Here is a 56,828-nt window from a genome sequence, read left to right as displayed (position 1 = left end):
CTCCACCATTCAGCGCGGCAGCAATCGCCCCCACACCGCTGAAGGAAATACCAGCCCCTGCCGTACCGGTCGTGGCAGAGCCTGTTGTGGAGGATCCGCCGGTCGCCAGCGTAGCCTGCGCATCGCGGCTATCCGTTGTCGCCTGCGTGGCATCCGCTTGCACTAGATTATCCTGCACCTGACTGGTATCCGCAGCAGCACTCAGTGCCGCAGACAGATCAGACGAAGACACAGCACTACCGGTGGTATCCTGCGTGCCAACCTGTGCCGTTGCTTCTGCTGCCATTTTCTTGGGAAGTGCGGCATCCCCTACGCTGGCGGCGATATCGGCCTGTGCGGTTGTCGGCGCATTCTGGCTGGACTGATCCTGCTGGCCACTCAGTGCCGACAGTAGATCCGCCGCAGCGCCATCGGTCTGTGTATTCTGCGCCGCACCAGTGCTGGTTGCCAGCCCGGAAGCAGCCTGATCATCCTGCACTGAGACCGGCAACATAGCTGCACCGGCAGACTGCGCCGTAACCTGCTTGCTGTCTCCGGTCTGCACGGGCGGGAGCGGTGTTTGCGCGGCTTGAGTGGAAGAAACCACTGCCTGCTGCTGCATGGCCAGAGTAGACAGGACATCCTGTGCCTGTAACACAGCGCTGTCCGTGCTGCTGTCATCCTGCTTCTGAGCAGTTTTAGCCGTGCTTTTTGTACTGCTGCCAGAAACCAGCGTGCTGGCAGGCTGGGCTGCCGCAGCCTGCGTGTCGCTCTGGGACGCGCTATTTTTAGTATCGCCAGAGGCAGAAGCCGTCTTGGCGGAACTGTCGTTGCGCGTAGCGCTCGACGACGGTTTGGCGCTGCTTGTGGTCACGGTCGCCGCGCTGCTGCTGGTGCTGGTGCTGGTGGTCGATGACACTGCCGAAGATTGGGAAGACGAATCCGTGCTGCTCTGGCTCTGACTCTTGCTTTGATCCGTGCTGACGCTCTGCTGCTGCCCGGCAGAATACTGGGAGACAGTTTGCAGAATAGACCCGAAAGAAGGTTTTTGCAAAGTGGAGGACGATGCACCGGCTGTCAGCAACGAAGCCAGACTGGCCTTGTTGGCAGACAGGGCTGAGGTCAGCCCCATCAATGCGTTTTCCTGCGCCTGTTCTGAAAGACTTGTCGTCTTTGCTACCGAGATACTCATCAGACGCTCCGTTGCTCCAGCCCTGTTAGACCAGCGTCAGGCTGCGGCGGCCTGCGTCGCCTGCTGGTTGGACGATTCAGCAAGCACGGCGTCAAGTTCGCTGAAAGACGGCATAAACGCATGAGGAATATCCTTTCTGCCGATTTCAGCGCTGACCTGCGGCGCGCTACCCTGAAGATGCGCTACGAAGACAATACGGATGATGTCCTGATAACGACCATCCTGCATTATCACATCTTTCATGCGGGCCGCCAGTGGCGCAACCACACCATAGGACAGAAGCACACCCAGAAACGTACCCACCAGTGCGCCTGCGATCATTTCACCCAGAATGGCAGGCGGCTTGCTGATGGAAGCCATGGTTTTGATAACGCCCAGAACCGCGGCCACAATACCCAGAGCCGGCAGCGCATCGGCAATGCTTTGCAGGCTTTCGGAAATATGGAGCTTTTCAGACAGATTCTTTTTCAGTTCGCGCGCCATCACCTCGTCAAGCTGGTACGGCTCCTCCATGTTGAGGCTGACCAGACGCAGGTAATCGCAGATCATATTGCGGGTTTCCACATCGTCGCGCACGCGCGGTGCAAGCGCGAAAATGCTGCTTTCACCGGGGTTTTCCACATGCTCTTCAAGCGCCATGTTCCCGCGCGCCTGCGCCAGACGCATAAAGCGGAACAGCGTCACCAGCAGTTCCAGATAGGATTCCTTGTTGTGCCGCGGCCCACCCAGCGTCAGCTTGAGGTCGGACAGAAGCTGCTTGAGCGCATCCTTCGAGTTGGACATGACAAAAATGCCTGCCGCAGCCCCAAGGATGGTCAGCAGTTCGAACGGCATGGACGCGATCAGCGGTGCCAGCGCCCCGCCTGAGGCCACAAACGAACCGAAGACGCAGAGCAGCGAAAAAATAAGCCCCCCGATGAAAAGCATTAAGCTGTCTCCACTTCCATCCATTCAAGCCACGCGGCCCATACGCCATCGCAGCAGTTAAAACCTGTACTCATATAATCCACAGCGGCCAGAAACGCCGCCACGGTTTTATTAATCTATTGCAAGCCAACAGGCGGCGGCACTTCAGCCGGTGCTGTCGCAGCAACTGGCTGCACCGGTTTCTGCGCCTCTTGCGGCGTGGGTGCCGGTGCTTCGGGCGGTGCGCTCGCAGGCGCTGCCGCCGCTTCAGCCGCAGGCACTACGGTGTCAGACTGGTTTGCAGCCGCCGGATCAAAAGCCGGATCCACATAACGCCTGTGCATGATCAGCACCACACGCCGATTGCCCGCTGCGGACGGGTCAGACGGAACCGCCAGTTCCCGGTCTGCCCGACCGGAAACGTTAATGATATTGCCATCCGGGTAGCCCGCATGCACCAGCACTTCACGCGCATGATCCGCACGCAGGGCCGACAGCGTCCAGTTGGACATGCCCCATTTTTTACCCGGACGATACGCGGCAGCATCGGTATAGCCCACAATGGAGAGTTTTTCCGGCATCGGGGCAAGCCAGGCCGCAATTTCACCCAGCATCTTGCGCCCAAGCTGGTTGGGAGCTGCCGAACCGGTATCGAACATCGGCCGGTTCTGGGAATCCTTCAGCTCGATCCGAATATCATCCCGGCCAACCCGAACCGACATATTGGACACGGAGGCCTGAAGGTCAGGCTGCTGCTCCATGGACTTTGCAAGCCCCTGCACCATGTTCTGCAGATTGGCCTGTTCCGCCACGGCTGCGTTGGTGGGAGAACCGCCGCCCACATACCCGACCTGCAACCCGGCCCCGCTCTGCGGCCCACCAATAGGCACAATACTCGGGTGCCCGGAATTAAGCTGCGCACGGATGCCCGCCGTAATATCGACAGCGCCATTGGCCTTGGGGCCGGTCTGCTGATATTCATGCGCCCCGGCCTGCTTGTCCTTGGGCACTTCGGAGGTTTCCCCATCCTTGATCCGCTTGACCGCCTCGCCCCCAGTCAGGGGAGAAGGCGTTGTATCAAGCATTTCGGATGTAGGGCCGCCATGCGTGTCGCGATCGGCCATGGGGTTGAAGAACTGCGCAATACCCTTGCGCTGTTCGTCTGTTGTGGCGTTAAGCAGCCACATGACAAGAAAGAACGACATCATTGCCGTCATGAAGTCGGCATAGGCGATCTTCCACGCTCCGCCGTGATGGCCTTCGCCACCGCCGTCGTCGCCGCGTTTGATGATTACCTGGGGTTTGTCGTTTCTTGCCATGGGGCGTTACCTCGGGCTTCAGCCTGCCTTCTGGTGGGCCAGACCAACCCGCCGGGACGGATCGCCCCGGAAGGAGGCCCGCCCTGCATGGGTCAGGGAAATGGACGTATCCAGCCAGACTTCGCCACCAATGGCGCTCCAGCGGCGGCAGAATGTAAAGTCTTCGCTCAGATAGGTGCCGGTTTCGGGGTCGATGCTGCCATCGAACAGGGCGTGATATTCAGTATCACCACCGCTGCCTGCGGCATCAATCCGGCGATAGGTGGTTTCAGGATAGCTCTTGATCAGCATCCCGATAGCCTTGCGGCTGATCATCATGAAACCCGTACCGGCGTAGCGCGTTTTCAGCAACGGACCCTTTTCCCAGGTCTGGTGCATTTCATCGGTTTCACCCACATACCGGAGCGACGCAGTTTCATGCCCTTCGCCACGCAGCACGTTTTCCTGCGTATCCTTATCCCAGAAGCGCTGCTTGATCGGGTACATGCCCGCGACAATATCCTTGTCTGCGGCGAGCAGCCGGGCGGGCGCTTCCGCGGGGAAACCGATATCCGCGTCGATGAACAAAATGTGGGAAGCATCGGAGCGGGTGTAAAACTGGTGCAGCAACGTGTTTCTGGCGCGGCTGATCATCGCATCGTCACCCAGCAGGGACAGGGTCATTGGTGTCTGCATGATGCTGGTGCAGGCGATGACGGATTCCATGTATTCCTGCGTGACCATCCCCCCGAAACACGGGGTGGCAATAAAAATCTTCGCGGTCTGTTGCATGCGCTTTCCTAATCACTCACGGCCAGTAAAACTGGTGCCCTACCCGATCATATTGCGGTTCGTGTAACCAGCGATAGCCGTGCGGGCCTACTTTCTCAATAACGAAACATCTTTTCCGCAGCCCGCACCCCGGCGGAACATGGGCCTGCGGTCTATCGGGCCAACATGGCTTTATCCGAACACACGCCTTACCCGACGTGACAGATCATCTACCTCGTTCTGCTCCCTGCGGGCCTCTTTCTCTCGCTCCTCTTCCTGCCACCGAGCCAGCACTGCCTCAGCCGCTTTAAGGGCGGCATTGGCCTGTGTCAGCGCAGCACGCGCCTGATCGGTCACTTGCTGCGCCTCAAACACGAGCCTATGCGCACGCTCGATCGCGGCACGCCCAGCGGGTAGCCATACACGAAAATCTTCCATGCTGGTGCGTCCGGCTGTCACTTCGCGCTGTTCGTTTTCGAGTTGCTGCCTGCTTTGTGCCAGCTGCATCTCGGCCGCCCGTTCCTGGGCCAGAACCCGCCCCAGCTCAGCCCGTGCCTGATCAACTTCCGTCTTACGCAGGCGGATCAGGGACTGGAGCGCACGGGCCCGGGGATTCATCCAGGCACCTCGTCAATAAACAGGGCGCCACGCAACGCATCAAAACTTTCCGCCAGCGTAGCCTTTTCCCCCCGCTGCTGCTTCAGCACCCCTTCAATCGCGGGGGCGACACGAATGGCTCTGTCCACCTGCGGGTCATTACCGGGACGGTACGCGCCAAGGCGGACCATGTCCTGCATTTCTTCCCATGTTGAAAGATCGCCACGCGCGGCCTGCACCAGCGTATTTTCCTCCGGCGCATTGCAGCCCGGCACGGTACGGGAGAGAGAGCGCAGCACGTTAATGGCGGGATAACGCCCGGATTCCGCAATCCGGCGCTCCATGACAACATGCCCGTCCAGAATACCACGCACGGCATCGGTCACCGGCTCGTTATGGTCATCACCCTCAACCAGAACGGAGAACATGGCTGTCATCTGCCCGGCATCGCCATTTTCATCCATCAGGCCGGGGCCTGCACGCTCAAGCAATCGGGGCAGTTCAGCAAACACGCTTGGCGGATAACCACGGGTTGCGGGAGGCTCACCTGAAGACAGGCCAATTTCACGCAATGCCTGACAAAAACGGGTGACGCTATCCATGAGCATCAACACGGATTTGCCCTGATCGCGAAAATACTCCGCCGCAGCCATAGCGGCATAGGCCGCCTCGCGCCGCATCAGGGGCGATGTATCAGACGTGGCCACCACAACAACGGACTTGGCCAGCCCCTCCGGCCCCAGATCATCTTCCACAAACTCGCGCACTTCGCGCCCGCGTTCCCCCACGAGGGCAATCACCGCGACATCGCACGCCGTATTACGCGCAAGCATGCCCATAAGAGTGGATTTACCCACACCGGAACCTGCGAACAGCCCAAGACGCTGCCCTTCGCGGCAGGTGGCAAACAGATTGAGGGCACGCACGCCCAGATCAATCCGTGGCCCAAGGCGCGCACGCAAGGCAGCCTCGGGCGGTGAGGCGTGGAGCTTCTGCACAACGCCACCGGGGGCCAGCGGCCCCTTGCCATCCATAGGGCGACCCATGGGGTCGATGACACGCCCCTTCCAGGATTCATTAACCAGCAGGGTGCCACCTGCCCGCCGCCGCCGTTCTTCTGGGCCGAACATCTGGAATGTCGCACGGCAACCCGAGCCAATGCCTTCCAGCGAGCCAAAAGGCATGGCAATGGCAACATCACCCTGAAAAGCCACGATTTCGGCATCGGTCTCGCGACCGTCCAAACCCATGACGCGCACACGATCGCCCACGCCAGTAAAATCGCGCAGACCGCTGAGTGAGATAGAAAGCCCGGACAGTCCGGTTACGCGGCCTTCCAGCACGCCGATAGGCACTTCGTCATGTGTCTGCCCCACCGCACGGCGGATGGCATCAAACACATCGGGCACACCGGTTGCCTGAGCCGCGGCATCAGGCTGGGCGGGGGCTTCGCCCTGCATTGCACCAGCCTCCATCAGAACCGCACCGAAACAGTGTCATCCACGCGCCTGACCTTAGAACAGGGCAGAGTAAAGGCTGCTCGAACCACTGGACGAACTGCTGACATCAAACAGGGCGGCAATGCCTTCGCTGCTATTGCTGCCACCGAACAGATCCATCGTGCTAGCGGCTTCATCGGAAGTCTGTGGATTAACCTGCAACATCGCCAGATACTGCTCAGCGTATTTTTTAATGCCTTCGGCCGTTTTGAACTGCGAGAAATCAATTTTCCCGGTCAGCATCTGCACCTGCTGGCTATAATCGAGCGCGCCGATCTGATCCGGGTTGTAGCCCAGAACGGTCTCAACCACCTTGGTCAGGGTTGCATCTGACATAAGCTGGGTGAGCGAGGTTACACCGCTGATCTTGCGGGTGAAATACAGCGCATTACCCACGCCATCTTTCTGGTTGGCCTTGCTCTGCTCATACTTCGTCTGCTCAAAATCATCGACCAGCGTGCTCATGTTTACGCCGCTATAGCTGGTCGTAGCACTGGGATTGGTGAGCGTGGACTGCGTCGTTTTCTGGCTTGTCGCCAGAGTGGGGGAGTCCAGATTGATTGAATAGGTTGTCCCGCCCATGACAGCCGACAGGCTGGGGATTTTGTTCGTGGACAGACCATTGACCTGATAAACGTTACCCAGCGCATCAAAAGAAACCGAGTAAACGGAGGCACTGGTAACAGAAGACGAATCATAGGGGTTGACCACAGACACGCTCCAGGTTGCGTCACTTGTCTGCGTCCATTTCACAGACAGGTAGTTACGCATGGAAGCGGGAATGTTGTCGCTGTCATCAAGTGCCTGATCCGGGTCGAGCGGGGATGACAGGTAGGACTGGTTTGTTCCCCGGGTCGTACCCAGCACAACAGAACTCATGGTCAGGGACGTGCCAGAACCGCTCATGCTCTCTGCCTGAGAGATGCTAGCCGTCTGCGTGTCTGTAGTCGCCATGACAGTACCATCCTTGGTGCTGCCCACCGTACCCAGAACCAGCTTTATGTTCTGAACCGTGCCATCGCTTCCCGTCAGGGTAATGGGAAAAAACGCGGTCGGGTTCGCGTCAGTGCTGGACGACGTAACAACACTTTCGCCTGAGATCGCATTGGAGACAGAGGCAATGGAACCATCAGTATTGAAGGTGACATTGTAGCTGTTGTTGCCAACCGAAGCTTTTCCGTTCGCATCATAGGCGCTCACATTCCATGAGAGCGGATCGGTGCTGCTACGAGTCCATTGCAGGGCGATCTTTACGGCCTTGTCCGATGAATCATAAGCGGTCACTGCCGCTGTCGTGTAGCTGTTCTGGCTGCTGCTGGCTGAGGGCAGAGTTGCGTTCAGGGTCAACTCTGTTGTTTTCGTCGGAGCCGCTACAACATTGACCTTGCTGTCGCCTGTCGTGAACGGCGAGACTGTGGCGACGCCATCATGCTCGCTCCACACGGCGAAGGCCTTTGCAAAAGCCTGCCAGCTCGTATTCTTGGATTTGACAGCCAGCGAAGAAGAGGATGAGGGATCCTGCGTCAGCAGATCCTTAATGACGGCGGTCTGGCCCGAAAGCGAGCTGAGGCCATAAGCCCCCAGCACAACCTGCAGCACTGAATAGTTCTTCAGCAGCCCATCGACCGTAGTAATCGAACCTGCATCCTTATTGAAGGTTGCAACCTCGTTGGCGGTAACAGAATCGGTTTTAGCGTAGTTCTGCGCGGCCGTTGCCTCATCTTTCTGGGCGACGATATAGCTCGTAATGGGGGAGACAGTGCTGATGGCCATCCATCCAATCCTTTATCCCTGACCGCGACCGCTGGCTTGACGCCCGATTGCTACCTGATCCTTATGGCGACTAGCACAAGCCGGTTAACAAGAGGTTAACCAACCCTAATCCAGCCCCTGCACAACTGCGGAAAATCACATGAAAACAAAGCGCTTTCGGCTACGCTTTTTCTATCCCGGCACCACCATGAGCCGCCGCGCCAGCAGCGCGGCATCGCACCGCACGGCACCCCCACGCACCGAGGGCGCATACCCGGCATAAGTCAAGGCCAGACCGCAGGCGGCGGCGGTAATGATACTCCCGATCCGCCCCGCCTGATCAAGTCTGGTGGCAATCATCCGCTCCGCACCAAGCTGACGGTAAGCGGCGGCGGTATCCGCCGCCTCCTCTGCATCCATACCCGCAGGCAAGACGGCAATGGGGGCAGCACCCGCCTGCCTGATAACCTCACGCACGGCCACAAGCCCTCCGGGGGCATATAGGCTGGCTTTTGGCAGGTCGAGCAGCACCGGCTGCGCCGCACCTTTGCGCGCCATAATGGCACGAACAGCCTCGACCGTAGCGGCGCGAAACACCGGCACCCCATACGGTTTGAGCCACGCTGTCAGACGGGCCGCCCCTTCAGGCTCGGCTTCGCAGGCGATCACCAGTGGCGTTGTTTCCACATGGCGCTCGTGCTGGACATAACGCACCGCCATTCTGGCCAGCGCCAGTGTCTGCCCGCCCCCCGATGGACCACAGAAGGCCAGAGGCGTGCTTTTTTCCAGAGCAAGAGACGTAAAGTTCAGCAGCCGCGCAAGCGCTACGGATAAATCTCCCTCCGCCAGCACCGCCACCAAAGGAGCGGGGAGCGAATGCCATGCCAGCACGTCATGCAATGACAGGCCATCAGGCAGCGTTTCCAGACTGAAAGGCTTGCGGGAAGTCACCCACGCCGGCACAGCCTGCTCCGCCTCGCCCGCCTGCACCGCCTCCCGCCTGCGGGAGACCCGCCGCCCTGAACCGGCCCGGCGGGTGCGCCTGCGGCCCTGCACAAGCTCGGCCTCCTGTAGAACCTTATCCATCATACGCTACAGGACAGGTCATACGATTGTGGCAATCGTCTTGATCTTGGCGCGGGGGTAGATTTCCGTCTGCGCCAGAACCGATACGGCAGGGCGCACCCGCTCCACGATCGAACGCATGGATTCACGCAGCGGCGCGGACACCACAACCACCGGCACCTCGCCATTTGTAGCCAGAGAATTGAAAACCTCACGCATACTGCCGACAAACCGGTTGAGAACCGTAGGCGGCATGGCCAGACGGCGCTCATCCCCCTGCCCTGCCAGATGCGTGAGAAACTCACTCTCCCAATCGGGTGAAAGTGTAATCATGGGGATATAACCACCCGGCCCCATCAGCGCATTACAGATCTGCCGCGCCAGACGAACCCGCACATGACTGGAGATGGCAGGCACACTACGCATACCAAGACCACTGGCCTCCTGAATGCTTTCCAGAATGGTGGGCAGATCGCGAATGGAAACACGCTCGGCCAGCAGAGCCTGCAACACCCGCTGGATGGTGCTGAGTGTCACCTGCGAGGGCACCAGATCATTAACCAGCTTCTGCTGCTCACGCGGCAGTTCATCCAGCAGGGACTGCGTGGCCACATAGGTCAGCAGATCCGGCAGGTTCTGGCGCACCAGTTCGCTCAGATGCGTAACCATGACACTGGCCGGATCCACCACTGTGCATTTCAGGGCTATGGCCGTGTTCTTCATGGCGCTATCGATCCACACGGCAGGCAGACCAAAAGCTGGCTCGGTGGTCTTGTCACCCGGTAGCGGCGGCGCTGTGCCAGCAGGGCTCATGGCCATAAGGCGACCGGGCTTGACCTCACCCGTGCCAATCTCGATTTCCTTGAGCTTGATGACATAACGCTCAGGCGGCAGCAGAATATTGTCCTGAATGCGGATAGGCGGCGTGACAAAGCCCATTTCCGTTGCGATTGTCCGGCGCAGCGCCTTGATCTGCTCGGTCAGCTGCGAGTTCTCACCCGTGGTCAGGGGCAGCAGGCCAAAACCAAGCTCAAGCCGCAGCAGGTCAAGCTTGAGCACATCCGAAATCGGGGCCGTAGCAGGCTGGGCAGCGGCAACCTCCGTGACATCGCCATCCGCATCCTTGGTGGGGTCGTTACGGCGCATCCATGCCCCGGCACCCGCCACGGCGGAAATTGCCAGAAACGGCAGGGCAGGCAGGCCCGGCAGAAGGGCAAAACAGGCAGACAGCACCGCCGCCATCGCCAAAGGCTTGGGGTTACCCGCAAGCTGGCGCACCAGCGTTACGTCAGCCGAGCCATCCGTGCCGCCTTTGGTAACGACAATACCCGCGGCGGTAGACACCAGCAGAGCCGGAATCTGCGAAACCAGACCATCACCCACAGTCAGGGTGGTAAATGTGCTGGCAGCCTCGCTCAGCGGCATTTCATACCGCAGAACACCGATCGCCAACCCCCCGACGATATTGATGGCGGTAATGATAATACCCGCGATGGCATCGCCCCGCACAAACTTGGCGGCACCGTCCATGGCGCCGTAAAAAGCGCTTTCTTCTTCCAGTTCCTTACGCTTGGTGCGGGCTGCGCGGTCATTGATGGCGCCGGAGGAAAGATCGGCATCAATCGCCATCTGCTTACCGGGCATGGAGTCCAGAAAGAAGCGTGCCGCGACTTCGGCAATACGTCCTGACCCCTTGGTGATGACCATGAAGTTCACCACCAGCAGGATACAGAACACGATACCGCCAATAACGACATCGCCCCCCATAAGAAAGCCGCCAAACGCCGCCACCACATGCCCGGCCGCGTAAACACCCTCGCTACCATGGCTGAGAATAAGGCGGGTTGTCGCGATTTCGAGCGAAAGGCGCAGCAGCGTTGTCAGCAGCAGCAAGGTGGGAAAGGAAGTAAAGTCCAGTGGCCGCTCAAGGAACAGCGCCACCATAAGGATAAGCACCGAGGCGGTAATAGAAACGGAAAGCCCCATATCCAGCACGAAAGTGGGCAGCGGAATGATCAGGATCGACAACAGCAGCAAAACGCCAAGCGCCAGCCCCACGTCGGTTCCGGGGATCAGGGTTTTGCCGACACGTTTCCACGGCAGATCACGCCAGCCGCCATTGCGCATCAACCCGGCGGAACGCCCGAATTCGCGCGAGGCGTCAACCAGCTTCTGGCGGGCCGCAGCACTCTGGGCCACCAGCTTGTTGCCAGCCGATTTCCGGGGCGGGGTGCCTTCGGCTGTATCCAAGTCTTACGTTTCCCTTAAAATTGCGTCGTGGCGTCATCGCGGGTTCCACGCCATCCTGCCGGGGCTGAGGGAACCTCCGTGCATGGCACGGACAGTCTTTTTCTATCAGAAAGAGCCGTCATCACCAATGCAGAAGTACGTTCGGGCATACACACCCCGCCTCCCGACACCACCATGACAGACCCCCGCTCTTGCGGTTATGGTATCAGCGCAGCACGAACCTTGCCGGTTCGAACAGAGACAGGACACATCAAGCATGACGGCACAACCGGGCGCAGAGACCGCTTCCGTTACCGAAAAAGAGATAGCAGACCTGCAGGCTCACCCAACACCCCAGACCCTGTATAATACGGGTGTTAAACTTTTTCTGGAACAGCGGGGCACGGAAGCCTTTCAGCTCATTCTCGATCTTGTCGGCAAGCATCTTGATGATACCAACATGATCGCGGCGGCCTCCAGCCTGCTGTGGGAATATACGGCCCGGCATGATGTTGTCGTGATTCTCATGCGCCATGTTGTCCAGCGCGAACCCTATAACCTGCCCGCCAAGCTGTCGCTCGCCAATGCGCTGATCACAACGGGCGAAGAAAGCGAAGGCTATGGCCTGTTCGCGCAGTTGATCGAACAAAATCCGACCCGCCGGGCCGATCTGTGCGAGAATCTCTCCAAGGTGCTGCTGGATACCGGCCGTCTTGATGAGGCCATCCGCATTCTTGAGTTCTGGGGCCAGACGGGGGAAGAAACCTTTGCCCTCGTAAACAACATGGCCTGCGCCCTGCAGAATGTCGGCCGCTCGCGTGAGGCGCTGCCATGGTTCAAAAAAGCTGTGGAACTGGCAGAGGACAAGAAACGCCCTGCGTTTGGTTACGCAGTCTCCCAGATCAAGGCCGGGGATTTCAAGGAAGGCTGGTACAATTACGTCCAGCGTGATCCGATTGTGGATGACGAATCCTGGTGGTTCGTACGCCTGCCCCGCCTGCGCCATGGCGATAACGTAGCCGGAAAGCGGGTTATTGTTTATCAAGAACAGGGCTTTGGGGACACGCTGCAGTTCATCCGCTCCGCCGCATGGCTGCTGGATGCAGGCGCTGATGTCACCATTGCCGTGCCACGCCCGCTTGTGCGCTTGCTGACACAGTCCTTCCCCCGCGCAACGGTCAAAGAAATCCGCCCCTTCGGTGAAAAACCCGAAGACGGTTACGACTACTCAGCCCCCATACCGGATTTGCCTTATATTGTAGGCGTTGTGTCCGATGAAACCATTCCGGCCAACATTCCCTATCTACGGGCCGACCCGGCGGATATCGAAAAATTTGCAGCCATGCTGCCTCCCGGTCGCCCTCGCATCGGGCTGGTCTGGGCGGGTGCTCAGCGTATCAAGGCTGAATTTGTGCTGACCGACCGGCGGCGCTCAAGCAACCTGCAGGATATGGCCGCGGCCCTGACACCGATTGACGCAACCCTTATCAATCTCCAGTTCGGCCCACCGCACCGTCAGATTCTGGACTGGAAGGGCCAGCCTATCGCCGACCCCATGCGCAATGTCAGCGATATGGCGGACACCGCCGCCATTATGGAAAATCTGGATCTGATCATTTCGGTAGATACTTCGCCCCTGCACCTTGCAGGCGGGCTGGGTCGGCCGACATGGCTTGTCAGCCGTAGAGATGCCTGCTGGCGCTGGCGCGATGAAGGAGACACCACGCCGTGGTATCCCGGCATGCGGATTTTCCGCGCCAAAGAACTGTCTTTTGTTCCCACATGGAAAGAAGTCGGCGCCGCACTGCACGAATGGGTAGCAAACTGGAAAGCGCCGTCCTGAACACACCCACACCCCCGCTCAAAGCGGGGGCTTTATCATTCAGTCCGCAGACACCATTCTGCGCGGCGCGGCCAATGCAACGGGTGATGCCCGATAAGAGGCCAGAGAACGCCCCCGCAGCCCTGCCGTAGCAGGGCGGCGCGCCACCGGTTCTGAAAAGCTTCTCATGCCCATAAAGGGATGGAAAACCTGTGCGGGCGCTGGCCGGTCGTCAGAGGCGACCTGCTGGTCATCCGTAGGCTTGAGAATGGTCGGCTCACGACTTGCCGCAGGCAGAACCGGCGAGTTAAACAGGGGAGAGCCTTTGGCCAGCAACCCGCTGCCCTTATGCTCAGCATTGGCTGGCTCGTGCCCGTCCTGCGGCACAGCCCACGCTTCAAGCACCTTCCACTGATAGGGCGTACCCACACCGGGTGTCTGGGAATGATAGGCAGCCGCGGCACGGGGCCAGCTCCCGGTCTTGTCATACATCTGCCGCAGGAACGTTGCGCCATACTGCGCGTTCCTGACAGGATCAAATGCCTGATCAACGGAAGGGAAAGCATCGGGGTGCTGTTGTAAGTTGATCTGCATACAGCCCACGTCCAGCGACTTGATGCCCTGATCGCGGAAGGTCTGCACTGCCGCCACGGCCTCCTGCCTGCTCGGGTAATAATGGCCCACACCGGCAGCGGTAATCGTCCACGGCCAAGGCGCTACCACGCCATCCGGCTCGGCACGCCCGCTCTCCACCTTGCTCATGGCAAACAGGAAGCCTTCAGGTATGTGCTGCGCACGCTCGGCCTGTGCCGCAGCCGTAATGCAGGACATGGCTTCGGGCGATCGCGCCTCGGCCTTGTGCGCGACAACCAACAACGCCCCCAGTATCGCCAGACTGGAACGCAAAGAAGAAGTGAAGACGGACATGCAAGCCTGCATACAGCATTCCAACCGCCAGAGCCAGAAAGACGGCATGCCATAATAATTTCATCGTACAGAGAGCAACATCCGGCCAAAAGCGATCCTGTGCGTGAATAACTAGGCATTGAATGTCTGTGCCATGCCGAGTATCGTGAGCAAGCCGTGGCCCTGATGAAAACGGCTGTGGTCAGCAATGCTAAAAGGTGAGCAGTTCTATGAGGAATCGCCTCAAGGCGAACATTGGCCCCAACAAGCGCGCCTGCTCTCCCACTCAGGGTTCTACTGCACGCCGCTGGCTTTATGTCAGATCAAAACAGACCTTGTCCGCACTTGTAGCGGCCCTCTTTCTGACGGCGATCCTCCCCCCCGCACCAGCCAGCGCCGCCATTGTCCGTATCAAGGATATTGTCGATTACGAAGGCGTGCGGGACAACCAGCTCGTCGGCTATGGGCTGGTGGTTGGCCTGAACGGCTCAGGCGACCGTCTGACCAACACCATCTTCACCCGTGAAACGCTGATCGGCATGCTCAACCGTCTGGGCGTGAACATCCGCGACCGGCAGATCCAGCTTCAGACCCATGACGTGGCCGCCGTGATGGTAACCGCGACCCTCCCCCCCTTCTCACATGGGGGTGGCCATATTGATGTCACCGTTTCCGCCGCGGGCGATGCGCGTGATCTGACCGGCGGCACCCTGTTGGTAACGCCGCTGCAGGCCGCCGATGGTGAAGTCTACGCCGTGGCACAGGGTTCGCTGGTAACCAACGCGTTCTCCGCAGGCGGCGCTGGCGCCACCGTATCGCAGAACATCCCCACCAGCGGCCATATCGCCAATGGTGCCGTGGTGGAACGCGAGGTGCCGGTCTCGCTCGGCGCGGGCGGGCTCATCCATCTTTCCCTTCGTAACCCCAACTTCACGACGGCCACCCGCATTGTGGAAGCCATCAACCGCTCCATCGCCCGTAACATGGCCCGTGTTGAAGACCCCCGCACCATTGCAATCAACCTGTCTGGCCGTGACCCGGCCCAGACGCTGTTCCGCATTGGCGATCTGACCATCGAGCCCGACACCATGGCCAAAGTGATCGTGGATGAAGCCAGCGGCACCATTGTCATGGGCGATAACGTGCGTATCAGCACCGTGGCCATCGCACAGGGCAATCTGACCATCCAGATTACGGAAACACCTCAGGCCTCGCAGCCGGGGCCATTCTCCAATGGCACCACCGCCATTCTGCCGCGCACACAGATCAGCGCCAGCACCGGCAGCTCCCAGCGGCTGGGTATCCTGCGTGAAGGCCCGACACTGGCCAGCCTGGTTTCCGGCATGAACGCTCTGGGCATGGGGCCACGCGACATGATCAGTATTCTGCAGGCCATCAAGGCCGACGGAGCCCTGCAGGCCGACCTTGAGGTGAGATAAAACATGAGTTCAGCCATTCTCTCGGCGCTGGCCAACAACCAGCAGGCCCTTACCTCGCAGTCCAACCTTACGCCCGCCCAGCTTGAACAGGCACGCAAGGCAGCGGTGGATTTCGAAGGGGTGACGATCGGCGAAATGCTCAAACCCATGTTTGATACAGTCGATATGTCCGATTCCATGTTTGGCGGCGGTGCGGGCGAAAAGCAGTTCCGTGACCTACAGGTACAGGAAATGGGCAAGCAGATTGCCGATAGCGGGGGGCTGGGCATTGCCAACAACGTGTATCGCCAGTTGCTGGCCATGCAGGAAAAGGCCCAGTCATGAGCGCCGCCCTAAACAGGCAGGATAACCAGATCCTGCGAAGCTTCCAGAAAGTATGCCGGGTTCTGGAAAAGGAAAACGATTTTCTGTCCGAACTGAAGTTCCAGAAAATCGCTGATCTGCTGCCGTCAAAACAGAAAGAAATCACAGCGCTTGAAAGTGCGCTTGTCGAGCGGGCAAAAATACTGGCCGAAACCGGCCAACAAGATGCCCCCCTGCCCACGGATGTGGAAAAGGCCGCACAGGCATTCAAAGACCTAATCGCCACCAATCAGGAAAAGCTGCAAAACGCTGTTGAAACACAGAACTCCGTTATCCAGCTTATTCTTGAAGCCGCGCAGGAAAGCACTACCGGCTATGCCGCGTCTGGCCATTACGTGCAGGACCAACGGGCGCAGGGCGCCATGACCCTGCGCAGCGACGTATAAGGCTTTTCCGCTTCTTTTTTACCTTTGTGCATTTTCAGGATCATCCATGGACAAGTTTTTCATCAGTCTCGATAGCGCACCGGAACGCAGCGAGACTTTCCTCCGCCTTAATGCCCATGTGCCTGATATCGTGCCCTTCAAGGGGCTGGATGCCGCAACCGTCGATGTCGCTGCCATGCAGCAGGCCGGTCTGGTAGAACAAACCTGCACCTTCTCCCCGGCGGCTCTGGCAAACGCACTCAACCATGTCTCGCTCTGGGGCACGGTCATGCGCTCGGGCACCGGCGCTTATGTTTTCGATGACCGCGCTGTGCTGTGCCGCAATTTTGCCGATGCCAGCAAGGAAATTATCGAAAAACTGCCCTCAAACTGGGATCTTATCTGCTGGGACTGGGCTGGCGACAATGTTATGCAGTACGAACTGCTGCCCGGCGTTACGCATGCCACCACCATGTATTTTCAGGATTCGGTGCAAAAGCACGTCACGGATTTCAATAAGGTAGGCGTTGCCTCTCTGCCCTTCCGCCTTGTGCAGATGTTCGGTTTTGGCAACTACGCCATTTCTCCTTCAGGCGCTGCCAAGCTGATCAAAAGCTGCCTGCCCCTGAATACTGAAGAAGTGCTGCATTACTGCCTCGGCGGGCAGATGCTTGAAGCAACCGACCTCAGCATTCTGCTCAATCGCCATTACATGGACATCGGGGCGTTTGTCAGCGTGCCGCCACTTAGCCTGTCTGACATGTCTGCACCGGTCTGAAACCCGGAGGAGCTTCACATGCGCTTCACCCACTCCCGCGCTGACAGGCCTGAGCAGCAGCGTTACCGGACAGCGGGCATAGCCATTGCGGCCTGCCTGACACTGGCCGGATGTGCAGGCTCCCCCGCCACCCCTTACCTTAAAGAAGGGGTCAGACTGTCTCAGGCTGGTTTTATCGCGCATATGGCCGATACAACCGCACGCTATGCCATGATGAATACCCTCCCCCCCGGAGAGCTGACATACCGCACATCTTCCGTTGGCCCGATCTACCTCTATGCGGACCCGATCGGATGCGGCTGTGTTTATATGGGGTCTGATATCGCTTACCGTACTCTGCTTTCCAATGCGGAAGCTGAAGCGCGGCAGCAGAAAAAGAACTACAAACCCGACTATACCATGCCCAGTATGCAGCAGATGGCAGCAGAAACCCGCCGGGATACCGAGGAATGGGATTGGGGTGCCTGGTCGTCCAGTGCTGATCCCGGGCCTAGTCAGCCCAAACATGTCATTGGCGCTTACTGGTAAGCCAGTCGGCCCCAAAACTGGGGTTAGGCATTAGAAAATAAGGAGCGTAAGCGCTCCTTATTCGCCCTGACGTCCTAGAAAAGTCTGTTCCAGCATTTGCATATAAGGGCGCTTACGCAGCCGGGCATTGCCTGATGAGGCCTTACCTCCGGTGGCAAGCGTGGTGGCGCCCCCGGCATCGCTACTGGCATTGCGCGCAACAGGCGGGCTAGATTTTTTACCATCGCGTCCGGCTGCATCGGCTTTTTTGACAGGAGCCGCCTCGCTCTTATCTTTTGGCGCTACGGTAGGTGCCTCAGCCGTTTTCGTAGCATTGGCCTCAGCCTGTTGAGCCGGCTGCACTTCAGAGGCCGCTTCCACCTCGGATGCAACTCCTGCGGACTGCTCAGCATCCTGTGCCGCAATCTTTTCTTCGCGCAGCTGTTCAAGGCGCAGATCAGCGGCTTTTTCAATGAGATTTTCAAGCCGTTTTTCCTGCACTGGCAACTGAGTCACCAGTGCTTCCAGCCTGTCTGCTGCCGCGTCAGCTTTGCTGACCACGCCATCAAGCTCAACACCGGCCAGCTTGGCCTGTTCAACCATACGGCTGAGAGGACGCCCGCTGACTTCCCCTGCAATACGCAGCTTTTCAACGCCCTGATCAGCACTTTTGACGCTGCTTTCCAGCTTCTCAACCAGACCAAGAAGGCTTTCACGGTCGCGCTTAAGGTTGGACAGCACCCGGCCAAGATAGAAACTGTAGACTATTCCCAAAAACAGGAAAATCGACAGCACGACCTCAATGATCATCTGGATCTGTGTCAGCATCTGTCTCGTGTCCTTCAGTCTGACCGGGTTGGCGAATTACGCATCGGATACAGCCATATCCGTGCGGCGTATAGCACTTAAGCCGTCTTGGCGACTTCCCCCGCCGGAGCGGGAGCCGCTGCTGAGGCCGGTGCATCGGGGGCACCGGGGTGCGGGTGGTGCGGGTCTGGCGGCAGCAACCGGCGCTCTATCTTGACGGCGGAACTCCCGTGCAACTGCCCCAACCGCCCCTGAAAAAGCTGTGTTTGCCCACATTGGAGCCTGACATGAATAGGCGTGCCAGCCCGATGCGGGAAAGTAATCTGCATACCCGGCTTGATACCCAGAACCTCGGCAAGCGGCACGGTTCTTTCTTCCAGCACGGCAGAAACCTGCACATCCGTTTCCATGATTTCGGATATGAGATGGTTTTCCCATATGGAATCACGCCCGAACCGCTCACCCATAAACTGCTGCGAAAGCTGGTCACGCACCGGTTCAAGCGTTGCATACGGAATGATCAGATCCAGATTGCCGCTGCGGTCTTCCATATCAATATGCAGCTTGGTCATCACCACGGCATTGGACGCACGGGCAATGGCTGCAAATCGGGAACTGACCTCAAGCCGCTCAAACGCCAGATCAATCGCACAGACCGGGCTGAAAGCGGATGACAGATCATCCAGTGTCAACGTAATCAGTTTTTCAATCAGCGCACGCTCGATGGCTGTATGGGGGCGATTTTCCGGCCCGGCATGCCCTGTGCCACGCGGGCCACCCATAAGGATGTCGATAATGGAATAGGACAGGGATGAATCAACCACCACCAGTCCGTAATTTTCCCACTGTACAGCCTTGAATACCGCAAAGAGCGAAGAAGATGGTACAGTGTTCATGTAATCGCCAAAACACATGGAGCGCATGCTCTCCATCGTGATTTCAACGTTATCATTGGTAAAGTTACGCAGCGTAGAAGACAGAAGCCGAACCAGCCGGTCGAAAACAATTTCGAGCATCGGCAGGCGTTCATAGGCAACAAACCCCGCCTTGATGATACGCTCTATCCCGGTTTCTTCCCGCACAGGGTGGGCCGAAAACGTATTACCCAGCAGACTGTCAATTTCTGACTGATCGAGCACATGCCCGCTCATGGCGCCGGGATCGTGCTCACTATCATCATGCTCGGTAGTATCGTCGTGGGCGCTTTCGTCGTGCCCGTCCTCTGCGTGGGCTGAAGCCTCCGCATGGTCGGGTGCATCGGCATGCGCGGCCTGTGTATCCGCCCCGACATGAGCCTCATCCGAGGTTGCCTCATGCGGCTCGCCACCGGCCGTTGTGTCTTCTACATCCTGCATGTCGTTTTTCGCCACGGTTTTAATAAATTAGCCAAATGCGCCTGAAAGCCCCACCCCGTAAAAGACCGTGCGGCCTACTGGACAAGGAATTCGACAAAATACAGGTTCCTGACTTCCAGCGGAGCCAGCTCAACCCTTAACCGACGCATGATGGATTCATGCAGCCGGTAAATACCATTGCCCCGGATATCCTGCGGGCGGGTTTCGTGCAGGTAGGTCTGAAAAATATCCTGAATCTGCGGCACGACATTCTGAAGACTAGCTTCGTTCGAAGCGCCGACAACCTCTACCTTTGCGGTGAGTTTGACATAAACCGGCCGACCATCACCACTATCAAGATTGGAGACCAGTGTCGGAATACCCAGAATAACCGGCGGATGCAGGGCATCCTGAGCCATTTTACTATTGCTGGCCACTGTACTGCCGACAGATTTAAAGAACCGATCTTTCGCCCAGAAGCCACCACCGACCAGCAGAAGAAGCAGAACCACAACGGCACCAATAATGATCAGCTTCTTTTTCTTGGCCGCACCCGCATGTGCATCCGCGGCATTAGCGGCTGCTGCGCCGTCGGTTACAGTTTCACTCATTTCTGGGCGGCTCCGGTATCATGAGAACACGTAATGTCGTGCGGTCACTGTAGCGAGAGTTCCATGCTGGCTCAATGGCTTCGACCTGCCATGAACCGTTAAATCATGAATGATGCCTTAACTCGCCTTCAACCAGCGACCGGAGCCAGAAATATAAAACGGCCTTACACTTCGGGAAGAAGCATAAAGCCGCATTATTCTGCACCAACCACAGAGCAGAAAGCCGAAGCCCCCTGCCCTTTCACGGGTGAGTTTACTGGATCATTGCAATGGTGGCCTGCAGCATCGTGTTTGCTGAAGTCACCACCTTGGTGTTGGCCGTATACGCTTCCTGCGCCACGATCATGGAGGACAGGTCCTTCGTCAGATCGGTGGTGGAGGATTCAACATACCCGACCGAAAGCGTTCCGGTGCCGTTCTGCCCGGAAACACCAACCTGCGCGTTGCCTGAAGACGTTGTGGCCACATAAGCCTGACCGTCAACAGCTTCCAGCCCGTTAACATTGGCGAAGTTGGCCAGTGCAATCTTGCCGATAAGCTGCGTGCCGGTGCTGAACTGCGCCATGACGGAACCATCGCTGGTGATTTCCGCACCTTCGTAAGTGCCGGTCGAAATGCTGTCGCTGGTGATCGCGGTGGTGTCGGTATAGGGCGATGTGGTGCCGAGCTTGGCCGAAGTGTTCGTCAGGTTCAGCGTGCTGGTAGACCCCCCTTCACTGAACGTAAGGGTAGCACTAGTACCCCCACCAACGGTGTCGATCGTTCCATCAGGTTTGAATGTTACTTTTACCTCGTTTGAAGGAGTCGTCGCACTTGAATATGGGTCCACCAGCTTGACGGTCCATGTCTGCTCGTCATTCACCGTGGAAGCCGTTGTCTTGTCCTTGGTCCACAGGGCCGACACATAGCCGGTCGATCCATCCGCATTAGTGACCTTAGATGGTGCTGTCATATAAGAATCCGCCGTACCCGACAGCGCACCAATATTAACATCCGCAGTTTCCATGCTGAGCGTATTGGTCGTAGCGCTGACTGGGGTAACAGTAAGCGTTGTACCCTGCGTGGTGCTGGCCGTACCGCTGCTTGAAGTCGCAACCACCGTACCGCTAGTCGAACCAATATTGCCCAGATCAAGCTTAATGGTCTGAGCCACGCCGTTATACGTTGCGGTGATAGGAACTTCAGCCGCGGTGCCGGTCGTGTTGGCTATAACGTTACCGGCCTCATCCGTAACCGAAGTCATGGCGCCGGTACTGCTGTCAAACGTCACGATATAAGGCGACGGCGATGCGTTGCTAATCGCGCCACCGCCATCAGCGTCATAAGCCTGCACGGTCCACTTTGAGGTATCCGACGTGCTCTGCGTCCACACCAGACCGATCTGATGCGCCGTTCCGGTGGAGTCGTACACGGTGGTCGGAGCCGTGGTGTAGCTCTGCTTCGTACCGCTTGCCGTGCCCACCGTGGATGTGGAGGTCAGCGTCGTGGTTTCCGTCGGCTTGAACGTCACGTTGGCGACATTGAGCTGCGTCAGCGTTGTACCCAGCGTGCCGGTGGACTGATCCACCATGTAGCCTTCAAGGTAATACCCGCTGGTATTGACCAGATAACCGGACTTGTTCTCGTACACTTCGCCATTGCGCGTGTAGTAGGTCTGGCCGCTGGATGTGCCCTTGGAAACGACAAACAGCCCGTTGCCGGAAATCGAGGTCGCAAGGCCATCGGTGCTGGTCGAGGAGGTGCCCTGATTATCCACGTGCTGGATGGTCAGAGCCGCGACAGAATCAGAAATATCAGCCGATGCGCTGTTACCGCCCGCACCCGCCACAAAGTCCTGAAAGGCTGTTGTGGTGGCCTTGTAGCCTACAGTCTGGCTATTGGCGATGTTGTTACTGAGATTGGTAAATGCGGTCGACTGCGCGTTGATACCGCTTACAGCCGTTGAAAGGGCATTGAAAACCGACATGAGCTGTCCCTGCCTTGCGCGCGCTGCCGTCCGTCCCGTCCGCTTTTCAGCAGAATGGCCGTTTGCCCCGCACTGCTCCCCCAACGGGAAAAAAGCAGCAACCGGACCCCCGACCACACGAGCATGGAATGGCGGCTGAAACATTCCCAGCGCGACACATACTGCCTTGCGTTGGGCTATTGAGTAGCATGCCTGCTATGAAACGCAAGGTTTTCCTAACCATTGCCCCCAGAAAACCGCGCGTTTGGCTTCCTCTGGCTTAATTCCGCCGCACAATGCGCGATCCGGGGGTTTTGAGCTTCATCACGTAGGCAATAATAGCCGCCACAGGCTGGAAATATTCGGGCGGAATCTCGGAATCCACCGGCAGGGTATACAGCCCGCGCGCGAGGGGTGGATTGCGGACAACAGGCACTTTTGCATCTTCCGCCGTCATGCGGATACGGGCCGCCAGATCATCCATACCTTTGGCGACAATCCGGGGGGCTGTATCGGTGCCGTTCTCATATTCCAGCGCCACGGCATAATGGGTCGGATTCGTCACCACCACCGTTGCATTCTTAACCGCCTGCAGCATGCGCTGGCGCGCCCGCCTACGGCGGATCTGCTGCCGCTTACCCTTGATATGCGGGTCGCCCTCGGTCTGGCGGGTTTCTTCCTTGATGTCCTGAAAACTCATACGCAGCCCACTCAGGCGATGATAGCGCGTCCACAGATCATCCAGCAGGGCGATACCGCTCTGCACCACCAGAATTGTCAGCGTTGCATACAAAAACCACGACACCAGCTCGGATGTCAGATGTGTAAAACTCCACCGCTCTGCCTCTGGGGCCACATGCACGGTGCCTCTGGCCACCCCATAAAGAAGCAGGCCAAACACGCAGAATTTGACGAGGCTTTTCAGCACCTCCACCAGATTGGTGACACTGAACACCCGCTTGATCCCCTTCATGGGAGAAAGGCGGGTAATATCCAGCGCAACGGCTTCGGGCCGGAACAGAAAGCCGGTCTGGATAAAGCCGAAGATAATGACGGTCGCCATGATCACCATCACCAGAGGCCCGGCCAGCCGCACGCCTTCCGTCATGGCCTGCATGGTAATGTCGTATATTGCCGCCCCATCCTGCGCGATGCTGTCAAAATGCTCCATCAGTCCACGCATGCGATGCACGAACACCCGTGCCGCAGAGGCGGTTTCCAAGGTAAAAACCATCAGAAAAAGAGCAAGAACAACAAACATCTGCAATTCGCGCGACTGGGCAACATTGCCTTCCTCACGCGCGGTTTCCAGGCGTTTGCCTGTTGGGTCTTGTGACCGCTCGCCCCCGCCGGCTCCTTCTTCCGCCATGCCTGTCCGCCCCTAATGCCGCGTGGGGCCAGCGCCTATGCCGGGCAGGCCCACGAGCAGGTCGCCCATTTTTTCCTGCCAGACACCAGACATGATCTGGAGCAGCACCGCCAGCAGCAGAACCCCACCCAGAATCTGGGCAGGCATGGCAATACCATAAACCTGAATAGTCGGCAGAAGGCGGTTGAGCACACCCAGCATGGCTGGCCACAACGTGCCAATCAGCACAAAAGGAGCCGCAAGCTGCATGGCCAGCGCAAAACTTTGCGCGGTGGTGTGGATAACGCTGCTGGCCATATCATCAATCATGGGCATCTGCCCCGGTGGAAACAGGGTGTAAGACCCCGTAACCGCAGCCAGTGGCAAAACATACAGGCCCGTAGACAGGAAAATAACCGGCACCATCGACGCACCAAGATGGCTGAGCGCGGTGCTGCCCGCCCCCAGCTCCGCATCCGGCTGCAAAACGCTGGCAAGCCCGGTCAGCACCGCAATAATCTGCATGGCAATATTCATCGCCAGGGCAATCAGCTTGGCCAGCCAGCCAATAAACCCGCCACACAAAAGCTCGCCTGCAATAATCGCTACAATCAGGAAGGGTCTGTGTATGGCAGCACCCGTTACAAGAGAGAGCTTGTCCTGCACGACAGGGAGAATGGCAAATGTTGTCACGATTGCCACGCCAGCACGCACCTGCATGGGGGACGTCTGCTCCCCCAGACCGGGCGAGGTCATAACCAGCGCACTAACCCGGCAGAGCACCACCAGAAACATGGCGGCCAGTTCCGCGACAGAACCACCGGGAAAAAACGAGGTTACCGCCATGCCCACACCAGCCCCTCACGCGCTGGCCGCCCCATCAGGAGCCGCCAACCAGAATCATCTGATCAAAGATGGTATGGGCGTAAGTATTGAGCGTGGAATACATGAAAGACCCTGTCAGAAGCAGGGCGCCAATAGCGGCAATGAATTTTGGCACGAAGGAAAGCGTTGCTTCGTTAATCTGCGTCATGGCCTGAAACAGCGAAACAAGAACACCCGCGCACAAGGACGCCAGAAGCGACGGCGCCCCCATTTTTACAGCGACAACCAGTGTCTGCCGCAATATCTCATGGACATCGACCGTGTGGTTCACGGCACCATGCCTTAGATCGACATTTTCATAACATCCTGATACGCCTGCACAATCTTGTCGCGCACGGTCGTAACGGTCTGCAGGGTCAGTTTGGCTTCCGCAACCGAGGTCGCGATATCCGTCAGATTACCCTGCCCCGACACGCCAAGCGCTGTCTGCGCTTCAGATGTTTTCTGGGTCTGGATTGCACCCTGAATGGCACCATTCAGTACAGAACCAAAGCTGGAGACGACATCGGAAGAAGACCCGGCGGCCTCATCCCCCGCGAGACCGTCCGTGGACGCGTTAAGGGTCTGCTGTGTCTGCCCGTAAGCATTGAGCGCATCAACGCTGCGTGTCGCAAGGTCACTTGTTATCATGTCAGGCCCTGTGTCCGATCCACTTTTATCGCCACCAGCAGGGCAAACCCTGCCTGTACGCACAGCCTGTAAACTAGCCATTAAGACACCACAAGACCAGAGTCTTTTCACCGCACGCCGCAGTATCACACTCTTTGCGGCCCCTTTTCTGGTAAGCGCTTCTCTCCTTTGCCCCCGCATAGTCATGGCAAGATCATGCAGGATACGGTACTCTGCCGCCCAGACAGGAACATTCCACCCCGATCAGGGCGCGACAGCCAGCCCGGCAGACCACGGGCCAGCATGGCCATTCGAAAGCAGGAATTTTAAACGCATGAGGCATTCACTCCCGCTCGCAGGCACCATGGTACAGTATAAAGCCATACGCGCCGCATCCCTGCTCGGCGGCCTGATTACTCTGGGGCTGCTGACATCGCCTGCCCATGCCGCAAGCAAGCAGGCGCAGGATACGCCTGCGGGCACCAGCAGCCGTGGCCCCGAAACCGGCGATGACGGACTACGCTGCCCGGCGGGAGCCGTACATATTGCCGAAGTACGTGGCATTCTGCGTCAGGGGGGCGAGACCGGGCAGGATCAGCTTCTGGGTGCGGCCTCTGTCGAAGTCTGCGCCAATGATGCAACCAAGTTTTCCGATATCGTCATTCGCGGCGCGTCCACCGTCGATACGGGCAATACATCAGCGGGTGAAAAAACCGGCGTGGATGGAACAATCCAGATTCGCGGCCGCACGGCACAGATGGACTCCAATATCTACGCCCCCATCAGCGCAGCCGATCTGGCGCAGTGCGCCCAGCAGCAAGACTCCGCGCCGCCGTCTCAGGATGGGGCCGCCACCTGCAAACCCCACCCCTTCGTGGCCAGTTTTTCAGGCACTTGGGTTTTCGGCACCGGAAAATGGACAAATTTTCACGTTGGTACCGACACCGCCGGAAACCCCATAACCCTTATGGTACGGATTACAAACGGCCCGCTTGAGTGAAAAAACGAAGCAATTCCAACAGGTTGCATAAAAATATCGTGTTTTTGATTTTTTTGACCCCGATAGAATGAAAGTCAAAATCTGGTAACTTTCTCTTAGCCATTTCGGGGTTTACTGACCAAGAACTGGCGAGGGCCAGTCCGATTTGGCATGGAGAATACACGTGACTCTTTCAATTAACACCAACGCCTCCGCACTGGTCGCCATCGAAACCCTGGACGCTACCCAGACCTCGCTGAGCAACACCGAAAACGTCGTTTCGACCGGTAAGAAGGTTAACAACGCTTCTGATAACGCCGCTGCTTACTCCATCTCTCAGCAGCTGAGCGGTCAGAACTCCGGCCTGAGCGCCGTGAACTCCGGCCTGACCTTCGCAGCCCAGGTTGTTAACACCACGACGACCGCCGTCAGCAGCATCCTGACCGACCTGAAGTCCATTCAGGGCCTGGTCAACACGCTGACCAACAACCAGACCAGCAGCAGCAGCATCAGCGACACCAGCGACTCCATCACGCAGACGCTGAACGCCATCAACGTTATCGCTCGTAACGCCACCCTGAACGGCGTTAACCTGCTGGTGAACGCAGCCACCGACGGCGTGGGCATCCAGGGCACCAGCCTGACCTACCTGACCAGCCTTGGTGGTGACACGAACGTCATCAGCGGCCTGCACACGGAAATCTCCGGCGCCATGACCTCCGGCGCTCTGGCCTCCTCCTTCAGCTACGCCAAAGGCAGCGGTTCCAGCCTGACGGACGCTCTGGGTCTGACCACCGGTCTGGCTTCCAGCGAAGCCGCCAGCGCCAACATCTTCGTGACCTCGGGCAACAGCCTGAACACCACGACGTTCGCTTCCGGCGCCTCGGGCAGCACGGCTCAGCAGATGGTGGCCCTGATCGAACAGGCCATCACCGCGATGACCACGATCGCTTCCAAGCTGGGTTCCAACTCCTCCATCATCTCCAGCATGTCCAGCTTCGGCACCACGCTGTCCGACAACATCACGCAGGGCGTTGGCGCTCTGACCGATGCGGACATGTCTGCTGCCAGCGCTCAGCTGACCTCGCTGCAGACCAAGCAGTCCCTCGCCATCAAGTCGCTGACGATCGCGAACTCCCAGTCCCAGAGCATCCTGTCGCTCTTCCAGTAAGAACGACACTCGCTTTAGGGCGCGTTACGGAGCACCCCCGGCCATCTGGCCGGGGGTGTTTCTTTTTGGGCCATCGCGTAAATTTTATATGCCATCTGGTCAGTATCGTCGGAGTAGGATATTTTTACTGCGGACTGGTGCTTTTCTTAGCGGCCAGAAAAACAGGCTACAGATGGTAACGCGATGATCCACCCGGCAATGAGAGCCTATCAAGCAGTTAGTGAAACCGCCATCAGCGGTAGAGACGCCGATGCAGCCTGTTTCAGATTATTGCTGATCGAACTGGAAAAAGCCCGCGACAGCACCGACCCCGCCGTACGCAGCGCAGCGCTGGACAAGCACCAGCAAATGTGGGGCCTGATCATGAAGGCCAATATCAGCGAAACAGGGGCCGCAACCCCGCTGGAAGATCGGGAACTGTTCATACGGCTGGCCGATCAAGCTCAGCGCTATGGTATCAAGCTGCTGGTTGATCCTTCTCTCAGCTTTGACCCACTGATCGACATTGCCCAGAATGTACTGGAAGGGCTGGAGACAGCATCCGTTACCGAAAGCGACATGTCTTACGGTATTCTGTAAAAAAAAACAGACTTTAAACGGCGTCTTATGCCTGTCTCGACTCAGCGTTTACAGGCGCAAGACTGCGGCGAAATCAGAACAGATCGACTTCGCCCGCCGGGATCGGCACATGGTCGCCCGGCTCACCTTTCAGAATCCTGACAATTTCGCTTAACTTTACCCCTGCATACAGAGCGGGCAGTGGCATGTCCGCCGACAGATCAAGTGTCGGATTGTCCAGAATATTCCTTAAAATAGAAGCGACAGCTTCTACTGTCTGCGTCGCGACATCAAGCTGTTGCAGGCTTTTTACTTCCTCATCACACAAGGTGAGTGTTTTTGTGCACTCTCCCACTGTGTTCTGTGCATCAAGGAACAAGGTCCCGGCTGTTTCGAGCAGTCCCGTTACTTTTTCCAGCGCGTGATGCACCGAAATCGTTTCAGATGGGAGCGCAGTATTCGTCACAGACGGCATTCTCTTTAAATCCTTTTCAGCCCGGGCACTCAGAACAGTTCAACATCGGATATTGCTTCTTTTGCCCATTTGCGGCCCGCTTCTGTTTCGCGCCGGTTGTAGGCTTCTTCCTGACGCCCGATAGCCTGGGTGTCTTGTACCAGATTTTGCTGAGCACGCCCTGTTGTCGGCCAGAACCGGACACGTCTGGCCAAAATGCCACCAAGACTGTGCGAGATGCAGCTAATGCCTTCATCAGCCAGATACTGTTGTACAAAATGGCAGTTTTCATGCCCGACCCGCCCTAATGACGGCACAACAGCAGCGCCCCCAAAAACCTTGCAGACCAGACTGTTCCGGCTACCACCGGCTTTAAGAATACCGTTAATCAGCATTTCCATGGAATTCACGCCAAAACGCAACGCCATGCCATCCTGACCACCACCGCCGCCGGGCAGAAGGAAATGGTTCATCCCCCCCACACGCGCCTCAGGGTCAAACATGCAGACCGAAATACAGGACCCAAGCAGGGTCACAAGCACGGTTGAAGGGTTATCAGAGATAACCACTTCACCCTGAATAACGGTCGTAGCGCCCTCAATATGCCTCACGTGATAGGCCCGAACACTTTTTCCAGAACTTCACGCAGTTTCGCAACAGTATAGGGCTTGGCCAAAAAGTTGTTGACGCCCGCCTTCACGGCTTCCTGCACGAGATCCTTGCTGGCCTCGCTAGTCAGAATAATAAAGGCGACTTTCTGGGTTTTGGGGTTGGCACGCACCGCTTTAAGCAGCGCCAGACCATCCATAACCGGCATGTTGAAATCGGAAATGACAAGATGTGCCGGGTTCTGATCAAGATACTCGACCGCTTCCTTGCCATCCTTACGCTGGGCAATGTTCGTGAACCCAAGCTGCGCCAGGCTATTGGCCAAGACCTGCCGGATAGAAGACTGGTCATCAACAATAAGAGCCCTGATTTGCGATGCCGCTGGCATTGTCTAACCCTTTTCCCGTTTTTTATGGACAGCCAAGACGCCGTCCCCGCCATCGCAGGCGGTATTCCACCCATATAAGTCTGTTAATGCGCCCGAATGGCCATAGCCGCCGTCGCAATCTGGTTCAGGGGAACGATATGCTCCGCCGCCCCAATTTCAGCCGCAACTCTTGGCATGCCATAAACCACTGAGGACGCCTTGTCCTGAGCAATCGTCTGCGCACCTGCCCGTCGCATGGCAAGCAGTCCTTCCGCGCCATCCTGCCCCATACCGGTCAGGATAATACCCAGAGCTTCACGCCCTGCGGCTTCCGCCACGGAATCGAACAGCATATCTACCGAAGGACAATGGCCGTTAACTGGCGGTGCGCTAAGCAGACGTGTCATATAGTGACCATCCCGCCGTTCAACCACCATGTGCCGTTCCCCACCGGGAGCAATCCTGACATCCCCTGGGCTCAGAACTTCGCCATCCTTGCCTTCAGCAATGGAAAGCGGGGCAAGTTTCAGGTCAAGCCTGTTGGCAAAGCTGGCTGTAAAAAGCGCAGGCATGTGCTGACAGATGACAATAGGCGGGCTTTGGCGGGGAAAGCCCGACAGAACCTGCTCCAGCGCTTCAACCCCACCGGTTGAAGACCCGATTGCCACCAGATCAAACGCGCGCACCCAAGCCCGTTCGGGGCCATGAGGCACCGCCGCCTGAAGACCCTGCGTTGCATCGGCCCGGGCTCCCGGGCAGGAATGAGCAGCCTGAATGACAAGCCGTGCAAGCCCTGCAAAAGCATCCGCCCCCATAACCGAAACCGGTTTGGGAAAGCAGTCAAACGCGCCCATCTGCAACGCGGTAATAGCTGTTTCCGCGCCACGTGCGGTCAGTGCCGAAACCATAACAACAGGAATCGGCCGCAAACGCATGATTTTTTCAAGAAACTGCAACCCGTTCATACCGGGCATTTCAACGTCGAGGGTAATGACGTCAGGCTGGTCCTTGATAATCAGATCACGCGCTTCAATCGGATTCGCGGCCTCGCCACAGATAACAATCTGGGGGTACTTCTCGAACGAGCGGCGGATCAGTGCGCGGATTGTCCGTGAGTCATCGACCACGAGAACCTTTACAGGTTGCTCCATGGCTTACGAGTCCTTTCTGTAAATAGTAGGAGCGACCTGTTCCAGACGGCATAATGCCGTCGTGGCAACGCGCTCGGAATGACCAACGTACAGAAACCCGCCCGGTTCCAGCCTGTCCGCCAGACGGCGCCACAGCTTTTCGCGGGTCTCGTCGTCAAAATAAATGACCACGTTGCGGCAAAAAATGGCGGCAAACGTGCCTTTTATCGGCCATTCAGCATTCAGGTTCAAAACCCGAAAAGCAGGTAGCTGGCAAATCGGCCCCGCAAAACGCAGGTTTCCATCCCCAGTGGGCTCCATGTATTTCGCGCGGTTTTCCGCTGAAAGACCTTCTGTCTCGCTGGCAGGATACGTACCGCTGGCAGCCTGTGCCACCACTTCCGAATTAATGTCTGTCGCCAGCAGCCGCACATCATGCGATGGCGCATCGGGAATGCCAGACATGACAGACATGGCCATGCTCCACGGCTCCTGCCCGGTTGAGCAGGCCGCAGACCATAGCCGCACCCGGCCACCGCTCCGCGCTGTACGGGCCAGACGGGGCAGCACTTCGGCCTCTAGATGCTCGAAGTGCTTTTTTTCCCTGAAAAAGCTCGTCACGTTGGTTGTCAGGGCACAGATGAGCTTTTCCATCTCTGCCTGACCAGCCGGTGTTTTTACAAAATCCAGATAGCTCTGGAACGAACCATACCCCAACTCCCGCAACCGGCGGGAAAGACGCGAGTAAACAAGCGTTTTTTTGGACTCAGGTAAGCTGATACCCGCTTCCTCAAAAGCTATGGCACGCACCCTTTGAAAATCAGTGTCGGTATAATCCGTCTCCGCACCCGGCATCAGGGACTTCATTCGGTAACCATGTCCCCAACGAGTTCACCCACAACGGTTTCAAGCTGCAATACGCCAATCATCCGGTTATTGACCATGACAAGACCGCTCAGGCTGCTGCTTTCCTCGGACACGGCCTGTACATCGTTCATGTCGATATCCGCCATGTCGATCACCCTATCAACCAGAAGGCCGCAAACAACCCCGTTTTTGGACTCGACAATAATCGCGACACGGCGCGGGTTATCCGCCTGCGGCTGAATATTGAGATAGATCGCCAGATCAATAACCGTCAGAATGATGCCGCGCAGGTTAATTGCGCCACATACATAATGGGGCGCAAACGGCAGGGCCGTAGTTTTTTCAAACCCGCGGATTTCGCGCACGCTCAGTATCGGAATACAATATTCCTGATCTCCGATGGCGAACACGATCATTTTGACAATCTTGGCGTCCACGCCGTCTTCTTTGTTTTTTTCCGTCATCCCCGGCTTCCTTGCTCAAACACAGCGCGCCACGTCAGAAACCCGCTCAGGCAGCAAGCCCGGTGCGAGCATTCGGTGACCTGTTATCAATCTTACGGATCGCCGTTCCAATCAGCGCTGGCACATCCAGAATGAGGGATACGCTCCCATCTCCCAGAATGGTAGCAGCGGAGACACCAGAGATCTGCCGGTAGTTCTTTTCAATGCTCTTGATAACCACCTGTGTCTGATCGCGGATTTCATCCACAACCAGAGCAGCCCGGCCACCCGATTCATTTTCGACCACCAGAATAACCGCATTGGCCAGTGCTTCCTGCGTGGGAGCTTTGGACAGCCCCAACTCCGCAGCAAGCGGGATGAGCGGCATACATGTGCCACGAATGGAAATAATGTTTCCACCATCGGGCAGCAGATACACATCCCTATGGTCGATCATCATGGTTTCCACCACCGACGAGATGGGAATAACCATGGTGGACTCACCGGCCTCGATCAGCATGCCGTCCAGAACAGCCAGGGTCAGCGGCAGGCTCAGGCTGAATGTCGTGCCTTCACCCGGCACGCTCTGAATGGTTACGCGCCCACCAAGGCTGAGAATAGCCTGTTTAACAACATCCATACCAACCCCACGCCCGGAAAGATCCGATACGGTGGCTGCCGTTGAAAAGCCGGGAGCAAAAATCAGATTATTGATCTCATCATCGCTCAGCACCGCGTCAGGCGCCACAATCCCGCGCTTGACGGCCGTTTCCAGCACGCGCTGGCGGTTGATGCCGCCCCCATCATCCTTGATGGTGATAAGGATACGGCCCGAACGATGCCCGGCCGAAAGCAGAATATGCCCTTCCGCCGGTTTGCCCGCGGCAAGACGATCTTCCACTTTTTCAATACCGTGGTCCACGGCATTGCGCAGCATGTGGGTCAGCGGATCAGTCAGTTTTTCGACCAGCGTGCGGTCAACTTCCGTGTCTTCACCTTCCAGCAGAAGGACAACGTCCTTCTTGGTCATGGAACAGGCTTCACGCACTACGCGCTGCATACGCTGGAACACACTGCGCACAGGCTGCGCTCGCACCGCCATGACAGCATCCTGAATATCGCGCGTCAGAGACTGCATGCTGCTGATGCTCTGCGTCAGTTCCTGCTGCATCGCGCCCTCATTGCGGCGCGACAGCGCTTCAATGGAAGCCTGAGCAATCACCAGTTCCCCGACCAGATCCATCAGATCATCAATCCGGTGCAGATCGACACGGATGGACGCGGCCTGTTCCGTCTTGCGGGGCGGAGCCGCAGGATTCCCCGCGATGGCATTTGTTACCGCAGCAGGTGCCACCTCATGAACGGGGGCCGCTGCCTGTACCGCAGCAGGAGCTTCGTGAGCAGGGGCACTCACCGGCGCGGGAGCTGCTGCTGGCGCAGGGGGCGCAGCTACAACAGGCGCTACGGCTGGCGCAGCCGGAGCTTCTTCAGCCGCACCTTCATGGGTGATGCTAAAGTCACAGACATCGCTCACCCAGTCAAAAACGCCATGCACGCTTTCTTCGGACACAGCCGCAGGCAGCACAACTCGCCAGGACAGACACGCCCGTGTGGGTTGCAGATCATGCAGGGTCGGCAGACCACTGGTGTCACAGGTAACACTCAGCACGCCGCCTTCCACCGTGGCCACCAGATCACGCAGGCCGATCAGGATGTTACGGGCATCGTCACCACGCTCATACATGGCGTCCTGCGGGCGGAAACTCACCACCAGATCAGGCGTGGCCGCAGGTTCATCAAACCCGAAATCCATCTCGACCGGGATCGGTTCAAAGTCCATTGGCACCGGCACGAAATCCATCGGCACGGGCACAAAATCCTGTGGCACGACATCTTCGGCCGGTTTGGGCGCACCATCGCTGTTGATGATTGCCTCAAGCTCGGCATGGCTTTCCGCCACCCGCTCATGATCAACCCCTGCCCCACCTCTGGCCTCGACCACCAGATCGCTCAGAACATCCATCGCCTTGAGAAAGGTCTTCATGATGTCATGCGTAGGCACGATCCGGCCCGAGCGCAGACCATCCAGAGAACTTTCAAAAACATGCGCGAAACGCACAAGGTTTTCGAGACCAAAGGACGCAGCGCCCCCTTTGATCGAATGAACGGCGCGGAAGACGGCATTAATGGTCTCGTGGTCCGAATCCCCATCTGACAGGGCACTCAGACCGCGTTCCAGCTCCTGCAGCTGTTCGTCACACTCCTGGAAAAAAACCTGGAGGATATCGTCCATATCACCACTCATTCCGGCGCCCTTTCCTTCAGGCCGTAACCCGGCGGATTGCCGCCAGAAGACTTTCGGTACTGAACGGTTTAACAATCCACCCTGTCGCCCCAGCCTCGCGGGCTCTGGCTTTCTTTTCGGGATCGCTTTCCGTTGTCAGGACAATCACTGGCAGATGCTTGTACTGATCAAGCTTACGCACAGCTTCGATCACCTCGAAACCATCCATCCGCGGCATATTGATATCGGTAATGACAGCTTTGGGCGGCGGGTTGGCGGCTTGCAGAACCTCAAGCCCTTCAACACCATCTCCACCCTGAATCACATCATAACCCGCGCCTTCCAGAACCTTGCGCAACATGCCCTGCATGGTTCTGGAGTCATCAATCGTCAGGACACGCACGCCCTTGTTATCCGTCATAATCTATTGCTCCTTGGAGGAGGCTGGCTGTCCGGGCAAAAACGCGCCAACCCCAAAAAGGGCGTATGCTTCCCTGAACGGCTCAGACGGAGCCGCTACAGTACATCCACTTGCAAGAAGAAGCTGCAAGCAAAGCCCACCAATATAAGTCACGCCTGACGCATCCAGGCTGACAGCTTCAGGCGCGGCCTGAGCCAGCGCATCTTCGATCAGCTTTTTCAGACCAGCCGCCCCTGCCGTATCCAGTCGTTCGGGCAGGGTTACGGTCACGGCCGACACAGCGGCACCTGAAGCATTCGCCATTAGAACTCCTCCCAACCCTGATCAGAAGAAGTTGTCGGAAGGGAGGAAGACACAGCAGGCACCGGGCGAGGTGGCGCCACTTCGCGGCTGACAGGCTTAAGCGCCACTGTTTCACGCTGCCTCGGGGCTGCTGCGGGCTGCGGGCTGCGGGCCTCACCATCGTCCTTGCGGCGGTTGATGCGGAAGCGGCTGAGTGTCTGCGTAAGCGTGCGGGTTTCAGCCGTCAGGTTATGGCTGGCGGCGGTCGTTTCTTCCACCATCGCCGCATTCTGCTGCGTTACCTGATCCATATCGCCAATGGAAACCGTGATTTCGGACAGGCGCGTGGCCTGATCTTGCGTCGCAGCCGAAATTTCTTCCACACGGGTGGCAATATTCTGCGTGCTGCCAGAGAACTCGCCCAGATAGCGGCCCGTCTGCTGCACCAGATCCACACCTTTATCAACCTGCTCTGCCGAGACGGAAATCAGATGCTTGATTTCGCTGGCCGATGTGGCGGACTGCTCGGCCAGTGAACGGACTTCCTGTGCCACCACGGCAAAGCCGCGCCCGGCTTCACCCGCACGGGCGGCCTCGACACCAGCATTGAGCGCCAGAACGTTGGTCTGGAAGGCAATGCCATCAATCACGGAAATGATCTCGCCGATGGAGTCAGAGGATTTCTTGATCCCGTCCATGGCCTTAGTGGCTTCTTCCATCACGCCGCTGGCCAGCCGTACTTTTTCAAGCGAACGCTTGCTTTCAGCACTGGCATCCGTGCAGGCCTTGGCGGTCAACTGCACGCCATCACGGATGGTGCGCACCGTAGCTGCTGCCTGCCCGAGATTGGCAGCCTGCTTTTCCGTGCGCTTGGCCAGATCGTCCGATGCGGTGGCAATTTCGGTGGCGCCGGTCGCAATAAGCTGGGAGTTATTGGCAACCGCAAGTAGCGCACCGTTAAGCCGCGTTACGGAGTTATTGAACGCCTTACGCAGCGGATCGAACTCGCCATCAAAAATCGGGTCAGTCAGTTGCTTGCGCAGATCGCCCTGAGCCATTTCCTCAAGCGCGTTGCCCAGCGCTTCGATGATCATATGCGTCTGGCGGTCACGATCCTGGCTCTGGGCAAGAGACTTCTTGATTTCCTCAGCCATGGCTTCCTGACGGGACTTGGCGTCGGTCTGTTCGCGCACGCTGCGGGCGAACTCGACCATAACGCGCGAAAGCCTGCCGGACTCATCACGGTTATCAAGAAACTGCACGTTGTTATCGCGGACTTCGCCCCGGCCAAGCTGCTCGCCTACAACCACGAGGCTTTCCAGCGGCTGCGTGACCACACGGGTCAGCATGACCCAGATCATGAAAACAACGATTTCGCCAAAGCCGAGTGCGCTCATGTTCATCAGGAACATGTGCTCCACGGGCTCATGCACCAGATAACCGACCCCTTCGATCAGGATCTGGAGCATCAAATATGCCTCCAGACAGAGCATCACGGTTCTGATTTTGACGCGGAAGGTGGCGTCTTTATACAGCCAGTTCAACATGCCAGTCTAACTTCCCTTCATGCTCACGGGGGGCCATAGCAGACCATGCCCAGCGTATTCCTGCCTGAGGCAATACGCTGGCAGGAAAACCTGCGCCACCATCCGCGCCCATTAGCCAAAAGACAATAGTGCCTAACCAACAATCCAGGCTTCCTCAGCAGACTGGCTATTGCGGTTTCCAAACTGACCAGCAGTTAAGAAAACCCAGCCACTCCACTGTTCCGCATACCTGATTGTTGCGCCATTGCAGGCCGGGCTCTGACATCACTCAGGGCACACACCAAAACAAAAATAGAATTAACACGCTACAATCAGAAGCATCCAACAGGAATCCTTAAAATCCTTGCTTAGATACTACATGGAAATAAACATTGGACAACCCATCGCCCGGCATCTGACGCCCATGAACCGCCAAAAATAGCGGTTCATAAAAAGGATTTTTGTCGAAGGGCTTCCTATAGGTAACCATGAACATAAATTAAATTTAACGTCTTCTTAACAAACCCGACCTACCCGCCAAAACTGCGTACCAGACCACCGGCAACCATCTGCCAGCCATCAACCATGACAAAGAAAATCAGCTTGAACGGCAGGGAAATCGTGGCGGGGGGAAGCATCATCATACCCAGGCTCATCAGCACGCTGGCCGTAACAAGATCAATGACCAGAAAAGGCAGATAGAGCAGGAACCCCATTTCGAAACCGCGGCTCAGCTCCCCGATCATAAAAGCGGGCATAATGACACGCCACGGCGTATCCGATGCCACTTTGGGAGTCGGCAAATTGGCCAGATGCAAAAAGGTCGCCACATCGGCCGGGCGGGCATTGGCCAGCATAAATGTCCTGAATGGCTCGGCTGCGGCTTTCAAGCCATCCATCTCACTCACATGCCCATCGAGCATGGGAGAGACACCCTGCACCCATGATTGCTCAAAAACCGGCTGCATCACAAAAAATGTCAGAAACAGCCCCAGCCCGATCAAAACCGTATTGGGCGGTGTACCCTGCGCCCCCAGCGCCCCGCGCAGGAGCGAAAGCACGACGATAATACGCGTAAACGCCGTAACCATGACCAGAAGGCTCGGCGCAAGCGACAGAATGGTAATCAGCGCCGTAAGCTGGATAAGCCTGCTGGCGGTACCCGTATCGCCCGTCCCCTTACCCAGATCCAGCGTGACAGACTGGGCAACGGCCTGCCCGCCCATGACCGTCAGCATAACCGCTACAACAATGCCAAGGAGCGAAAACCCCAGCAGCCATTTCTGCCCTCCTGACAGAACACCCGCCAGAGTTCGTTTACCGCTGAGCCTGTTAGTCATGGGGAACCATTGCAGAAAATTGGGGCGTATTTTCCAAGGGGACATCATCATCCGTCCACCCCAGAAACACATCATTACCGCCGCCGGTGAGAATCACGCCCGTTTTAGCGCCACACCGGATCAGGCTCAGCCGCCTGCGCTGATCCAGCGCCAAACTTTCCAGAACGGCCAGATGCCGGGTCTGCCGCCGAGCGGCCACATAAGGCAGCACTCTTTTCAGCACTTTCTGGCTGAGAAGAATAAGGCCAATGACCAGAACGAACGATCCGCAATAAACCAGCCACGGCATAATAAACGCACCCGTTCCCGCAGAAAGACCGCCTGCAGGCGCCACGCTGGTTGCCGCCGTCCCGGACATGGCCGCCCCGTTAGCTGGACGCGGGGGTGGAGGACAGGATTTCCGTCATCGTAACGCCAATGTAATTGTCATCCACCACCACGATTTCCCCACGGGCGATCAGACGGTTATTGGCATAAATATCGACAGCCTCACCCAGCTTCTTGTCCAGTTCCACAACCGCGCCACGGCCAAGGCGCAGCAACTGGCTAACAGGCATGGTGGCCGTACCGATTACCGCCGTGATCTTGACCGGAATATCATACACGGCCTCCATCTGGCTGCCGCCACCAGCGGCTTTGGCGGCCGCATCATCCTGGGCGGTTGTATCCGCGGGCTGTTCCGGCGCCGCGGAGGTTGCGAAATCCTCTAACCCGATCGGTTCGTTACCTGCACTCATGATACTCTCCGCCTTATCTTATTCCGCCGGTTTATTCAGCTGGATGCGCTGCTTTGCCAGAGCCGTAACCGCAGCCACAATCTTTTGCGCAACGGACTTACGCCACTGTTGCGGGTCAATGACAATGGTGTTCACTGGCGATGCAATGCTTATCGCACCTTCTGCCAGCTCTGGCACCATTTCAATCCGCACTGTGGCGCTATCCTTGAAAATTGCCTGCAGGCGCGGGCCATCCACCGGGCCACAACGGACTGTTACAGCACCTTCGCATTCCTTCACGAAAGCTGCGGCATCCGCCACCAGATCCCGACGCACGCCTTCGAGCACATCGCCATGCAGGGCTGCAAGCTGCGCCACAATATCGACCACCGTGCCGACAAAGGAATCCGCAACTGTTTTCAAAGCCTCATCACGGCGCGTGTCTTCATCACGAAAGGCGGTTTCAAGCGCTGCAAAGCTGCTCGTATACACAACGCGCAGCGCTTCTTCCTTTTCAGCCGCACCTTTCTCAAAACCGTCCTGAAAAGCTGTGGCCCGCAGTTCTTCCACCTGCTCTGGCGTCATGGACACCAGATTGGGATCGGGTTCAGGCTCTTCCTCCGGCTCGGGCTGCTTGACCACAACAGGCGCTGCGTTCAGATCCGCGCCAAAGTCTTCCAGCTCGATCGGTCGCCCACGCCCTGAAACGATCCCGCCTTCAGGAACGACAAAATGCGCGACCTCTCCCGCCACCTGCTTTGAAACAGGGTGGAATGGAACAAAACCATCCGTCACGGAATAATCTCGTCGTTGCCGCCATTTTCGGTCAGGTCGATCTCGCCCGCATTCGCCATGTTCTTGATGGTTGCGACAATTTCAGACTGCGCCGTATCCGCATCCTTCACGCGCACAGGGCCAAGGGCGGAAATTTCTTCAAGCAAGATACTGCCTGCGCGCTTGGACATGCATTGCAAGAACATATTGCGCACTGTCTCGGAGGCACCTTTGAGTGCAAGAGGCAGCTTTTCACGGTCAATCTCGCCAACGATGCGCATAAGCGCCTCATGCGGCAGACGTTTGATGTCTTCAAAGGTGAACATCAACGCCTTCACCTTTTCCATATCCTCGTGATTTCTCTTGTCCATCGCTTCCATCAGACGGGTTTCCGTCTTGCGATCGAAGTTATTGAACACTTCAGCCAGAAGCTCGTAACTGTCGCGCTTGGCCGAGCGACCGAGCGAGGAAATGAACTCGGAGCGCAGCGTGGATTCGACGCTGTCCAGAACCTCGCGCTGCACCGTTTCCATATGCAGGACGCGCATCATCACATCCGTTGCATAATCTTCGGGCAGCAGGGACAGGATGCGGGCCGCATGGGCAGGCTGCAGACGGCTGAGAATAACAGCGGCGGTCTGCGGGTATTCGCTGCGCAGGTAGTTGGCCAGAACGGTTTCCTGCACGTTGCCCAGCTTGTCCCACATGGTGCGCCCGGCCGGACCACGGATTTCGTCCATGATCTTGTCGACCTGCTCCGTAGGCAGAGCCTTCCGCAGAAAATCTTCCGTTGTTTCGTAAGTGCCCACCAGCCCTTCGGGAGATTCGAAGTTCTTGGTGAACTCGTGACAGACAGCCTCGACCACTTCCGCCCGCACAACACCCAGACCGGACATGGCCACGGAAATATCGCGCAGTTCGTCCTCATGCAGCAGCTTGAGAACCTTGGCCGCCTGCTCACGCCCGATCGCCAGCATGAGAATGGCGGCTTTCTGTTTACCGCTCAGCACATGCGCGGGATTGGCGGGCGCAAAGGAGTTGTTACCGTTCTCGAACGTGGTCAGACCTGGCTCAGACACGCATCATACTCCTTTCTTGGGGTCAGGCATGGCCAGCCAATTCCTGATGATAAAGACCGTCTCGCGCGGATTTTCCTCGATACGGGCAGCAACCTTGGCGATTGCCCCCATCCGCACCCGACCCGCGACCTGATCGAGGGTAACGGTTTCATCCTCATCAATCTCAGGCTCGCCTTCCTTGCCTGCACCACCACCGGAGCCGATCCGCGCGGCATTGCCGCCAGCCGCACCAGCAGCCCCCGGCACACCCACGGCGGCCGCCGCGCCAGCCAGCAGCGGCAGACCAGCCGCACCACGACGGAGCACAGGCCGCAGAGCAATAAAGATGGCACCCAGAGCCAGCACGATGGGAATAACCCATTCAGCCACATAGATAAGGGTATCACGGTCAAACAGATTGAGCTTTTCAGCCGTAAAACCTACGCCGCCATCAGGCATGAAGCGCATGGAAACAACGTTAACCTCGTCACCACGCGCCTTGTCATAACCGATCGCGGTTTTCGCCAGCGTGCTGATGCGTTCGATCTCGGCATCATCCAGCGGTTTCCAGATATCTTTGCCGGTTTTATCCTTGCTGAAAGACCCATCAACCATAACGGCCAGACTGATGCGCGAAACACGCGGACGGGTCTGGCTGACCACGCGCACACGTTTACCGATTTCGTAGTTATCGGTTTCTTCTTCGCGATCGTCGCTGGAGCCACTCTTATTATTCTGGTTCGCGTTGGCGTTCGGCAGGTTGTTCGCAACCGATGTATTCGGGTTGGATTCGGTATTAACGCTCTTGTCAGACGTTGTCTGCTGCGAGCGCAGAACCTGCTGGTTGGGGTCGAAGCTCTCTTCCGTCTCGCGTATTTCGTCGGTGTTCATGGTCACCGCCGCACGAGCGCGCACATGCCCAGCACCCAAGGTAGGCACCAGCATGTCTTCCACCGCCTGCGACAGGCGCTGCTCTTCCGAAAAACGCAGCTTGTCTATGGTCGATTCCTGACCCGCCACACTATCGGGGTCACCCGGCTTGACCAGCACATCGCCACGCGTATCCACGATGGAAATGTTCTGCGGCCTCAGGCCCGGAACTGCCGCAGCGACAAGATTCTGGATCGCCTGAATCCCATCGGGAGACATACGCCCCCCACGCCCGATATCGAGCACCACACTGGCCTGCGAAGGACTTGTCTGGGTTGAGAACAGATCACGATGTGGCAGCACCAGATGTACACGGACATTGCGCACACCGTGCAGCAGCCGGATGGAGCGTTCCAGCTCCCCTTCCATCGCGCGGGTTTCGTTAATGGTCTGCTCGAACTGAGTCGTTGTCAGCGTGCCGCTTTTATCAAACAGCTCATAGCCAACAGCCCCACCACTTGGCAGGCCATCCTTGGCCAGCAGAAGCCGCGCACTGGCTACCTTATCCTTGGGCACATAAATACTGGCACCATCGGAGCTGGTTTTGTTGGAAATATGGGCCTTGCTCAGATCTTCAACCATCTGGGCGGCTTCGTTCAGGTCGAGGTCACCATAAAGCAGCGCCATGGGCTGAGTGCTGCCCCGGAAGACAAACAACCCCAACATACCAAGCAGGACAAATCCCGCTGCACCAAGGGCAATCAATCGTGTGCGCCCAAGGTTTTTCAGGCTAGCCAATATATTCTGCATATTCCGGGAACCGCTACCCTGTCACAGCGTTAAATGGAGAACGTGTCCACTTGCTCGGCTGGTCAACCATCTGACACTCCTCCGCCTTGCCCTGCTTTCGCCTCGTTCATGCACCAAGGTAGCATGGGATTTAGCACGCCAATCATATTCATACGCCAGCAATCAGGAAGCCTAAAACCGCCTCCTGATGACAAATTCGCATGTGTGGCTTCTTAAGCCCCACCGCCCTGCCCTGAAAACGCTTTGTACACAAGACAATAAGTCGCTTCAGGGAATATAGGCATTGGTCGGCGGCACTTTCTTAATCGGCAGATTAAGCCTGTTGGCGTTCTGATCCTGCGTCAGACCTGTCGGCCCCTGAGAGACCTCACGCGCAACGTTGGGCATCAGATCGGGGCGACCCCAGCAATCCACACCGTTCCAACTCTGGGTGCAGTAAGGTTGCGGCGCAGGCGGACGCTCAGGCGGTGCGCACCAGTCTTCCCCTTCCTGAATATACCCGGCATTGCATTCACGCCCTGTCACGCGGTGCGCGATGTAGTCCGGGGCACACCCGCTCAGAAAAGCCGCCACACCCAACAGCACGACACGCCTGATCATCAGCACCACTCTCCTTGCCGCGGCGGTTTATTGCCGGGACAGAGCCAGAGCTCCGCCCCCATCGGCCTTCGATGACGCGCTTCCACGGCTCCACCATGCAGCCGCACCGGCATCCGCCGTCTGCTCGGATTTGCCATCTGCGCCAAACGATGTACGCAACGGACGGAAATTGCGTACCCCGGCCATGTACTGAGAGACCAGATTAACGCGTTCAGGCACCATATAGCCCATAACCGCAGAAATCTTGCGCGGGCTCATCTTGCTGGCCAGAGACACAAGCACATGGATATCCATGATATTGAAAATGGCCGCCGCTTCCTTGGGGGGCATTTCCTCATAGATCTTGACCAGACGCTCGGTTTCGGCCGCCATGGTTTCCTTATGGGCTGCCTGACGCTCCGCCAGCGCTGCCATGGAATTATCCAGATCGCGCATTTTCTCATCCAGCGCGGCCTTGGCCGCATCCAGAATACGCTTCTGATCTTCCAGCCCCTTCTGCTCGCCATCAATATCGGAACGGCGGGCAAGAATATCACGGGCGAGATCGGTTTCGGCGCGGTCAACCTGACGATTGCTATCGGAATCGCTGTTGACGCCGGGCGCTACCGTGGCAACGCAACTGCTACCGCTCGCGCAGTCATTGCTGGCCGCCACGTTCTGAACAGGATCCGGCGCTTTTTCAGGGGCAGACAGAGCCTGCGTCCCTGACGGCAGAACGGAGGTCCAGCCTTCAGCATCGTTACGTGCAGCAGCGAGACCTCGTGCGCCAGCGTTACCCGCCACCTTCGGCTTTGCAGCCGGTGCGGAGGTGTCTGATACGGCGGGTTCTCCCGTATCAGACGGGCCATCTTTCAGATGACCTGCGAGCGCGTGCATATTCATTGCCAGAAGAAGAGTCATCAGGCTGGATGAAATATGAACGAGTTTCCCGAATGACAGACGGGGAATTAGCATCACGACCTAGCCCGTTGCGGGTTTCTGCCTAAGAGTTATACACCTACGTTCTGACACCACGCCAGCCCATAATCCACTTTCCCGGAAGCAATGTGGGGTGTTTCAGCTCGGCTGCACATCCAACTCGCTTGCCTCATCCGCCAGCACCTTCACCGCGAAAGGACGCATGATGCTGCCGAATGATTTTTACATATATCTCTAATGCGTGATGAGGCGTAAGCGCCTGAGTGTCAAGCGCTGATCAAAATTCGGCTTAATATTTATTATCAACGCAACATTTCAATAAATTACATAGGTAGCAATGACGCGCGCCAGATTTGATTTTTATTATTTGATATTTTGATATTTTGATATTTTATTTTGATTGTTAATTTTTTATTTTAAATTCCTAAATTTTTTGGAAATATTAACCGTATTTTGACGAACTGAGCCTTCACTAAAGAAAAATGCCGCTTTCTCATGAAAATGCAAAACAGCCATTCATAAAACACATGAAAGCCAGTCAGAGCGACCAAACCTGCCACATAGTTTCATGTAAAGCAGGAAAACGGAATATGTTTTCAGAGAAAACCTAAATTACGATAATTCAGCGCCTTCCGGCTGTTCTTTTTCATCAACCCACATCCGCGCACAATACGGTCACAGATCTATTGTTAAGGTTTTATGATGGAATAACCGCGTAGACTCAGCGCTCGCGATCATACGGAAAATTTAAAGAGCAACCGCAATGCTGGACAATGCTTTTTATCCGCACTCCCGTCAGGCTCCCCTCATCGCCCTGATCGGATGCGATGGCGCAGGTAAATCAACCCTGACACGGGCACTGGCCCACCAGTTGGGGCAGGATCATCAAACGGCTTTCTGTTACCTTGGACTAGGCTCGGGCGATCTGGGGCGCAGAATCCGCCAGTGGCCACTCATTGGCCCACGCCTTGCAACAATGCTCTCCACCAAGGCGCAGAAAACCCGCACCCCGGACGAGAACATACCGGGAGTCGCAACCGCTCTGGTTGTCTTTTGTTTTTCCCTGCTCCGCTTTTACCGCTTCCAAAAAGCCATGCTGGCCCGCAGCCATGGCACGCTGGTGGTAACTGACCGTTACCCGCAGGCTGAAACACCGGGCTGGTGCGATGGGCCGGGTCTATCTGCCGCCAAAACGGATAACCGTTTTATCCGCTGGTTAGCCCGCATTGAAAAATGGCTGTACGATTACATGGCCGCCATCCATCCAACCGTTATTATTTTTCTGGATGTAGACGTCGGAACGGCCATCAGCCGCAAACCCGATCATGACCCCGCCCTGCTGGCCTGCAAGATAGAAAAAACCCGCAGGCTCCATTTTAATGGGGCTCCAATGGAGACAATCGATGCACGGCAAGACTACCCCACCGTAAGCCGGATAGTACTGAATACTGTCAGGCGGTATGTACACCGCCATAAAACCCTGCACGCCCTGCTCATACGGCGGCGGGCAACACTTCAGTCCAACACATTGTCCCAGGTCACAACATGAGCCGCGCGGGAAACTAGACGGCAAAAACCCGAGTAAAAAAGAGCGCCATGGCTGAGGCCGTAATAGCAACCCCATACGGTAGCGGCCCACGCCGGGCAATGCGCCAGCGTTCGGCCAGCACGGCACGATACCAGAGAGGGAACCGCCCCCTCCTGTAGCCCGGCGCACGCACAATACAGCCCAAAAACAGGTAAAAAAGAGCCAACACACCCCCACTCAGGGGCACAAGCACCGCAAAATCGAGTGTTTTATGGGCTGGCACCACCAGCATGGAAGCTGCCATCAGCTTGACATCCCCGCCGCCCAGCAAACCAAGCAACCAAAGGCCGCTACAGACAGCAAAGGTCAGACCTGACGCCATCAGGGCGATAGGGAGATCACCCTGCAAACTCTGCAAAGCGACTCCCACACACAGTAGCACTATGGAAATACCATCCGGTATCGTGCGCGATGCCAGATCGCACAGGGCTGCATAAATCAGTAGCAGACCCGCCGCCACTTCCAGACCGATCATCAGACTTTGCACCAGATTGCATTCCACTCAAAGCGTTACGACTGTCAGACGGCACACCACAAGCACAGCAGAGCCTATACCCTGCCGGGGCGGAAACAATGATTTGTCTATATGGGGAGATGGTGGACCCGACGCGATTCGAACGCGTGACCTTTGCCTTCGGAGGGCAACGCTCTATCCAGCTGAGCTACGGGTCCGTGCGCATTTTCCTATCCCAAAGGCAGGGTGTTGCCAAGCCTCTATCTTCACCACGGCGCGCACCACACAGGCTGGGTTAGCGGGCCAGCGTATCAATCCGTGCGGGCAGAAACCAGGGCAAGGCTTCCCCACCCGGCCCGGCTCTGTCCCGCCAGGCAAACCCCGCAGCCATCCATGCACTGGCGGCACTCTCTCCCCCGGATGGCATAAACCCGCTCGGGTTCAGAATCCATGCCGCAATATCCGCCTCTGTCCGTGCCGCACTCCGGCTGCGTAACAAGAGATGGTAGCCCCCCGGCACCAGATCACGCCGAACCACACCCCGTGTGACCTGCCATAAGTGGCCGATAGCAGCAGGCGGAACGATTTGATCCCTGTCCCCATACAGGCACAGGATAGGCCCGCGCACGCCGGGCGCAGCGTGCACGGCCTCATTCATCAACCCTACAAGGCCACGGAGGGTATCAAAGCGCGTGGCATGCAGGGTTAGCGGGTCATAATACAGGCGGATCATGGCGGGCAGACTGTCTCCCGCCACGATATGGCCGGGGAGTTCTCGCCCTGTTACCTCATGGGCGGGAAACAGCGTCGCCATAACCGCCAGCGATACCCGCACGCCCGGCCCCATGTTCCATATGGCCGGTGCCAGCAGTACCGCCCCCGCAACCGAAGAAGCCGCAGGCTGCGCCATGAACAGCATGGCGACAGCCCCGCCCATGCTTTCTCCCGCCAGATAGAGCGGCGCATCCGGCGCTTCATGCCGTAAAAGGGCAATTTCCTCGCCAAGATCAGCTACAAGCCTTGTGCTACCGGGCCAGAGCCCCCTCTCTGCCGTGCCGCCAAAGCCGCGTATATCCGGCGCTATCACCGTAATGCCCTGCGCTGCCAGCACGGGGCCTGCGGCCTCCCATGCGTCACGGCTGTCGTTAAAACCATGCAGGGCCAGCAACCGGGCGTGAGGCACACCCTGCGCAGGCCAGACCCGCGCTGGTATCTGCGCACCATCGGACAGGGTGAACACACGATCAGGCGCCACCAGCCGCCCCGCTGCCGCAAACCGCGCCGGAGGTATGGGGGCCGAGGCAACAGACCCCGCTGGATGCGGCCCCGCACATCCGCCCAGAATACCGGCACAGATCATGGCCAATGCCCACAATCCGCTCCTGCTCACGCGCATGCGAAGACAGGAGAGGTGCAAAAAGCCGCCTGACATGTCTATCATTCTCCACCACAGCCCTGCCTGGCGATCAGACAGGCCACAGATTCTCTAGCCCATGCAGGATGACAATGGCGACCACCCTTGCACACACCCCCGCCCCCGTACCGCACCCACGGCTGGGCCATGTCGAAACCATTCTGGTCGATAGCCGTAAGATTGCCTGCGATGGCGGGCTAGGCGCACTCGGTCACCCACGCGTATGGCTGAAAATTGGGGGGCATCAGGCTGTTTGCCCCTATTGTTCACGCCTGTTCGTGCTGCAGCCGGGCGCTATGGACAGCCACGATCACTAAAAGGCCACTCTGGCCAGCGCAAACGCGCTAGTGATGCAGCGAGTGTGAAAACAGGTTGATAACCAGCACGCCCACCACGATCAGGCCAATGCCTGCAAGGGCGGGCATATCAAGGCTCTGGCGGAACACCAGCAGACCGACGATAGCACTCAGCACCACACCCGCCCCGGCCCATATGGCGTAGAGAATACCCACAGGTACGGTTTTGAGCGGGATGGACAGAAAGTAAAAGGCAAAGCCATACGCGATCAGGCTCCCCGCGGCTGGCAGCCAGCGGGCAAAGCCCTGCGATGCCGCCAGACACGTTGTGCCGACCATTTCGAACACGATAGCCAGTGTCAGCATTACAAAAGGCTTTTCCATCATGCCCGCTCTCCGCCAGCCTGCCTCCGGGGCAGTTCCTGCTTAACCGCCGATCCGCTCAAGGCCGCCCATATAGGGCCGCAGCGCTTCCGGGATGGTGATGGAGCCATCCGCGTTCTGGTAGTTTTCCATCACGGCAATCAGTGTCCGGCCAACCGCCAGGCCGGAGCCATTGAGCGTATGGACAAAAACCGGGCTTTCCCCCGCCTTGGGCCGGAAACGCGCATTCATGCGGCGGGCCTGAAAGTCGCGCGTGTTGGAGCAGGACGAGATTTCGCGCCAGGCATTCTGCCCCGGTAGCCACGCTTCCAGATCATAAGTGCGGGCCGCACCAAAACCCGTATCGCCCGCGCAAAGCAGCATCCGGCGATAGGGAACACCCAGACGCTCCAGCACCGTTTCCGCACAGCGGGTCATGCGCTCGTGCTCGGCCTCGCTGGCCTCTGGCGTGGTGATGGACACCATTTCCACTTTTTCAAACTGGTGCTGACGCAACATGCCGCGCACATCGCGCCCTGCGGCCCCAGCCTCGGAACGGAAACACTGGCTGAGTGCCGTCAGACGCAGCGGCAGGGCCGCGCCATCAAGAATATCGCCCGACACAGAGGCCGTCAGCGGCACTTCTGCCGTAGGAATAAGCCACCGGCCATCTTCGGTACGGAAAGACTGATCCGCGAATTTGGGCAGCTTGTCAGTGCCATACATGGCATCGTCATTGACCAGTGTCGGCACCATGACTTCAGTATAACCATGCTCGGCCGTGTGCAGATCGAGCATGAACTGCCCCAGCGCACGCTCCAGCCGCGCCAGCGCACCGCGCAACAGCACAAACCGCGCACCGGACAGCTTGGACGCGGTGCCGAAATCCATCAGCCCCAGCCCTTCACCCAGCTCGAAATGCTGCTTGGGGGTGAAGTCGAAAACACGCCTGTCGCCCCAGACATGCTGTTCCACATTGGCGTTTTCATCCGCACCGGCAGGCACGGTGGGATCAAGCCTGTTCGGCAGGTTGGCCAGAAGGGCCGTGCTGTTGCGCTCCAGCGCCACAACGGCCTCTTCCAGCGCTTCCATATCGGCGCGCAGGGCTACACCTTCGGCTTCCAGCTCGGCACTGTCCGCACCGGTACGCTTGAGCGCGCCAATTTCACGGGCCAGCGCCTTGCGGCGGGTCTGCTTTTCCTGCAGGGCGGTCTGGGCCTGACGGCGTTCCTCGTCCCATGCCACAAGCTGCTGCGCTACCGGGTCCAGACCACGGCGGGCCAGATCGGCATCAAACGCGGCGGGGTCTGCCCGCAGACTGCGGATATCGTGCATGGGTCAGGAACTTTCCTGCTGGGAGTTGGTCTCGTTTGCGCTCCGGCGCGTGGCCCATGCGGGCTCGACCATCCGGGCGCACAGAATGGAAACCTCGTACAGCAGCACGAGCGGCACCGCGAGGCCAATCTGGGTAATAACATCAGGCGGCATGACAATGGCCGCCACCACAAAGGCGCCCACGATCGCATAGCGGCGGAACCGCCGGAGCATGGCGGCGGTGACAATGCCTGCGCGTGCCAGCAGCGTCAACACCACCGGCAGCTCGAATGCCACGCCAAAAGCCATGATCAGCTTCATGACCAACGCCAGATATTCCGACACTTTGGCCTGAAGTTCGATCTGCACCCCCCCTGTAGCGCCCGGCGTCTGAAACGACAGAAAAAACCGCCACGCAATGGGAAAGATAAAGTAATACGCCAGCGCCGCCCCTGTCAGGAACAGCACCGGTGTTGCCACCAGAAACGGAGCAAATGCCCGTTTTTCAGAACGGTACAGACCGGGCGCGATGAATATCCACGCCTGAATGGCAATCATGGGAAAGGACAGGAACATCGCCCCGAACAACGCCACGCGGATATACGTAAAAAATGCCTCGTACAGCGCCGTATAGATCAGATGCGGCTGCTCACCCTGCTGGCGCATGATCTCACCCAGAGGGCGGGCCAGAAACAGGTAGATGTTTTCAGCGTAATGGTAACACAGCGCAAAACACAGGATGAAGGTCAGCCCCGCCCAAAGCAGCCTGCGCCGCAGTTCCAGCAGGTGCTCAACCAGAGACATGGGCCGATCATTAATCGGATCATGGCTCGTATCGTCGCTCTGGCTGGTTTCGAAGGTTTTGTCGGTCATGCCTGCTGGCCCGCGCTGGATGATGGTTCCGTGCCACGCGTTACCCCGCCAAGGGGTGTGGGGCGCACGACGTGCCGCCCATGCAGAACCCGCACAGGAGGCAGGATGGCGGGCGGCAACAGGCGCGGCTGTTCGTTCAGAATCCGGCGCACGATGCCCGGGGGCAGTTCCGGCGGCGCGGCTTCCACCGCATCATCCGACACGCTGGCATGCAGGCTATCCGGTATTCCATGATCCACAGCAGACCACGGGGCCGCCCCGGCAGACTCTTCGGCAACGCTGCGTGAGACAGACGCAGGCCCGCCCCGGTCAAGGGCGCGAGGGCCGGGCGGCAAGGCATACTCTGTCAGGCTGGCCGGACGCTGGACGGCGCGGCTCAGCCCGCCATCATCATCCAGCGCCTTGATGATGCGCCCGCGCACGTTCAGGTTCTTCAGGTCACGCACCTGATCCCTGACATCGCCCAGATCAGCCTCACGCACCATCTCATCAAAATGGGACTGGAACTCCCCGGCCATACGCCGGGCCTTTTTGACAAAACCCGCAAGCCCACGCAGGGCAACCGGCAGATCCTTCGGCCCGATCACCACCAGGGCCACGGCACCGATCAACGCAATTTCCGACCAGGCAAAATCAAACATCGGCAGCCCCGTTCACACCCGCCACAGGCCGCGCGCCAGCCAGCGCACGACATAAAGGCCCGCTGTGTCTATCACGCCCGTTCCGGCCCGGAAACACTCTCTTCCGCCTCTGGCCCGGACAAAGCCGCTGTTTCGCCCTCCGATGGCGGGGATAGCTCAGGGCCTTCCTCCTGCGTATCCGGGTTGCCAAACGCAATTTCAGACTGGCTCTGGCGCATGTCCGGCACATCCACCAGCAACTCCTCACGTCTGGGCAGATCAGAGAGCGCACGCAGGCCAAAATGGCGCAGGAACTCAGCCGTTGTGCCCCACAGAACAGGGCGGCCAGGCACTTCCTTGCGGCCGCGCGGGGCAATCAGCTCGGCTTCAATCAACGTATCAAGCACGGTCTGGCCCAGACTGACACCGCGAATATCTTCAATATCCGTGCGGGTGCAGGGCTGGTGATAGGCAATAATGGCCAGTGTTTCCATCACCGCGCGGGGCAGGCGCCGGGGGCGTTCGAGCACGCGCGTAAGCTGTGCGGCCAGATCTGGTGCCGTGCGGAACTGCCAGCCCCCCGCCACCTCAACCGGATTGACCCCGCGCCCTTCATAGCGCCTGACAAGGGTGGCCAGCACCGCATCAACAAACGCGCCCAGATCCTCCTGCCCATCCGGCATAAGGCGGCGGCTTTCCAGCAGGTCAGCCAGCCTGCGCGCACTCACCGGCTCGGACGCCGCAAAAATCAGGGCTTCGGCCAGACGCACGGCATCATCAGGCACAACAGGGGCTGCCTGCCTCTCATCACCCTGCACCCCATCAACAGAACCGGACGGGGCATCTTCTTCCGCCTTACGCGGGAGATCTGGCTGTGTCATGAGTTTTCTCCGTCCTGATCTTCGGCCTGCGGGGCTGTGTGCGAGCGCAGCAGAATTTGTCCGAAGGTCTCATCCTGCCGCAATTCCAGCCGCCCGGTCTTGGCCAGTTCCAGACCGGCAATCAATGTGCCTGCAAGAGCTGCGCGCCGCTGCCTGATAGCGGCATCGCCCCCTTCCTGCTCGGGCAGCACATCGGGCAGAAAGGCATCAAGCGCATTCCAGCCCGGCGGCGTTTCGCCCAGAAGGCGCGTTAAGCGGCTGAGCGCATCCTGCACCGTCCAGAAACGCAGCGTGCGTGGCATATACACCTTGCGCGAAGCCGTGCGCCGCATGGCCGCCAGATAGGCGCGCATTAACTGCGGCACATCCAGCACCAGACCGGAGCGGTCGATTTCGGTCAGATCTTCCGGCTCGCCACGGGCAAAAACGTCGCGCCCGAGCTGAGGCCGCGCATCAAGCCAGCGGGCAAGCTGGCCCATGCAGGCCAGTTCAAGCAGGCGTTCATGTAAAAGCTCGGCGGCTTCCTCACCCTCAACGGCCAGTTCATCATCCGGAGGCAGCAACAGGCGCGATTTCAGCCAGGCGAGCCATGCGGCCATCACCAGCCAGTCCGCCGCCAGTTCCAGCCGCACGCGGCGCGCGCTTTCCACAACCGCAAGATACTGCTCAACCAGTTGCAGAATGGAAATACGCGCCAGATCCACCTTTTGCGCCCGCGCCAGATCCAGCAGCAGATCGAGCGGGCCTTCAAACCCTTCCAGTCTCAGCAGGGGTGAACGCGGCAGGGTATCGGCCTCAAGAGCCGCTGCTTCGGGTGCGCCGGTGGGCGCGGCCACGGCGGCAGCCGCCGTGGGTGGGTCAGCCTGTATGCTCAATGCCTGACGCCTAGGGCCGGGCTACCATGCAGGCCAGCCCGCGCTCCCGCGCCGTGGCGCAGAAAGTATGGGCGTCTGCGCTGCTCTCAAACCCAGCCACACGCAGGCGGTAGAACACGGCGCTGTTCTGCTCCGTACGCACGATGGAGGGTGTGCGCGTGCCAAACAGGGTCGGGTAGCGGGTTTTCAGGCGGCTCCATTCCTTGCGGGCTTCGGCATCGCTCTGCAGAGCCGCAAGCTGCACCTGATAGCCACCACTGCCGCCCTTGCTGGCTTGAACTGCGGCCACGGGTGCGGGCAAAGGCGCTTCCGCCGGCTTGGCCGCAACCGCTGGAGGGGCTGCGGGAGCTGGGGCCGTCGTGTTACGGGCAGGCGTTTCTTCCGCCGACTTGACCGGCTGGGCGGCAGGCGGCGCAGCATGGGCTGTCGCATCCGGCTTACCGGGCTGGGCGGAGGCCTGCCCGGCGGCGGCGCTATCGCCTTCTTCTACCGAACCGGGCGCTGTGTTGTCGGTTTCTTCCTCATCTGCCGCGCCGGAGGCCGCACCAGAAACCGCACCAGCCGGGGCTGTGGGGGCCGCCTCGGCTGTCTGGGTAGCGGCGGGCGCTGCCCCTGCAGGCGATGTTTCACCCGCGCCAGCACCTGCTCCGGCTGGTGGTGTCGCCGTGGGGCTACCATACTGGGCGGCCAGCGCTGCCGGGTTGGGTTTTTCAGGAGCGGGTACGGGGTGACCCGTCTGGTCATCAGTCTCCTCGGTCGGGCCGAGGGCATCAAGCTGCATGCCACCCGGATCAACCGGGTGGGTTTTCATGGCCACGGACGGTGGCCCCAGAACGGGAATACCGTGCGAATGGTGCCGCACCAGCGCCCAGCCACCAATGCCCAGTACCAAAAGCCCCCCCAGACCGGCCGCTCCATAGGCCAGCCAGCGGGTAATGGAATCGGTACCGGTCACACGCGCCAGCATGCTGCCCAGCAGGGCAGCTTCGGGCTTGGTCGGCGTATCGTCATAATCCGTGCTCATGCGCTCACGCGCACGGCTGATCCGATCATCCGCCGAAGCGGTTCCCCGCTCTTTTTCGTTCATCAGCGCATTTCCTCAACAGGCTCCACGCCCATGACCGCCAGACCGGAGCGGATAACCGCCGCCGTGGACGCCACAAGGGCAAGGCGCGCACGCGTGGCATCCAACGCATCCGCCTGCAAGAAGCGCAGGGCCGCATCATCACGCCCACGGTTCCACAACGCATGGAAATCCGCCGCGACATCGGCCAGATAGAACGCAATGCGGTGCGGCTCACGCGCAAGAGCAGCCGCTTCCACCATGCGGGGCCATTCCGCCAGACGGCGCACCAGCGCCATTTCGGCATCTGCGCTCAGGCTTTCAAGCCCGGCGGTGGACAGGGTGGCGGCATCGACCGGGCCGTAAGAACCATCCTCTGCGGCGGCACGCAGCACCGAGCGGCAGCGGGCATGGGCGTACTGCACGTAAAACACCGGGTTATCGCGCTTTTGCGCTACAACCAGATCGAGGTCGAACTCCATCTGGGCATCGCTTTTGCGGGTGAGCATGGTAAAGCGCACCGCATCACGGCCGACCTCGTCAATCAGGTCACGCAGGGTCACGAAGGTGCCAGCCCGCTTGGACATACGCACGGGCTGGCCATCGCGCAGGATATGCACAATCTGGCACAGCACCACTTCCAGCGGCACGGCATCGCGTGTCAGCGCCTTGACGGCAGCCTTCATGCGCTTGACGTAACCGCCGTGATCCGCACCCCAGACATCAATCATCACCTGTGCGCCACGGGCCACCTTATCGGCATGGCAACCGATGTCGTTAGCGAAATAGGTGTTGGTGCCATCGGACTTACGCAGGGGGCGGTCCACGTCATCGCCAAAATCGGTAGAGCGGAACAGGAGCTGCTCGCGCTCCTCCCAGTCCTCCGGCAGTTTGCCCTTGGGGGGCTCAAGAATACCCTCGTATAGCAGGCCCTGCTGTTCCAGCGTCTGGATGGCGGTTTCCGTCACGCCACGCGCCAGCACATCGGCCTCGGAGGTGAAAACCTCCTGATTGACGCCAAGAGCCGCCAGATCCTCGCGGATCGCCTTGAGCATATGCGCCACGGTAAAGCCGCGCACGGTTTCAAGCCATGTGGCTTCCGGCGCGGGGCGGGCTGTTCCGTCCTCTGCCGTTTCGGCCAGCTTTGCACCGTATTCGGCGGCCAGTTCCATGCCTACGGGCACCAGATAATCGCCCAGATACTGCAAGCCGTTAGGAGCCAGCTCAGCAAAGGCGTCCTGCTCCATCGTCGTGCCGAGAGCCTGTAGGTAGCGCCAGTACGCGGCCCATGCGAGTGCGCGCACCTGTGTGCCCGCATCGTTGATGTAAAATTCCTTGGTGACGGCAAAACCGGCCTTGGCCAGCAGATTAGCCAGCGCATCGCCCACCACAGCCCCTCGGCAATGGCCGACATGCATCGGCCCGGTAGGATTGGCCGAAACATATTCGACATTAACGCGCACGCCCGCCCCGATGCGAGACGCACCATAAGCCTCGCCCGCCCGCAGCACATCGGGCAGCACGCCACGCAGCACGGCAGGCTCAAGGGTAATGTTGACAAAACCCGGCCCGGCGGCGGCGGCGGCGGCAACGCCCGGCACAGCGGCAAGAGCCTGCGCCAGTTCCTGCGCGATATCGGCGGGCTTGCGTTTTGCCACACGCGCCAGCAGCAGGGCAGCGTTGGTGGCCATGTCACCGTGGGCAGGGTCGCGCGTGGGGGTCAGTTCGACGCGGGCCAGCGTGTCTTCGGCCACGTCGGGCAGCAGTTCCCGCACGGTAGCCAGAACATGATGACGGTAACGCTGGAACACACAGTCAGACATGCACACTCAATCCTGTCACTCAATAAAACGCCCGGAACCGGGGGAATACCCGGAGCCGATACGCCAAAAAAGGGGTTATCAGCCCGGAACCGACAGATCAGTCAACCGCCTATGTTCCTGCATGGCATAACGGTCGGTCATGGACGCTACGTAGTCGGCCACAACGCGGCGCAGGGCCTGCACGTCGCCATCGGGTATTTCGCGCTGCCGGTCGGCTGGCAGCAATGTAGGCGAGTCTGTCAGAATGGTGAACAGCTCGCGTGTAAGATGGCGCGCCTTGTGGGTCATGCGGTTGACCTTCCAGTGCCGGTACAGCCGCGCGAACAGAAACTTGCGAATGCCCTTGTTGGCCACACTCATGCTCTCGCTCAGCGCCACGACCGGGCCTGAAGCGGCGCGAATATCCGCCACATCTCGCGGGGCCAGATCAGCCAGACGCGCGCGCGTGCAGGACAGCGCGTCTGTTACCAGCCCGTGAATGACGCGGCGCACCATCTCATGCCGGATACGGCGCGCCGTGCGCGGATCGGAGGCAGGCAGACCCTCGGCCAGTTTACGCGCCGTGGCCAGCGCCTCACCCACCAAAGGTACGTCCACCAGATCATCCAGCGAAAGCAGGCCGGATTTCACGCCGTCATCAAGGTCATGGCCATGATAGGCAATGTCATCCGCCAGAGCGGCCACCTGCGCCTCTGCCGAGGCATAGGTAGCAAGATCAAGCGGGAAAAGCCCATCCAGCGCACTCATACGCTCGGAGGGACGGCGCAGCGGGCCGTTATGTTTGGCCAGACCTTCGAGCGTTTCCCATGTCAGGTTCAGCCCATCGAAGGCGATATAGCGCCGTTCCAGCAGCATGACCTGCCGCAGCGCCTGGGTGTTATGATCAAACCCGCCCCATGGCTGCATGAGTGTCGCCAGCGCATCCTCCCCTGCATGGCCAAAGGGGGTATGCCCCAGATCATGCGCGAGAGAGACGGCTTCTGTCAGGTCTTCATCCAGCCCCAGATTACGGGCCATGGAGCGTGCAACCTGCGCCACCTCCAGAGAGTGAGTGAGCCGGGTGCGGAAAAAATCACCCTCATGGTTGACGAAAACCTGCGTCTTGTATTGCAGCCGCCTGAACGCGGAGGAATGGATCACCCTGTCGCGGTCACGCTGCCAGGGGGAGCGCGTGTTGGATTCCGGCTCGGCATACAGCCGCCTTGCGCATCCTTCTCCCATACGCACGGCATACGGCGCGAGACCAGCTCCTGCATGTGCCTGCATCCTGCCTCATCCCCCCTGCTCAACCCGCCTGTCCCGGCGGCTTCGGTTGCGTTCAGTCTAGTGCATTGCGGGAAAGTTGACCATTGCAGGCGTGTTTCCTCTTCAAACCGGCACACGGGCGGACTATCTATGCTGGTATGACACAGCCAGCCCCTTCTTTTTCCGTATCGGATGCCGCGGCAACGCGCATCAGTTCCGTGATCGCCAAGAAACAGGCGGGCGCCACACCTCAAAGCCCCGCCCCAACTGCCCTGCGCGTTGCCGTGGAGTCGGGCGGGTGCAACGGATTCCAGTATCTGTTCACGCTTATTCCGCCACAGGCCATTAACGCCGAAGATACGCGGATCGAAAAAAACGGCGCACTGGTGATCGTTGATCCCGCAAGCCTCGACCTGCTGACCGGAGCTGAACTGGACTTTGCAGACAAGCTGATGGGCGCACATTTTGCGGTGATCAACCCCAATGCGGCCTCTTCCTGCGGGTGCGGCACGAGCTTTTCACTCGCATGAAACTCGCAACATGGAACGTTAATTCCGTCCGCCCCCGACTGGAACTGGTGCTGGACTGGCTGGCGCGCGAACAGCCAGATGTGCTGATGCTGCAGGAAATCAAATGCGAAACGGAGCAGTTTCCCGCACAGGCATTTGAAGCCGCAGGCTATGGCTGCGCGGTTGTGGGGCAGAAAACCTATAACGGGGTCGCAACCCTATCCCGCACACCGTTTGAAGTAACCAACGCGAGTCTGCCCGGCTTTACAGACCCCGCGGCACGCTATGTCGAAATCAGCACGCAGGGGCTGGTGTTGGGCAACCTC

60 protein-coding genes and 1 tRNA gene (2 of these 61 cut by a window edge) are annotated in these 56,828 nt (G+C 58.5%); 13 read left to right on the top strand and 48 right to left on the bottom strand.

Annotation, left to right across the window (positions count from 1 at the left end):
• From J2D75_RS05295 to flhA, 9 genes are all read right to left on the bottom strand, one after another.
• Positions 1-1,171 carry the 5' portion of a hypothetical protein gene (locus J2D75_RS05295; protein WP_207853593.1) on the bottom strand. 710 nt of this gene lie to the left of the window's left edge, so 1,171 of the gene's 1,881 nt are visible here — the first part of the coding sequence; its start codon is at positions 1,169-1,171; the stop codon falls past the left edge of the window.
• A gap of 36 nt (positions 1,172-1,207) precedes the next feature.
• Positions 1,208-2,098, bottom strand: a complete 891-nt coding sequence (motA, locus tag J2D75_RS05290) for a flagellar motor stator protein MotA (protein ID WP_207853591.1) — start codon at positions 2,096-2,098, stop codon at positions 1,208-1,210.
• Positions 2,099-2,214: 116 nt separating this feature from the next.
• Entirely contained in the window at positions 2,215-3,396 is a 1,182-nt protein-coding gene (locus J2D75_RS05285; RefSeq protein ID WP_207853583.1) for a flagellar motor protein MotB, read from the bottom strand.
• A gap of 18 nt (positions 3,397-3,414) precedes the next feature.
• Positions 3,415-4,167 carry a hypothetical protein gene (locus tag J2D75_RS05280; RefSeq protein ID WP_207853581.1) on the bottom strand — a complete coding sequence of 251 codons (753 nt, stop codon included), beginning with the start codon at positions 4,165-4,167 and terminating at the stop codon, positions 3,415-3,417.
• Between the two features lie 171 nt (positions 4,168-4,338).
• Positions 4,339-4,764, bottom strand: a complete 426-nt coding sequence (gene fliJ, locus J2D75_RS05275; protein ID WP_207853579.1) for a flagellar export protein FliJ — start codon at positions 4,762-4,764, stop codon at positions 4,339-4,341.
• Positions 4,761-6,218: a flagellar protein export ATPase FliI gene (gene fliI / locus J2D75_RS05270; protein WP_243428523.1), complete on the bottom strand. Its 1,458-nt coding sequence runs from the start codon at positions 6,216-6,218 to the stop codon at positions 4,761-4,763. The genes fliJ and fliI overlap by 4 nt, the downstream gene beginning before the upstream one ends.
• 39 nt (positions 6,219-6,257) lie before the next feature.
• Entirely contained in the window at positions 6,258-8,015 is a 1,758-nt protein-coding gene (locus J2D75_RS05265; protein WP_207853577.1) for a DUF1217 domain-containing protein, read from the bottom strand.
• Between the two features lie 171 nt (positions 8,016-8,186).
• Entirely contained in the window at positions 8,187-9,083 is an 897-nt protein-coding gene (locus J2D75_RS05260; protein ID WP_207853568.1) for a hypothetical protein, read from the bottom strand.
• A 15-nt stretch (positions 9,084-9,098) separates the two neighbouring features.
• Positions 9,099-11,186, bottom strand: coding sequence for a flagellar biosynthesis protein FlhA (flhA, locus tag J2D75_RS05255; RefSeq protein WP_207853806.1), 2,088 nt, complete (start codon positions 11,184-11,186; stop codon positions 9,099-9,101).
• A 379-nt stretch (positions 11,187-11,565) separates the two neighbouring features.
• Here flhA and J2D75_RS05250 point away from each other — a divergent pair, with 379 nt between their 5' ends.
• Complete coding sequence (locus J2D75_RS05250) at positions 11,566-13,131, top strand: glycosyltransferase family 9 protein (RefSeq protein ID WP_207853566.1); 1,566 nt, start codon at positions 11,566-11,568, stop codon at positions 13,129-13,131.
• A gap of 39 nt (positions 13,132-13,170) precedes the next feature.
• Here the strand turns inward: J2D75_RS05250 and J2D75_RS05245 are convergent, their stop codons facing one another.
• The gene (locus J2D75_RS05245) at positions 13,171-14,037 is read right to left on the bottom strand and encodes a transglycosylase SLT domain-containing protein (RefSeq protein WP_243428522.1); all 867 of its coding nucleotides are present in this window, start codon (positions 14,035-14,037) and stop codon (positions 13,171-13,173) included.
• Positions 14,038-14,246: 209 nt separating this feature from the next.
• Between J2D75_RS05245 and J2D75_RS05240 the strand changes: the two genes are divergently transcribed.
• Genes J2D75_RS05240 through J2D75_RS05220 form a run of 5 tightly spaced genes read left to right on the top strand, consistent with a single transcriptional unit; the run spans position 14,247 to position 17,489 of the window.
• The gene (locus J2D75_RS05240; protein ID WP_207853549.1) at positions 14,247-15,455 is read left to right on the top strand and encodes a flagellar basal body P-ring protein FlgI; all 1,209 of its coding nucleotides are present in this window, start codon (positions 14,247-14,249) and stop codon (positions 15,453-15,455) included.
• A 3-nt stretch (positions 15,456-15,458) separates the two neighbouring features.
• Positions 15,459-15,779, top strand: a complete 321-nt coding sequence (locus tag J2D75_RS05235; protein WP_207853547.1) for a rod-binding protein — start codon at positions 15,459-15,461, stop codon at positions 15,777-15,779.
• Complete coding sequence (locus J2D75_RS05230) at positions 15,776-16,204, top strand: hypothetical protein (RefSeq protein ID WP_207853545.1); 429 nt, start codon at positions 15,776-15,778, stop codon at positions 16,202-16,204. Before J2D75_RS05235 ends, J2D75_RS05230 begins: the two co-directional genes overlap by 4 nt.
• A 46-nt stretch (positions 16,205-16,250) precedes the next feature.
• Entirely contained in the window at positions 16,251-16,961 is a 711-nt protein-coding gene (locus tag J2D75_RS05225) for a glycosyltransferase family 25 protein (RefSeq protein ID WP_207853543.1), read from the top strand.
• Between the two features lie 18 nt (positions 16,962-16,979).
• Entirely contained in the window at positions 16,980-17,489 is a 510-nt protein-coding gene (locus J2D75_RS05220) for a hypothetical protein (RefSeq protein WP_207853536.1), read from the top strand.
• 57 nt (positions 17,490-17,546) lie between these two features.
• On the opposite strand, the gene J2D75_RS05215 is transcribed toward J2D75_RS05220, so the two are convergent.
• From J2D75_RS05215 to J2D75_RS05180, 8 genes are all read right to left on the bottom strand, one after another.
• Complete coding sequence (locus J2D75_RS05215) at positions 17,547-18,296, bottom strand: DUF6468 domain-containing protein (RefSeq protein WP_207853534.1); 750 nt, start codon at positions 18,294-18,296, stop codon at positions 17,547-17,549.
• A 77-nt stretch (positions 18,297-18,373) separates the two neighbouring features.
• Positions 18,374-19,630, bottom strand: coding sequence for a flagellar motor switch protein FliM (gene fliM / locus J2D75_RS05210; protein ID WP_207853532.1), 1,257 nt, complete (start codon positions 19,628-19,630; stop codon positions 18,374-18,376).
• A gap of 74 nt (positions 19,631-19,704) precedes the next feature.
• Complete coding sequence (locus J2D75_RS05205) at positions 19,705-20,220, bottom strand: flagellar basal body-associated FliL family protein (RefSeq protein WP_207853530.1); 516 nt, start codon at positions 20,218-20,220, stop codon at positions 19,705-19,707.
• Between the two features lie 253 nt (positions 20,221-20,473).
• On the bottom strand, positions 20,474-22,186 hold the full coding sequence (locus J2D75_RS05200) for a flagellar hook-basal body complex protein (RefSeq protein ID WP_207853529.1): 1,713 nt from the start codon (positions 22,184-22,186) through the stop codon (positions 20,474-20,476).
• A gap of 259 nt (positions 22,187-22,445) precedes the next feature.
• A complete protein-coding gene (locus J2D75_RS05195; RefSeq protein WP_207853526.1) occupies positions 22,446-23,534 on the bottom strand; it encodes an EscU/YscU/HrcU family type III secretion system export apparatus switch protein in 1,089 nt (362 codons plus the stop codon).
• 12 nt (positions 23,535-23,546) lie between these two features.
• Complete coding sequence (locus J2D75_RS05190; RefSeq protein ID WP_243428521.1) at positions 23,547-24,359, bottom strand: flagellar biosynthetic protein FliR; 813 nt, start codon at positions 24,357-24,359, stop codon at positions 23,547-23,549.
• A 34-nt stretch (positions 24,360-24,393) separates the two neighbouring features.
• On the bottom strand, positions 24,394-24,669 hold the full coding sequence (locus tag J2D75_RS05185) for a flagellar biosynthetic protein FliQ (RefSeq protein WP_025860167.1): 276 nt from the start codon (positions 24,667-24,669) through the stop codon (positions 24,394-24,396).
• A gap of 11 nt (positions 24,670-24,680) precedes the next feature.
• Positions 24,681-25,028, bottom strand: coding sequence for a flagellar hook-basal body complex protein FliE (locus J2D75_RS05180; RefSeq protein WP_243428520.1), 348 nt, complete (start codon positions 25,026-25,028; stop codon positions 24,681-24,683).
• A 313-nt stretch (positions 25,029-25,341) separates the two neighbouring features.
• Here J2D75_RS05180 and J2D75_RS05175 point away from each other — a divergent pair, with 313 nt between their 5' ends.
• The 3 genes from J2D75_RS05175 (at position 25,342) to J2D75_RS05165 (ending at position 27,736) form a co-directional block, all read left to right on the top strand.
• Positions 25,342-26,007 carry a hypothetical protein gene (locus J2D75_RS05175; RefSeq protein WP_207853524.1) on the top strand — a complete coding sequence of 222 codons (666 nt, stop codon included), beginning with the start codon at positions 25,342-25,344 and terminating at the stop codon, positions 26,005-26,007.
• Between the two features lie 163 nt (positions 26,008-26,170).
• Positions 26,171-27,157, top strand: a complete 987-nt coding sequence (locus J2D75_RS05170; protein WP_207853522.1) for a flagellin N-terminal helical domain-containing protein — start codon at positions 26,171-26,173, stop codon at positions 27,155-27,157.
• Positions 27,158-27,355: 198 nt separating this feature from the next.
• Positions 27,356-27,736: a flagellar biosynthesis regulator FlaF gene (locus J2D75_RS05165; RefSeq protein ID WP_243428519.1), complete on the top strand. Its 381-nt coding sequence runs from the start codon at positions 27,356-27,358 to the stop codon at positions 27,734-27,736.
• A 73-nt stretch (positions 27,737-27,809) separates the two neighbouring features.
• Here J2D75_RS05165 and J2D75_RS05160 read toward each other — a convergent pair whose 3' ends face one another.
• From J2D75_RS05160 to J2D75_RS05075, 18 genes are all read right to left on the bottom strand, one after another.
• Positions 27,810-28,190 carry a hypothetical protein gene (locus tag J2D75_RS05160; protein ID WP_207853518.1) on the bottom strand — a complete coding sequence of 127 codons (381 nt, stop codon included), beginning with the start codon at positions 28,188-28,190 and terminating at the stop codon, positions 27,810-27,812.
• 29 nt (positions 28,191-28,219) lie between these two features.
• Positions 28,220-28,780 carry a chemotaxis protein CheD gene (locus tag J2D75_RS05155; RefSeq protein ID WP_265782902.1) on the bottom strand — a complete coding sequence of 187 codons (561 nt, stop codon included), beginning with the start codon at positions 28,778-28,780 and terminating at the stop codon, positions 28,220-28,222.
• Positions 28,777-29,166 carry a response regulator gene (locus tag J2D75_RS05150; RefSeq protein ID WP_025860173.1) on the bottom strand — a complete coding sequence of 130 codons (390 nt, stop codon included), beginning with the start codon at positions 29,164-29,166 and terminating at the stop codon, positions 28,777-28,779. The genes J2D75_RS05155 and J2D75_RS05150 overlap by 4 nt, the downstream gene beginning before the upstream one ends.
• 83 nt (positions 29,167-29,249) lie before the next feature.
• The gene (locus tag J2D75_RS05145) at positions 29,250-30,296 is read right to left on the bottom strand and encodes a protein-glutamate methylesterase/protein-glutamine glutaminase (protein WP_207853517.1); all 1,047 of its coding nucleotides are present in this window, start codon (positions 30,294-30,296) and stop codon (positions 29,250-29,252) included.
• A 3-nt stretch (positions 30,297-30,299) separates the two neighbouring features.
• Positions 30,300-31,142 (bottom strand): CheR family methyltransferase, encoded by an 843-nt coding sequence (locus tag J2D75_RS05140; protein WP_207853515.1) that lies wholly within the window; start codon positions 31,140-31,142, stop codon positions 30,300-30,302.
• Positions 31,139-31,606 carry a chemotaxis protein CheW gene (locus J2D75_RS05135; protein WP_207853513.1) on the bottom strand — a complete coding sequence of 156 codons (468 nt, stop codon included), beginning with the start codon at positions 31,604-31,606 and terminating at the stop codon, positions 31,139-31,141. Before J2D75_RS05135 ends, J2D75_RS05140 begins: the two co-directional genes overlap by 4 nt.
• Positions 31,607-31,652: 46 nt before the next feature.
• Positions 31,653-33,878 (bottom strand): chemotaxis protein CheA, encoded by a 2,226-nt coding sequence (locus tag J2D75_RS05130; protein WP_243428518.1) that lies wholly within the window; start codon positions 33,876-33,878, stop codon positions 31,653-31,655.
• Positions 33,879-33,906: 28 nt separating this feature from the next.
• Complete coding sequence (locus J2D75_RS05125; protein WP_207853509.1) at positions 33,907-34,290, bottom strand: response regulator; 384 nt, start codon at positions 34,288-34,290, stop codon at positions 33,907-33,909.
• A gap of 3 nt (positions 34,291-34,293) precedes the next feature.
• Positions 34,294-34,593: an STAS domain-containing protein gene (locus tag J2D75_RS05120; protein ID WP_207853507.1), complete on the bottom strand. Its 300-nt coding sequence runs from the start codon at positions 34,591-34,593 to the stop codon at positions 34,294-34,296.
• A complete protein-coding gene (locus J2D75_RS05115) occupies positions 34,593-36,119 on the bottom strand; it encodes a methyl-accepting chemotaxis protein (protein ID WP_207853505.1) in 1,527 nt (508 codons plus the stop codon). The genes J2D75_RS05120 and J2D75_RS05115 overlap by 1 nt, the downstream gene beginning before the upstream one ends.
• 509 nt (positions 36,120-36,628) lie before the next feature.
• Positions 36,629-37,336 (bottom strand): flagellar type III secretion system pore protein FliP, encoded by a 708-nt coding sequence (fliP, locus tag J2D75_RS05110; RefSeq protein WP_207853802.1) that lies wholly within the window; start codon positions 37,334-37,336, stop codon positions 36,629-36,631.
• 94 nt (positions 37,337-37,430) lie between these two features.
• Entirely contained in the window at positions 37,431-37,796 is a 366-nt protein-coding gene (locus J2D75_RS05105) for a flagellar biosynthetic protein FliO (RefSeq protein WP_207853503.1), read from the bottom strand.
• A 10-nt stretch (positions 37,797-37,806) separates the two neighbouring features.
• A complete protein-coding gene (fliN, locus tag J2D75_RS05100) occupies positions 37,807-38,175 on the bottom strand; it encodes a flagellar motor switch protein FliN (protein ID WP_207853494.1) in 369 nt (122 codons plus the stop codon).
• Positions 38,176-38,193: 18 nt separating this feature from the next.
• Complete coding sequence (locus tag J2D75_RS05095; RefSeq protein ID WP_207853492.1) at positions 38,194-38,949, bottom strand: FliH/SctL family protein; 756 nt, start codon at positions 38,947-38,949, stop codon at positions 38,194-38,196.
• Entirely contained in the window at positions 38,946-39,992 is a 1,047-nt protein-coding gene (gene fliG, locus J2D75_RS05090) for a flagellar motor switch protein FliG (RefSeq protein ID WP_408736743.1), read from the bottom strand. Before fliG ends, J2D75_RS05095 begins: the two co-directional genes overlap by 4 nt.
• A gap of 18 nt (positions 39,993-40,010) precedes the next feature.
• Complete coding sequence (fliF, locus tag J2D75_RS05085; RefSeq protein WP_341534963.1) at positions 40,011-41,654, bottom strand: flagellar basal-body MS-ring/collar protein FliF; 1,644 nt, start codon at positions 41,652-41,654, stop codon at positions 40,011-40,013.
• A gap of 279 nt (positions 41,655-41,933) precedes the next feature.
• A complete protein-coding gene (locus tag J2D75_RS05080) occupies positions 41,934-42,266 on the bottom strand; it encodes a hypothetical protein (protein WP_243428517.1) in 333 nt (110 codons plus the stop codon).
• Between the two features lie 27 nt (positions 42,267-42,293).
• Complete coding sequence (locus tag J2D75_RS05075; RefSeq protein WP_243428516.1) at positions 42,294-43,142, bottom strand: MotE family protein; 849 nt, start codon at positions 43,140-43,142, stop codon at positions 42,294-42,296.
• Positions 43,143-43,947: 805 nt separating this feature from the next.
• Between J2D75_RS05075 and J2D75_RS05070 the strand changes: the two genes are divergently transcribed.
• On the top strand, positions 43,948-44,733 hold the full coding sequence (locus J2D75_RS05070) for a nucleoside/nucleotide kinase family protein (protein WP_207853485.1): 786 nt from the start codon (positions 43,948-43,950) through the stop codon (positions 44,731-44,733).
• Between the two features lie 13 nt (positions 44,734-44,746).
• On the opposite strand, the gene J2D75_RS05065 is transcribed toward J2D75_RS05070, so the two are convergent.
• The 3 genes from J2D75_RS05065 to J2D75_RS05055 all read right to left on the bottom strand — a co-directional run bounded on the left by J2D75_RS05065 (position 44,747) and on the right by J2D75_RS05055 (position 46,586).
• Entirely contained in the window at positions 44,747-45,259 is a 513-nt protein-coding gene (locus tag J2D75_RS05065; RefSeq protein WP_207853483.1) for a prepilin peptidase, read from the bottom strand.
• Between the two features lie 108 nt (positions 45,260-45,367).
• Positions 45,368-45,444: transfer RNA gene (locus J2D75_RS05060), tRNA-Arg, on the bottom strand.
• A 77-nt stretch (positions 45,445-45,521) separates the two neighbouring features.
• Entirely contained in the window at positions 45,522-46,586 is a 1,065-nt protein-coding gene (locus J2D75_RS05055; protein WP_207853799.1) for an alpha/beta fold hydrolase, read from the bottom strand.
• Between the two features lie 146 nt (positions 46,587-46,732).
• On the opposite strand from J2D75_RS05055, the gene J2D75_RS05050 reads away from it, so the two are divergent.
• On the top strand, positions 46,733-46,957 hold the full coding sequence (locus J2D75_RS05050; RefSeq protein ID WP_207853474.1) for a zinc-finger domain-containing protein: 225 nt from the start codon (positions 46,733-46,735) through the stop codon (positions 46,955-46,957).
• Positions 46,958-46,984: 27 nt separating this feature from the next.
• Here J2D75_RS05050 and J2D75_RS05045 read toward each other — a convergent pair whose 3' ends face one another.
• The 9 genes from J2D75_RS05045 to J2D75_RS05005 all read right to left on the bottom strand — a co-directional run bounded on the left by J2D75_RS05045 (position 46,985) and on the right by J2D75_RS05005 (position 56,014).
• On the bottom strand, positions 46,985-47,323 hold the full coding sequence (locus J2D75_RS05045) for a DMT family transporter (protein ID WP_207853472.1): 339 nt from the start codon (positions 47,321-47,323) through the stop codon (positions 46,985-46,987).
• Between the two features lie 39 nt (positions 47,324-47,362).
• On the bottom strand, positions 47,363-48,634 hold the full coding sequence (gene serS / locus J2D75_RS05040; protein ID WP_207853470.1) for a serine--tRNA ligase: 1,272 nt from the start codon (positions 48,632-48,634) through the stop codon (positions 47,363-47,365).
• Positions 48,635-48,637: 3 nt separating this feature from the next.
• Entirely contained in the window at positions 48,638-49,486 is an 849-nt protein-coding gene (gene tatC, locus J2D75_RS05035) for a twin-arginine translocase subunit TatC (protein WP_243428515.1), read from the bottom strand.
• Positions 49,483-50,127, bottom strand: coding sequence for a Sec-independent protein translocase protein TatB (gene tatB / locus J2D75_RS05030; RefSeq protein ID WP_207853468.1), 645 nt, complete (start codon positions 50,125-50,127; stop codon positions 49,483-49,485). Before tatB ends, tatC begins: the two co-directional genes overlap by 4 nt.
• A 71-nt stretch (positions 50,128-50,198) precedes the next feature.
• Positions 50,199-50,987 carry an SMC-Scp complex subunit ScpB gene (scpB, locus tag J2D75_RS05025; protein ID WP_207853466.1) on the bottom strand — a complete coding sequence of 263 codons (789 nt, stop codon included), beginning with the start codon at positions 50,985-50,987 and terminating at the stop codon, positions 50,199-50,201.
• Positions 50,984-51,862, bottom strand: coding sequence for a segregation and condensation protein A (locus J2D75_RS05020; protein ID WP_207853464.1), 879 nt, complete (start codon positions 51,860-51,862; stop codon positions 50,984-50,986). Before J2D75_RS05020 ends, scpB begins: the two co-directional genes overlap by 4 nt.
• A gap of 10 nt (positions 51,863-51,872) precedes the next feature.
• Entirely contained in the window at positions 51,873-52,949 is a 1,077-nt protein-coding gene (locus J2D75_RS05015) for an SPOR domain-containing protein (RefSeq protein WP_207853459.1), read from the bottom strand.
• Positions 52,949-54,748: an arginine--tRNA ligase gene (argS, locus tag J2D75_RS05010; RefSeq protein WP_207853456.1), complete on the bottom strand. Its 1,800-nt coding sequence runs from the start codon at positions 54,746-54,748 to the stop codon at positions 52,949-52,951. The genes J2D75_RS05015 and argS overlap by 1 nt, the downstream gene beginning before the upstream one ends.
• A 78-nt stretch (positions 54,749-54,826) precedes the next feature.
• A complete protein-coding gene (locus tag J2D75_RS05005; RefSeq protein ID WP_207853455.1) occupies positions 54,827-56,014 on the bottom strand; it encodes a deoxyguanosinetriphosphate triphosphohydrolase in 1,188 nt (395 codons plus the stop codon).
• Between the two features lie 137 nt (positions 56,015-56,151).
• Here J2D75_RS05005 and J2D75_RS05000 point away from each other — a divergent pair, with 137 nt between their 5' ends.
• Together J2D75_RS05000 and J2D75_RS04995 are read left to right on the top strand one after the other, a co-directional pair.
• On the top strand, positions 56,152-56,523 hold the full coding sequence (locus tag J2D75_RS05000) for a HesB/IscA family protein (RefSeq protein ID WP_207853452.1): 372 nt from the start codon (positions 56,152-56,154) through the stop codon (positions 56,521-56,523).
• A protein-coding gene (locus tag J2D75_RS04995; protein WP_207853450.1) for an exodeoxyribonuclease III crosses the window boundary here: on the top strand, positions 56,520-56,828 show its start. It continues 465 nt past the right edge of the window; only the first 309 of its 774 coding nucleotides appear in the window; it begins with the start codon at positions 56,520-56,522; the stop codon falls past the right edge of the window. The genes J2D75_RS05000 and J2D75_RS04995 overlap by 4 nt, the downstream gene beginning before the upstream one ends.

The sequence above is a fragment of the Acetobacter suratthaniensis genome, from assembly GCF_017377745.1.
Taxonomy (GTDB): Bacteria; Pseudomonadota; Alphaproteobacteria; order Acetobacterales; family Acetobacteraceae; genus Acetobacter; species Acetobacter suratthaniensis.
This window is presented reverse-complemented; position numbering and strand designations above follow the sequence as displayed.

Bases quoted from the DNA above. Each gene is read 5' to 3' on its own strand.
- motA (WP_207853591.1), bottom strand. From the start codon at position 2,098: ATGCTTTTCATCGGGGGGCTTATTTTTTCGCTGCTCTGCGTCTTCGGT.
- J2D75_RS05285 (WP_207853583.1), bottom strand. From the start codon at position 3,396: ATGGCAAGAAACGACAAACCCCAGGTAATCATCAAACGCGGCGACGAC.
- J2D75_RS05280 (WP_207853581.1), bottom strand. From the start codon at position 4,167: ATGCAACAGACCGCGAAGATTTTTATTGCCACCCCGTGTTTCGGGGGG.
- fliJ (WP_207853579.1), bottom strand. From the start codon at position 4,764: ATGAATCCCCGGGCCCGTGCGCTCCAGTCCCTGATCCGCCTGCGTAAG.
- fliI (WP_243428523.1), bottom strand. From the start codon at position 6,218: ATGGAGGCTGGTGCAATGCAGGGCGAAGCCCCCGCCCAGCCTGATGCC.
- J2D75_RS05265 (WP_207853577.1), bottom strand. From the start codon at position 8,015: ATGGCCATCAGCACTGTCTCCCCCATTACGAGCTATATCGTCGCCCAG.
- J2D75_RS05260 (WP_207853568.1), bottom strand. From the start codon at position 9,083: ATGATGGATAAGGTTCTACAGGAGGCCGAGCTTGTGCAGGGCCGCAGG.
- flhA (WP_207853806.1), bottom strand. From the start codon at position 11,186: ATGCGCAATGGCGGCTGGCGTGATCTGCCGTGGAAACGTGTCGGCAAA.
- J2D75_RS05250 (WP_207853566.1), top strand. From the start codon at position 11,566: ATGACGGCACAACCGGGCGCAGAGACCGCTTCCGTTACCGAAAAAGAG.
- J2D75_RS05245 (WP_243428522.1), bottom strand. From the start codon at position 14,037: ATGTCCGTCTTCACTTCTTCTTTGCGTTCCAGTCTGGCGATACTGGGG.
- J2D75_RS05240 (WP_207853549.1), top strand. From the start codon at position 14,247: ATGAGGAATCGCCTCAAGGCGAACATTGGCCCCAACAAGCGCGCCTGC.
- J2D75_RS05235 (WP_207853547.1), top strand. From the start codon at position 15,459: ATGAGTTCAGCCATTCTCTCGGCGCTGGCCAACAACCAGCAGGCCCTT.
- J2D75_RS05230 (WP_207853545.1), top strand. From the start codon at position 15,776: ATGAGCGCCGCCCTAAACAGGCAGGATAACCAGATCCTGCGAAGCTTC.
- J2D75_RS05225 (WP_207853543.1), top strand. From the start codon at position 16,251: ATGGACAAGTTTTTCATCAGTCTCGATAGCGCACCGGAACGCAGCGAG.
- J2D75_RS05220 (WP_207853536.1), top strand. From the start codon at position 16,980: ATGCGCTTCACCCACTCCCGCGCTGACAGGCCTGAGCAGCAGCGTTAC.
- J2D75_RS05215 (WP_207853534.1), bottom strand. From the start codon at position 18,296: ATGCTGACACAGATCCAGATGATCATTGAGGTCGTGCTGTCGATTTTC.
- fliM (WP_207853532.1), bottom strand. From the start codon at position 19,630: ATGCAGGATGTAGAAGACACAACGGCCGGTGGCGAGCCGCATGAGGCA.
- J2D75_RS05205 (WP_207853530.1), bottom strand. From the start codon at position 20,220: ATGAGTGAAACTGTAACCGACGGCGCAGCAGCCGCTAATGCCGCGGAT.
- J2D75_RS05200 (WP_207853529.1), bottom strand. From the start codon at position 22,186: ATGTCGGTTTTCAATGCCCTTTCAACGGCTGTAAGCGGTATCAACGCG.
- J2D75_RS05195 (WP_207853526.1), bottom strand. From the start codon at position 23,534: ATGGCGGAAGAAGGAGCCGGCGGGGGCGAGCGGTCACAAGACCCAACA.
- J2D75_RS05190 (WP_243428521.1), bottom strand. From the start codon at position 24,359: ATGGCGGTAACCTCGTTTTTTCCCGGTGGTTCTGTCGCGGAACTGGCC.
- J2D75_RS05180 (WP_243428520.1), bottom strand. From the start codon at position 25,028: ATGATAACAAGTGACCTTGCGACACGCAGCGTTGATGCGCTCAATGCT.
- J2D75_RS05175 (WP_207853524.1), top strand. From the start codon at position 25,342: ATGAGGCATTCACTCCCGCTCGCAGGCACCATGGTACAGTATAAAGCC.
- J2D75_RS05165 (WP_243428519.1), top strand. From the start codon at position 27,356: ATGAGAGCCTATCAAGCAGTTAGTGAAACCGCCATCAGCGGTAGAGAC.
- J2D75_RS05160 (WP_207853518.1), bottom strand. From the start codon at position 28,190: ATGCCGTCTGTGACGAATACTGCGCTCCCATCTGAAACGATTTCGGTG.
- J2D75_RS05150 (WP_025860173.1), bottom strand. From the start codon at position 29,166: ATGCCAGCGGCATCGCAAATCAGGGCTCTTATTGTTGATGACCAGTCT.
- J2D75_RS05145 (WP_207853517.1), bottom strand. From the start codon at position 30,296: ATGGAGCAACCTGTAAAGGTTCTCGTGGTCGATGACTCACGGACAATC.
- J2D75_RS05140 (WP_207853515.1), bottom strand. From the start codon at position 31,142: ATGAAGTCCCTGATGCCGGGTGCGGAGACGGATTATACCGACACTGAT.
- J2D75_RS05135 (WP_207853513.1), bottom strand. From the start codon at position 31,606: ATGACGGAAAAAAACAAAGAAGACGGCGTGGACGCCAAGATTGTCAAA.
- J2D75_RS05130 (WP_243428518.1), bottom strand. From the start codon at position 33,878: ATGGACGATATCCTCCAGGTTTTTTTCCAGGAGTGTGACGAACAGCTG.
- J2D75_RS05125 (WP_207853509.1), bottom strand. From the start codon at position 34,290: ATGACGGATAACAAGGGCGTGCGTGTCCTGACGATTGATGACTCCAGA.
- J2D75_RS05120 (WP_207853507.1), bottom strand. From the start codon at position 34,593: ATGGCGAATGCTTCAGGTGCCGCTGTGTCGGCCGTGACCGTAACCCTG.
- J2D75_RS05115 (WP_207853505.1), bottom strand. From the start codon at position 36,119: ATGTTGAACTGGCTGTATAAAGACGCCACCTTCCGCGTCAAAATCAGA.
- fliP (WP_207853802.1), bottom strand. From the start codon at position 37,336: ATGCTGACGGTCATGGGCGGGCAGGCCGTTGCCCAGTCTGTCACGCTG.
- J2D75_RS05105 (WP_207853503.1), bottom strand. From the start codon at position 37,796: ATGTCCGGGACGGCGGCAACCAGCGTGGCGCCTGCAGGCGGTCTTTCT.
- fliN (WP_207853494.1), bottom strand. From the start codon at position 38,175: ATGAGTGCAGGTAACGAACCGATCGGGTTAGAGGATTTCGCAACCTCC.
- J2D75_RS05080 (WP_243428517.1), bottom strand. From the start codon at position 42,266: ATGATCAGGCGTGTCGTGCTGTTGGGTGTGGCGGCTTTTCTGAGCGGG.
- J2D75_RS05075 (WP_243428516.1), bottom strand. From the start codon at position 43,142: ATGCACGCGCTCGCAGGTCATCTGAAAGATGGCCCGTCTGATACGGGA.
- J2D75_RS05070 (WP_207853485.1), top strand. From the start codon at position 43,948: ATGCTGGACAATGCTTTTTATCCGCACTCCCGTCAGGCTCCCCTCATC.
- J2D75_RS05055 (WP_207853799.1), bottom strand. From the start codon at position 46,586: ATGATCTGTGCCGGTATTCTGGGCGGATGTGCGGGGCCGCATCCAGCG.
- J2D75_RS05050 (WP_207853474.1), top strand. From the start codon at position 46,733: ATGGCGACCACCCTTGCACACACCCCCGCCCCCGTACCGCACCCACGG.
- J2D75_RS05045 (WP_207853472.1), bottom strand. From the start codon at position 47,323: ATGATGGAAAAGCCTTTTGTAATGCTGACACTGGCTATCGTGTTCGAA.
- serS (WP_207853470.1), bottom strand. From the start codon at position 48,634: ATGCACGATATCCGCAGTCTGCGGGCAGACCCCGCCGCGTTTGATGCC.
- tatC (WP_243428515.1), bottom strand. From the start codon at position 49,486: ATGACCGACAAAACCTTCGAAACCAGCCAGAGCGACGATACGAGCCAT.
- tatB (WP_207853468.1), bottom strand. From the start codon at position 50,127: ATGTTTGATTTTGCCTGGTCGGAAATTGCGTTGATCGGTGCCGTGGCC.
- scpB (WP_207853466.1), bottom strand. From the start codon at position 50,987: ATGACACAGCCAGATCTCCCGCGTAAGGCGGAAGAAGATGCCCCGTCC.
- J2D75_RS05015 (WP_207853459.1), bottom strand. From the start codon at position 52,949: ATGAACGAAAAAGAGCGGGGAACCGCTTCGGCGGATGATCGGATCAGC.
- argS (WP_207853456.1), bottom strand. From the start codon at position 54,748: ATGTCTGACTGTGTGTTCCAGCGTTACCGTCATCATGTTCTGGCTACC.
- J2D75_RS05005 (WP_207853455.1), bottom strand. From the start codon at position 56,014: ATGCAGGCACATGCAGGAGCTGGTCTCGCGCCGTATGCCGTGCGTATG.
- J2D75_RS05000 (WP_207853452.1), top strand. From the start codon at position 56,152: ATGACACAGCCAGCCCCTTCTTTTTCCGTATCGGATGCCGCGGCAACG.